General features: G+C 60.7%; 55 protein-coding genes and 1 tRNA gene (1 of these 56 running past the window's edge). 6 read left to right on the forward strand and 50 right to left on the reverse strand.

The window, feature by feature from the left end; genetic code table 11:
- The 22 genes from ispF to JMJ95_RS06320 all read right to left on the reverse strand — a co-directional run.
- On the reverse strand, nt 1-779 hold the 5' portion of the coding sequence (ispF, locus tag JMJ95_RS06215; RefSeq protein WP_290683682.1) for a 2-C-methyl-D-erythritol 2,4-cyclodiphosphate synthase. The gene continues 400 nt to the left of window position 1, outside the view; only the first 779 of its 1,179 coding nucleotides appear in the window; the start codon lies at nt 777-779; the stop codon falls past the left edge of the window.
- On the reverse strand, nt 779-1,966 hold the full coding sequence (locus JMJ95_RS06220; RefSeq protein ID WP_290683684.1) for a PIN domain-containing protein: 1,188 nt from the start codon (nt 1,964-1,966) through the stop codon (nt 779-781). Before JMJ95_RS06220 ends, ispF begins: the two co-directional genes overlap by 1 nt.
- Nucleotides 1,967-2,058: 92 nt before the next feature.
- On the reverse strand, nt 2,059-2,667 hold the full coding sequence (gene recR / locus JMJ95_RS06225) for a recombination mediator RecR (RefSeq protein ID WP_290683686.1): 609 nt from the start codon (nt 2,665-2,667) through the stop codon (nt 2,059-2,061).
- A gap of 9 nt (nt 2,668-2,676) precedes the next feature.
- The gene (locus JMJ95_RS06230; protein ID WP_133957533.1) at nt 2,677-2,985 is read right to left on the reverse strand and encodes a YbaB/EbfC family nucleoid-associated protein; all 309 of its coding nucleotides are present in this window, start codon (nt 2,983-2,985) and stop codon (nt 2,677-2,679) included.
- A gap of 32 nt (nt 2,986-3,017) precedes the next feature.
- Nucleotides 3,018-3,479 carry a 23S rRNA (pseudouridine(1915)-N(3))-methyltransferase RlmH gene (locus JMJ95_RS06235; RefSeq protein WP_290683690.1) on the reverse strand — a complete coding sequence of 154 codons (462 nt, stop codon included), beginning with the start codon at nt 3,477-3,479 and terminating at the stop codon, nt 3,018-3,020.
- A 19-nt stretch (nt 3,480-3,498) separates the two neighbouring features.
- A complete protein-coding gene (locus tag JMJ95_RS06240) occupies nt 3,499-4,152 on the reverse strand; it encodes a V-type ATP synthase subunit D (RefSeq protein WP_290683692.1) in 654 nt (217 codons plus the stop codon).
- Entirely contained in the window at nt 4,149-5,546 is a 1,398-nt protein-coding gene (locus tag JMJ95_RS06245; protein ID WP_290683694.1) for a V-type ATP synthase subunit B, read from the reverse strand. The genes JMJ95_RS06240 and JMJ95_RS06245 overlap by 4 nt, the downstream gene beginning before the upstream one ends.
- The gene (locus tag JMJ95_RS06250; protein WP_290683696.1) at nt 5,543-7,306 is read right to left on the reverse strand and encodes a V-type ATP synthase subunit A; all 1,764 of its coding nucleotides are present in this window, start codon (nt 7,304-7,306) and stop codon (nt 5,543-5,545) included. The genes JMJ95_RS06245 and JMJ95_RS06250 overlap by 4 nt, the downstream gene beginning before the upstream one ends.
- Before the next feature lie 8 nt (nt 7,307-7,314).
- Nucleotides 7,315-7,581 (reverse strand): hypothetical protein, encoded by a 267-nt coding sequence (locus tag JMJ95_RS06255; protein WP_290683698.1) that lies wholly within the window; start codon nt 7,579-7,581, stop codon nt 7,315-7,317.
- On the reverse strand, nt 7,574-8,623 hold the full coding sequence (locus JMJ95_RS06260) for a V-type ATPase subunit (protein ID WP_290683700.1): 1,050 nt from the start codon (nt 8,621-8,623) through the stop codon (nt 7,574-7,576). Before JMJ95_RS06260 ends, JMJ95_RS06255 begins: the two co-directional genes overlap by 8 nt.
- Nucleotides 8,592-9,227 carry a hypothetical protein gene (locus JMJ95_RS06265; protein ID WP_290683702.1) on the reverse strand — a complete coding sequence of 212 codons (636 nt, stop codon included), beginning with the start codon at nt 9,225-9,227 and terminating at the stop codon, nt 8,592-8,594. The genes JMJ95_RS06260 and JMJ95_RS06265 overlap by 32 nt, the downstream gene beginning before the upstream one ends.
- A gap of 14 nt (nt 9,228-9,241) precedes the next feature.
- On the reverse strand, nt 9,242-9,460 hold the full coding sequence (locus JMJ95_RS06270; RefSeq protein WP_133957541.1) for an ATPase: 219 nt from the start codon (nt 9,458-9,460) through the stop codon (nt 9,242-9,244).
- Entirely contained in the window at nt 9,442-11,352 is a 1,911-nt protein-coding gene (locus tag JMJ95_RS06275; protein ID WP_290683704.1) for a V-type ATPase 116kDa subunit family protein, read from the reverse strand. The genes JMJ95_RS06270 and JMJ95_RS06275 overlap by 19 nt, the downstream gene beginning before the upstream one ends.
- A complete protein-coding gene (locus tag JMJ95_RS06280) occupies nt 11,349-11,702 on the reverse strand; it encodes a hypothetical protein (protein WP_290683706.1) in 354 nt (117 codons plus the stop codon). Before JMJ95_RS06280 ends, JMJ95_RS06275 begins: the two co-directional genes overlap by 4 nt.
- A complete protein-coding gene (locus JMJ95_RS06285) occupies nt 11,686-12,159 on the reverse strand; it encodes a CBS domain-containing protein (RefSeq protein ID WP_290683708.1) in 474 nt (157 codons plus the stop codon). The genes JMJ95_RS06280 and JMJ95_RS06285 overlap by 17 nt, the downstream gene beginning before the upstream one ends.
- Nucleotides 12,156-13,880, reverse strand: coding sequence for a WecB/TagA/CpsF family glycosyltransferase (locus JMJ95_RS06290; RefSeq protein ID WP_290683710.1), 1,725 nt, complete (start codon nt 13,878-13,880; stop codon nt 12,156-12,158). The genes JMJ95_RS06285 and JMJ95_RS06290 overlap by 4 nt, the downstream gene beginning before the upstream one ends.
- Before the next feature lie 159 nt (nt 13,881-14,039).
- Nucleotides 14,040-15,311: a serine--tRNA ligase gene (gene serS / locus JMJ95_RS06295; RefSeq protein WP_290683712.1), complete on the reverse strand. Its 1,272-nt coding sequence runs from the start codon at nt 15,309-15,311 to the stop codon at nt 14,040-14,042.
- The gene (gene ribE, locus JMJ95_RS06300; protein ID WP_290683714.1) at nt 15,304-15,795 is read right to left on the reverse strand and encodes a 6,7-dimethyl-8-ribityllumazine synthase; all 492 of its coding nucleotides are present in this window, start codon (nt 15,793-15,795) and stop codon (nt 15,304-15,306) included. The genes serS and ribE overlap by 8 nt, the downstream gene beginning before the upstream one ends.
- Before the next feature lie 24 nt (nt 15,796-15,819).
- Nucleotides 15,820-17,079 carry a bifunctional 3,4-dihydroxy-2-butanone-4-phosphate synthase/GTP cyclohydrolase II gene (locus JMJ95_RS06305; RefSeq protein WP_290683716.1) on the reverse strand — a complete coding sequence of 420 codons (1,260 nt, stop codon included), beginning with the start codon at nt 17,077-17,079 and terminating at the stop codon, nt 15,820-15,822.
- Between the two features lie 20 nt (nt 17,080-17,099).
- A complete protein-coding gene (locus JMJ95_RS06310; RefSeq protein WP_290683718.1) occupies nt 17,100-17,759 on the reverse strand; it encodes a riboflavin synthase in 660 nt (219 codons plus the stop codon).
- Nucleotides 17,741-18,841 carry a bifunctional diaminohydroxyphosphoribosylaminopyrimidine deaminase/5-amino-6-(5-phosphoribosylamino)uracil reductase RibD gene (gene ribD, locus JMJ95_RS06315; RefSeq protein ID WP_290683720.1) on the reverse strand — a complete coding sequence of 367 codons (1,101 nt, stop codon included), beginning with the start codon at nt 18,839-18,841 and terminating at the stop codon, nt 17,741-17,743. The genes JMJ95_RS06310 and ribD overlap by 19 nt, the downstream gene beginning before the upstream one ends.
- On the reverse strand, nt 18,816-20,303 hold the full coding sequence (locus JMJ95_RS06320; protein WP_290683722.1) for an excinuclease ABC subunit UvrC: 1,488 nt from the start codon (nt 20,301-20,303) through the stop codon (nt 18,816-18,818). The genes ribD and JMJ95_RS06320 overlap by 26 nt, the downstream gene beginning before the upstream one ends.
- 91 nt (nt 20,304-20,394) lie before the next feature.
- On the opposite strand from JMJ95_RS06320, the gene cysS reads away from it, so the two are divergent.
- Nucleotides 20,395-21,810 carry a cysteine--tRNA ligase gene (gene cysS, locus JMJ95_RS06325; protein ID WP_290683724.1) on the forward strand — a complete coding sequence of 472 codons (1,416 nt, stop codon included), beginning with the start codon at nt 20,395-20,397 and terminating at the stop codon, nt 21,808-21,810.
- Nucleotides 21,811-21,818: 8 nt separating this feature from the next.
- Here the strand turns inward: cysS and JMJ95_RS06330 are convergent, their stop codons facing one another.
- From JMJ95_RS06330 to JMJ95_RS06340, 3 genes are all read right to left on the reverse strand, one after another.
- Entirely contained in the window at nt 21,819-22,325 is a 507-nt protein-coding gene (locus tag JMJ95_RS06330) for a QueT transporter family protein (protein WP_290683726.1), read from the reverse strand.
- Nucleotides 22,326-22,332: 7 nt separating this feature from the next.
- Entirely contained in the window at nt 22,333-22,989 is a 657-nt protein-coding gene (locus JMJ95_RS06335) for a protein-L-isoaspartate(D-aspartate) O-methyltransferase (protein WP_290683728.1), read from the reverse strand.
- 304 nt (nt 22,990-23,293) lie between these two features.
- Entirely contained in the window at nt 23,294-23,854 is a 561-nt protein-coding gene (locus tag JMJ95_RS06340; protein WP_290683730.1) for a hypothetical protein, read from the reverse strand.
- 586 nt (nt 23,855-24,440) lie between these two features.
- Here JMJ95_RS06340 and JMJ95_RS06345 point away from each other — a divergent pair.
- From JMJ95_RS06345 to JMJ95_RS06365, 5 genes are all read left to right on the forward strand, one after another.
- Nucleotides 24,441-25,463, forward strand: a complete 1,023-nt coding sequence (locus tag JMJ95_RS06345; protein ID WP_290683732.1) for a BMP family protein — start codon at nt 24,441-24,443, stop codon at nt 25,461-25,463.
- Nucleotides 25,464-25,539: 76 nt separating this feature from the next.
- Nucleotides 25,540-27,078: an ABC transporter ATP-binding protein gene (locus JMJ95_RS06350; RefSeq protein ID WP_290683734.1), complete on the forward strand. Its 1,539-nt coding sequence runs from the start codon at nt 25,540-25,542 to the stop codon at nt 27,076-27,078.
- Nucleotides 27,062-28,159 carry an ABC transporter permease gene (locus tag JMJ95_RS06355; protein WP_290683736.1) on the forward strand — a complete coding sequence of 366 codons (1,098 nt, stop codon included), beginning with the start codon at nt 27,062-27,064 and terminating at the stop codon, nt 28,157-28,159. The genes JMJ95_RS06350 and JMJ95_RS06355 overlap by 17 nt, the downstream gene beginning before the upstream one ends.
- Before the next feature lie 4 nt (nt 28,160-28,163).
- Complete coding sequence (locus JMJ95_RS06360) at nt 28,164-29,108, forward strand: ABC transporter permease (RefSeq protein ID WP_290683738.1); 945 nt, start codon at nt 28,164-28,166, stop codon at nt 29,106-29,108.
- Between the two features lie 37 nt (nt 29,109-29,145).
- Nucleotides 29,146-29,640, forward strand: coding sequence for a nucleoside deaminase (locus JMJ95_RS06365; RefSeq protein WP_290683740.1), 495 nt, complete (start codon nt 29,146-29,148; stop codon nt 29,638-29,640).
- Nucleotides 29,641-29,702: 62 nt separating this feature from the next.
- Here the strand turns inward: JMJ95_RS06365 and JMJ95_RS06370 are convergent.
- The 25 genes from JMJ95_RS06370 to mtnA form a co-directional block, all read right to left on the reverse strand.
- Nucleotides 29,703-29,800, reverse strand: a tRNA-Sec gene (locus JMJ95_RS06370).
- Between the two features lie 495 nt (nt 29,801-30,295).
- The gene (locus JMJ95_RS06375; protein ID WP_290683742.1) at nt 30,296-30,979 is read right to left on the reverse strand and encodes a hypothetical protein; all 684 of its coding nucleotides are present in this window, start codon (nt 30,977-30,979) and stop codon (nt 30,296-30,298) included.
- A 45-nt stretch (nt 30,980-31,024) separates the two neighbouring features.
- Nucleotides 31,025-31,498, reverse strand: coding sequence for an NUDIX domain-containing protein (locus JMJ95_RS06380; RefSeq protein WP_290683744.1), 474 nt, complete (start codon nt 31,496-31,498; stop codon nt 31,025-31,027).
- 4 nt (nt 31,499-31,502) lie between these two features.
- Nucleotides 31,503-32,441 carry a M23 family metallopeptidase gene (locus tag JMJ95_RS06385; RefSeq protein ID WP_290683746.1) on the reverse strand — a complete coding sequence of 313 codons (939 nt, stop codon included), beginning with the start codon at nt 32,439-32,441 and terminating at the stop codon, nt 31,503-31,505.
- On the reverse strand, nt 32,425-33,750 hold the full coding sequence (locus JMJ95_RS06390) for a thymidine phosphorylase (RefSeq protein ID WP_290683747.1): 1,326 nt from the start codon (nt 33,748-33,750) through the stop codon (nt 32,425-32,427). The genes JMJ95_RS06385 and JMJ95_RS06390 overlap by 17 nt, the downstream gene beginning before the upstream one ends.
- A 1-nt stretch (nt 33,751) precedes the next feature.
- On the reverse strand, nt 33,752-34,567 hold the full coding sequence (locus tag JMJ95_RS06395; RefSeq protein WP_367153770.1) for a purine-nucleoside phosphorylase: 816 nt from the start codon (nt 34,565-34,567) through the stop codon (nt 33,752-33,754).
- Nucleotides 34,568-34,600: 33 nt separating this feature from the next.
- Nucleotides 34,601-35,494: a tyrosine-type recombinase/integrase gene (locus tag JMJ95_RS06400; protein ID WP_290683748.1), complete on the reverse strand. Its 894-nt coding sequence runs from the start codon at nt 35,492-35,494 to the stop codon at nt 34,601-34,603.
- Nucleotides 35,495-35,553: 59 nt separating this feature from the next.
- Nucleotides 35,554-36,093: an NUDIX hydrolase gene (locus JMJ95_RS06405; RefSeq protein ID WP_290683750.1), complete on the reverse strand. Its 540-nt coding sequence runs from the start codon at nt 36,091-36,093 to the stop codon at nt 35,554-35,556.
- Nucleotides 36,094-36,106: 13 nt separating this feature from the next.
- Entirely contained in the window at nt 36,107-36,667 is a 561-nt protein-coding gene (locus JMJ95_RS06410; RefSeq protein WP_290683752.1) for a 2-oxoacid:acceptor oxidoreductase family protein, read from the reverse strand.
- A gap of 17 nt (nt 36,668-36,684) precedes the next feature.
- Nucleotides 36,685-37,431, reverse strand: a complete 747-nt coding sequence (locus tag JMJ95_RS06415) for a thiamine pyrophosphate-dependent enzyme (protein WP_290683754.1) — start codon at nt 37,429-37,431, stop codon at nt 36,685-36,687.
- A gap of 16 nt (nt 37,432-37,447) precedes the next feature.
- Nucleotides 37,448-38,509, reverse strand: coding sequence for a 3-methyl-2-oxobutanoate dehydrogenase subunit VorB (gene vorB, locus JMJ95_RS06420; RefSeq protein ID WP_290683756.1), 1,062 nt, complete (start codon nt 38,507-38,509; stop codon nt 37,448-37,450).
- A gap of 26 nt (nt 38,510-38,535) precedes the next feature.
- Nucleotides 38,536-38,751 carry a ferredoxin family protein gene (locus JMJ95_RS06425; RefSeq protein ID WP_290683758.1) on the reverse strand — a complete coding sequence of 72 codons (216 nt, stop codon included), beginning with the start codon at nt 38,749-38,751 and terminating at the stop codon, nt 38,536-38,538.
- 45 nt (nt 38,752-38,796) lie between these two features.
- Nucleotides 38,797-39,585 (reverse strand): hypothetical protein, encoded by a 789-nt coding sequence (locus JMJ95_RS06430; protein WP_290683760.1) that lies wholly within the window; start codon nt 39,583-39,585, stop codon nt 38,797-38,799.
- Entirely contained in the window at nt 39,582-40,535 is a 954-nt protein-coding gene (gene fmt, locus JMJ95_RS06435) for a methionyl-tRNA formyltransferase (RefSeq protein WP_290683762.1), read from the reverse strand. The genes JMJ95_RS06430 and fmt overlap by 4 nt, the downstream gene beginning before the upstream one ends.
- A complete protein-coding gene (gene def / locus JMJ95_RS06440) occupies nt 40,532-41,041 on the reverse strand; it encodes a peptide deformylase (protein ID WP_367153771.1) in 510 nt (169 codons plus the stop codon). Before def ends, fmt begins: the two co-directional genes overlap by 4 nt.
- Nucleotides 41,042-41,115: 74 nt before the next feature.
- Nucleotides 41,116-42,639 carry a S1 RNA-binding domain-containing protein gene (locus JMJ95_RS06445; protein WP_290683764.1) on the reverse strand — a complete coding sequence of 508 codons (1,524 nt, stop codon included), beginning with the start codon at nt 42,637-42,639 and terminating at the stop codon, nt 41,116-41,118.
- The gene (gene ispH, locus JMJ95_RS06450) at nt 42,617-43,540 is read right to left on the reverse strand and encodes a 4-hydroxy-3-methylbut-2-enyl diphosphate reductase (RefSeq protein ID WP_290683766.1); all 924 of its coding nucleotides are present in this window, start codon (nt 43,538-43,540) and stop codon (nt 42,617-42,619) included. Before ispH ends, JMJ95_RS06445 begins: the two co-directional genes overlap by 23 nt.
- Complete coding sequence (gene miaA, locus JMJ95_RS06455; protein WP_290683768.1) at nt 43,509-44,486, reverse strand: tRNA (adenosine(37)-N6)-dimethylallyltransferase MiaA; 978 nt, start codon at nt 44,484-44,486, stop codon at nt 43,509-43,511. The genes ispH and miaA overlap by 32 nt, the downstream gene beginning before the upstream one ends.
- A gap of 6 nt (nt 44,487-44,492) precedes the next feature.
- Nucleotides 44,493-46,181 (reverse strand): DNA mismatch repair endonuclease MutL, encoded by a 1,689-nt coding sequence (gene mutL / locus JMJ95_RS06460; RefSeq protein WP_290683770.1) that lies wholly within the window; start codon nt 46,179-46,181, stop codon nt 44,493-44,495.
- 34 nt (nt 46,182-46,215) lie between these two features.
- Nucleotides 46,216-48,804 (reverse strand): DNA mismatch repair protein MutS, encoded by a 2,589-nt coding sequence (mutS, locus tag JMJ95_RS06465; RefSeq protein WP_290683772.1) that lies wholly within the window; start codon nt 48,802-48,804, stop codon nt 46,216-46,218.
- Nucleotides 48,801-49,223 (reverse strand): Holliday junction resolvase RuvX, encoded by a 423-nt coding sequence (ruvX, locus tag JMJ95_RS06470; protein WP_290683774.1) that lies wholly within the window; start codon nt 49,221-49,223, stop codon nt 48,801-48,803. The genes mutS and ruvX overlap by 4 nt, the downstream gene beginning before the upstream one ends.
- The gene (gene alaS, locus JMJ95_RS06475) at nt 49,223-51,871 is read right to left on the reverse strand and encodes an alanine--tRNA ligase (RefSeq protein WP_290683776.1); all 2,649 of its coding nucleotides are present in this window, start codon (nt 51,869-51,871) and stop codon (nt 49,223-49,225) included. Before alaS ends, ruvX begins: the two co-directional genes overlap by 1 nt.
- A 1,057-nt stretch (nt 51,872-52,928) precedes the next feature.
- On the reverse strand, nt 52,929-54,209 hold the full coding sequence (locus tag JMJ95_RS06480) for an amidohydrolase (RefSeq protein ID WP_290683778.1): 1,281 nt from the start codon (nt 54,207-54,209) through the stop codon (nt 52,929-52,931).
- A gap of 1 nt (nt 54,210) precedes the next feature.
- Nucleotides 54,211-55,452 carry an adenosylhomocysteinase gene (locus JMJ95_RS06485; protein WP_290683780.1) on the reverse strand — a complete coding sequence of 414 codons (1,242 nt, stop codon included), beginning with the start codon at nt 55,450-55,452 and terminating at the stop codon, nt 54,211-54,213.
- A 3-nt stretch (nt 55,453-55,455) separates the two neighbouring features.
- Nucleotides 55,456-56,469, reverse strand: a complete 1,014-nt coding sequence (mtnA, locus tag JMJ95_RS06490) for an S-methyl-5-thioribose-1-phosphate isomerase (RefSeq protein WP_290683782.1) — start codon at nt 56,467-56,469, stop codon at nt 55,456-55,458.
- Nucleotides 56,470-56,891: the final 422 nt, after the last annotated feature.

Genomic DNA, 56,891 nt, shown 5'->3' on the forward strand with positions numbered 1-56,891 from the left:
CCGTCGGAATGCCCTTGAAACCCGAGGGGAAAATCCGGAAAGAACACTCCTCCCAGGACGAACCGCCTTCCCGGCACGAGGGGGTGGATGTCATACCCGATCCCCGTCCTGAAGGTCCGCCGGAAGCGGCTCTCTCCAAGGTCAAAATCTTCGGGCCAGGTGATTTTCATGTTTCGCCTGTCCCCCTCCACCGATCCGAGTTCATGGCCTGCCCGTATCCATGCCTCCCCTTCATCCCTGGCCCCTTTCCCGTGGGAACGAAGGACCTGTTCCAGCTTCTCCCTCGGGAATCCCTGGGGTGTCTGGGTGAGAAAAAGGCCCTCCCGGGGGAAGGGCCGAAGGGTTCCCGCTTCTTCTTTCTTCAGGGCGTCGGTAACGGGAAGAAGGGGGACGATACCCTTCCTCCCTGTCACCGATGCCGTAATCCGCCGGCACAGCGCTTCATCGGCGAAGGGCCTGGCCCCGTCGTGGACGAGGACATACTCTCCTTTCGCGCATTGCAGGCCGTTGAGTACCGAATCGTTTCTTTCAGCTCCCCCCGAAGTCACCGAAAACGGGAAGGAATACCCCGAAAGCTTTCCGGAAAAAAGGGGCTCATCCCCCGCCGGGGCGACAAAGACGGCATCGCTTATGACACCGCCCGCAAAGAGCTTTTCTGCGAGAAGAGCGCTCCATTCCCATAACATGCGGCCTCCAAGCCTGCGGTACTGCTTGGGAGTGCTCCCCCCGGTCCGCCGGCCCCGGCCGGCAACCACCACCACCAGGGAAAACCCTTCCATCAGGACCGGACTTCCTTCCTGACCCGCCCGAAGACCATCCTCCCGGCGGAGGTCTGAAGCATGGATGTGACCACCACCTCCACCCGCTTGCCGATAAAGTTTTCTCCGTCCTCGACGACAAACATGGTTCCGTCGTCCAGGTATCCCACGCCCTGGTGGGGTTCCTTGCCTTCCCTGATCACATCGATGATGATGGTTTCGCCTGGAAGAAGCATCGGTTTCAGTGCGTTGGCAAGATCGTTCACGTTGAGCACCCTGATGCCCTGAATCTGGGCGAGCTTGTTCAGGTTGTAGTCCGTGGTGAGAATCTGTCCGCCGAGCTTGTCCGCGAGGGCTACGAGGCCGCTGTCCACCGACTCGGCCCTGAGGGTCTTCAGGGACGTGTCGGCTATTTCGACCTGAAGGTCGCCCAGCTGCTGGAGTTCGTTCACCACGTCAAGACCCCGCCTCCCTCTCGTTCTTCTCGCCGGGTCGGTGGAGTCCGCCACCGCCTGAAGCTCCAGGAGAACGAACTGGGGAATGACGATCACTCCCTCGAGAAAGCCCGTCCTGGCGACGTCCAGAATCCTCCCGTCTATGATGACGCTCGTGTCGAGGATCTTTCGGCCCGCACACCACTGCCGTTCTTCAGCGGAAAGTTGCATCCCGCCCTCATCGCGCCTCTCCCGCTGCCCCCGGATCATGGAGATTTTCTCCTTCAGCCCCTGTATGGGGCCCAGGACATGGTGCAGGTCGCTCTGGCGCTTCAGCAGTATCCTCGCTCCGAGATACCCCAGAACAATGTTCAGTATCACCGCGAGATAGCTTCCGAAGGGGAAATCGGAAAAGGGGAGCGCCAAGAGATTCGCGATGATGAGGCCGACGATCATGCCTATGGTGGCTGCGGTGATCTCGGACCAGCTGGTGTTCTTCAGGTGTGTTTCGAAAAATGCTCCCATAAGACCGAACAGCCGCAAAAAAACGGGTGAAAGGATCAAGCCGAGAAAGGCGAATAAAACCACTGAAATAATCGTAATGAAGATTTTACCCGGAAGCCACAGGGGCAACCACGATTTCCCCGCCATGAACCATTCTTCCGGAACAAGGGGGAAAATGAGATGGGCCGCCTGGGCTCCGATCATGCCGCCCAGCAGAAGAACCAGCCCGGAGAAGATCATCCTGACAATCTTCCCAAAACCCTCCGTCATAGTTTCACCTCTCTTGCAGTCGGTTGTTCTCCTTCCCACCTGGGAAGGGGCTTGTAAAAAAGGAGCTCGCTTGTTTCCTCCCGACAGAGGACTTATCCTTTCCGCTTTACCGTCACCCTGGATTCGAGGGAGGCGAGAAGGGTCGTCCTGTCGGCAAACTCGATGCTCCCTCCAACGGGAAGGCCGTAGGCCAGCCGCGAAATGGAGACGTCGGTTTCTGCAAGCCGGTCCACAATGGCATGGTAGGTAAGGTCTCCTTCGATCCTCGGGTTCGTGGCGATAATCACCTCCCTTATGTTGTCTTCATCTATGCGGCGTTCTAGCCCGGAGAGGCACTCCTCGTCGAGATCCTCCCCGTCGAGGGGAGAGACCCTCCCCCCCAGAACATGGTACAGTCCCGAATAAACTCCTGCCTGTTCGATGCTGATAAGATCCTCCACAGATTCGACCACGCAGAGGGTCGACCTGTCCCGCAGAAGGTCGCTGCAGACGGCACAGGGTTCCCTGTCGGTGATGTTTCCGCACCGGGAACAGGTGAATATGCGGTCTTTCAGCCCTGAAAGGCAGGCCGCAAGCTCCTCGGCGTAGGAAACGGGCTGCTGGAGAACAAAAAAAGCCATCCTCCGGGCCGTTTTCGCCCCGACACCCGGAAACTTACGAAAAAGGACAGTAAGCCTTTCGAAGGAATCAGGCAGTGACACGGAGAACTCCTAGAACAGCCCCATGGAACCCAGGCCGCCGGTAATCCGTCCCATTCTCTCGGCGGCAAGCTCCTTGCTGCGGCGCAGAGCTTCGTTCACCGCCGCAAGCACCAGGTCCTCGAGCATTTCCACGTCGTCGCCCTTCATAACCTCCGGGTCGATACGGACACCGACCACGTCCCCCTGGCCGTTCGCCGTCACGGTGACCATTCCGCCCCCGGCGCTTCCCTCCACCTTTTCTCCCGCAAGCTCCTCCTGGACCTTTGCCATCTGGGCCTGCATCTTCTGCGCCTGTTTCATGATCTTGTCCATGTTCAAGCAAACCACACTCCTTTTCCCTGATAAAAATCTCAGTGAGAGTAGTCCACCCCCCTGAGAATGGTACATGCCCTGTAGAGCTGCTCCGCAAGGAATACGCGGCATAATTCGTGGGGCATGGTCATCTTCGACAAGGAAAGGGAATGATCCGCCCTCTCCTTTACTTCTCCTGCGAGGCCGAAGGCACCACCGATGACGAACACGATCCTGCCCCCCGACTCGTCGAGCTTCGCCGAGAGCCACCGGGCAAAAGAGAAGCTGTCCGTTTCCTCGCCTCCCTCGTCAAGAATGACCACGTAATCCCGTTCCCGAATCTTCTTCAGAATCTCCTTTCCCTCCCGCTCGACCTTCCGGGCGGCATTGCCGTCCTTCGACTCAGGCGCAACTTCAATACCTGCTTTCAGGAAAGGAGAGATCCGCTCAAAATAACGGTCAGCCAGGGCGGCAAAATGACCGTCCCTTGTTTTTCCGACACTAAGAATAATGATTTTCATAGTTTGTGTCCAGTATATTTCACCTATTTCCCGCCGGGGCCGACCGTTTCTTCTTCCCCACCCTTTTCGCCACGAATTTTTCCTGCCGTTCCCTTTCGGCGAGTAGATCCTCTATCCGTTTCACCTCTTTCACCAGGGAGGGAAGAACCACGTGTTCAAGGGTGTTTATTTTCAGGGTGGTCCGGGAAAGTTCCCGTTCGATGGCCCCTATCTTCGTCTTCAGGTTGATGTACCTCCAGACGCAGTCTTCGCTTTCTCCAAGGGCTTTCAGGAGGTCCTCAACCGCGAGGGAAGTCACGGCGGGGTCGAAGGGAAGCTTCCAGGAAAGCCGGTCCTTCCCTTCCGGCGAAGGGGAAAAGAAGGAATACCGGCATCCCATAACGGATTTCTTGTCCACCCCTATCGGAAGGGGCACATTTCCGGCGGACAGGTAACGGACGGCGCCGTCGCCCTCGAAGAGCCTCACCAGGGAATACAGGAAGGTAATCCTCCCTGCGGCGAGAAGAAAGGCTTTTTCCGTCTCCCTGTAGAGCCGGCGCTCTTCGTCCACGGCCCGCACAAGGGCATCCCGTTTCCTTTCGAGAAGCCTCTTGCCGTGACTTACCGCATTGATTCGCCGCCGGGTTGACAGGAGGTGTTCCCTGGTGGGAGGGCCGGAAGATCTGCCGTTCATGACTCCGGGGAAGCGGCCGAATAACCGAGGCTTTCGACCACGTAGCTTTCAGGCAGCCTGAAAAGTTCGCTTCTCGGGAGGGTTTCAAGACATTTCCAGGCGCACCGTTCAGACTCGGACAGGGTTCTTCGTGCGCTTCCCTGACCGAGGAACGTTTTCTCAAAGGCCGTGCCGAACCCGAGATACTGTTTTTCCACGGCAGTGAGCCCGTCGTCACCCACGATCAGCCGCATCCGCTCCACTTCCCTGGCCCTGGCGTAGGAGGCGTAGAGCTGGTCGGCGAGGGCTCTGTGCACCGGGAAGGTTTTCCCTCTTCCTATCCCCTTGTTCATCAGTCTGCTCAGACAGGGAAGCACATCGACGGGAGGATAGATTCCCTTATCCTGGATTCTCCGGTCGAGCACGATCTGCCCCTCGGTGATATAGCCCGAAAGGTCCACCACCGGGTGGGTAATGTCGTCGTCCGGCATGGTGATGATGGGTATCTGGGTCACGCTTCCCGGCGCTCCCGAGATGCAGCCTGCCCGTTCGTACAGCTCGGCCAGGTCGGAGTACATGTACCCGGGGTAGCCCCTTCTCCCCGGCACCTCTTCCCTGGCGGCGGCCACTTCCCTCAGGGCGTCGCAGTAGGCAAGCATGTCGGTCATCACCACGAGGACGTTGTATCCCCTGGAAAAGGCGAAGTATTCCGCCGCCGCAAGGGCGACCCTCGGCGTAAGCAGCCGCTCCACCGTGGAATCACCGGCGAGGTTCAGGAAGAAGACGCCGTTCCGCAGGGCCCCCGACTCCCGGAAAGAATTCATGAAAAACTGGGCTTCCCTGCGGGTAATGCCCATGGCGGCGAAGACCACGAGGAAGGGTTCTTCCGAGCCGGGAATCCTGGCTCCGCTCACGATCTGGACGGCCAGTTCGTTGGCGGGCAGGCCCGCCCCGGAGAAGACGGGCAGTTTCTGCCCTCGGACGAGGGTGTTCATGAGGTCCAGGGCGGAAACCCCCGTTTCAACGAAAGTATCCGGGCTGCTCCTCCTCACCGGGTTGATGGGAGAGCCACCCACGGCAATAAATTCATCGGCGAAACCGGCAGGCAGCCCGTCGAGGGGGTTCCCTCTCCCGTCGAACACCCGTCCGATCAGACCGTCTCCGGCGGGAATCCTGAGGACGTCCCGTTCGAGCCACACCGTGACGCTCCCGGGGGCGAGCCCCATGGTCCCCTCGAACACCTGGATGACCGAAAGGTCCCCATCGATCTGGAGAATCCGGCCCGTTCGTCTTTCCCTACCCGACTCCACGGCGACAAGTTCGCCGCAGGCGGGCCGGGCGATCCCCCTCACGAAAAGAAGGGGGCCGCTTATGCCTTCAATCCTCCGGAATCCTTCACGGTACAGAACCGTCATTGGGGCATCACCTCGATCTTTTCGAGCTCCGCCGCCAGGCGGTTCCTCCACTTCTCTCCCCGTGCGGCCATTTCTTCCCTTCCTAGGACCCTCAGCGCCAGGAGTTCCGACCTGAGGGGCAGCGCGGCTGCCTGGTCGAAGAGGATTCCCCGCGACAGGGCCGACCGGACGGTCCTGTCGCATTCCCTCAACTGAAGGAGGTACAATTTCTGGAGTTCCGGGGCGAATGAGGCGTCTTCAGGAACGAAGGCATTCTGCTGCAAAAAAAGCACCCTGGCCAGTTCGGCCATGAACAGAGTCCACTTGTCTTCTTCGGAGAGCCCGTCCCTGCCCACCAGCTGCACCAGTTCCAGGAGGGACTGTTCCCGTTCCAGCAAATCCCTGAGGTACTCCCGGAGGGCGAACCATTCCTCCCCGAGGTTCTCCCGGAACCACGGGGCGAGCATCCCCTCGTAGAGGGTATAGCTCTGGCTCCAGTTGATCGCCGGGAAATGACGCTGCTGGGCCAGCGCTTTGTCCAGGGCCCAGAAGGCCCCGGACATGCGGAGGCTCGCCTGGGTCACCGGTTCCGAGAAATCCCCCCCGGCGGGAGAAACGGCGTTCACCACCGTGATGGAGCCGTTTCTTGACGGGGACCCCAGGGCTTCCGCCCTCCCCGCCCGTTCGTAATACTGGGCGAGCCGAGACCCGAGGTAGGCGGGGTATCCCTCTTCGCCGGGCATCTCTTCAAGCCTGCCCCCGATCTCCCTGAGGGCCTCCGCCCACCGGGACGTTGAATCGGCCATGATAGCCACGTTATAGCCCATGTCACGGAAATATTCTCCCATGGTCATTCCGAGGTAGATGCTCGCCTCCCTGGCCGCCACGGGCATGTTGGAGGTGTTGGCCACGAGGATCGTCCTGTCCATGAGAGGACCGCCGCTCACGGGGTCCACCAGTCCCGGGAATTCCTCCAGGACCTCCGTCATCTCGTTCCCCCTCTCGCCGCACCCGATATAAATGATAAGGTCGGCGGAACTCCACTTCGCCAGGGACTGCTGGGTTACCGTCTTGCCCGTGCCGAATCCTCCGGGAAGCACCGCCGCTCCGCCCAGGGGGACGGGGAAAAGGGTGTCGAGAATCCGCTGCCCCGTCAGCAGGGGAATTTCGAAAGGAAGGCGCCGTTTCACCGGCCGGGGTACCCTGACCCGCCATTTCTGGATCATGGTGTACTCTCTTCCGTCCTCGAGCCGCGCAATCAGATCGTCCGGAGCATACCGGCCCGAAGGGGCGATCCAGGCGGCCTTTCCCGGGAGCTGGTCCGAAGGGACCATCACGGAATGAACAAAGGATGGATTCTCCCGGACGGTGCCGAGGAGATCCCCTGCCGAGAGAGTGTCGCCCGGCACCGCCACCGGTTCAAAGGCATATTTCCCGGCCGTGTTTCTCCGGCCGGGATTCGCGCCCCTGGGAAGGAAGATGCCTTCCTTCCCCAGAACGTCGAGGGGACGGCCGATGCCGTCGAAAACGCCGCCCAGGAGCCCCGGTCCGAGGTCAACCGAAAGCAGGTCGTCCTCGAACACCACGGGAGCCCCCGAGGCAATGCCGTCCGTATCCTCGTAGACCTGTACGCGAACGCAGGTCCGTTCAATGCGGATCACTTCACCGAGAAGCCCTTCCTCCCCTACCCTCGCGACTTCAAACATGGCGGCGGGCCTCTCCGGGACCACCGTCACCACCGGCCCCGAAACGCCCACCACTCTTCCTCTTTTTTTTTCCATGTGCTCTGTCACCTCATCTCCCCGCTTTCGCAGGAAGGAAACTGGATCCAGACAGGATCGGCCGATTTTTCCAGCCGCCTTCTGACCGATTCAGGGAGCCCGTTGAACCACGCTTTCTCCACCACCACGAAAGCGGCCCTTTCCGCTGAAAGAGCGGTAAAAACCGAAGCCGACTCCCCCGGAGATTCACAGGGGAGGGGCACAAGTCCGAGAAGGGACCACAGGTCCGCGAAAATCTGGCTCCCCACGGCGAATCCTCTACCCGTTTCAGCCATGGTCTTCCTCCTCCGGCAGGAAAAGATGCCGTTCCAGCTCCGCGGCAGGCATGCGCAGCGAAAGGCCCACGGCGAGCATGGAAAGATTCTTCCATTCCTGCACCGCCAGAGCCGCATATCCTATGGAAACGTCGATGCCGAGGAGATTCTTTCTGTAGAGGCTCTTTTGCCACTCGTAAAAATGCCGTTGGAAGGAGCGGAAAAGGTCGGACCGGGATAATTTCCCCTGTTTTCCCGCCGCGAAGGACCAGCCTGACCCGGAAAACAGTTTTTCCGGGTCCTCCAGGGATTCAAGGGCTTCCCGGGAAAAACCCCATCCTCCGGGAAGAAAGGCCCGTTCACCGTATGCCGCTTCCCTGGGACGGAGCCAGATGCTGAAATTCCAGAGATCTGTCAGCCTGCCGAGATATTCCGCCATTCTCCTGCCGTTTTCGTTGTTCCTCCCCCTGATCCGTTCCCGCCACCAGGCGAACCATCCGGAATAAAGGGCCCGCTCGGCCCTGAAGAGATCGCCCGTTTCATGGAGCACCCTGTAGGACTCCCCCAGGATACGGGCAAAATCAAAATTTTCCTCGTGGCATCGGACAGCCCCCTCTGCCGGCGTGGAGCATTTTTTCCACAGGTCGTCATAAAAGGAGGATGCCGCAAGGGAATACCTGTGCCATGCAGGGGAATTCTTCGGACGAATTCCGCCCGGAGATGCTCGGAGAAGAATCCGCCCGTTGTGCAGGTCCCCCTGGGAGAGAATCACGGAAAAAAAAAGGAGGCTTTCCCCACGGGCGAGGGAAGCCGTTTCCTGCAGAATATCCGCCGCGCCCCCGGCCAGCGCGTTTTCGATCCGCCCGAGGAGCGATCCTCCACCGGTGGCGAGCTGCTCGCGGTATCTCGACCCGTACAGGCTTTCGAGCAGGAAAAGCTCCATGTCCTCGAGGGAACCGGAAGCAAGCCGGATGAAGACTTCCCTTCCGAGAAGCCGTGTTCCTCTCGCCCTGACAACGGCGTTCAGATATTCATAATTGGGAGATTCGTCGATGAATTTCAATGAAGGAATCATGCATGAGCCGGGAGAGACTGAGGGAAAAACACGCAGACATCCTTCCCCACCGCGTGAGAAGGGTATTGTCTAAAATTTCGTTTTCCGTCTCCGCCAGGCAGCCACCCCATCCGTTCAGATTTGCTTCCCTGATTTCCACTCCGTCGAAAAGACCGCCGTTCTCTGCCGTTTTGCGGAGCAATTCGCCTTCGCCCTTCTCCACGAGAAGAACGGCAGGCCTGCCGAAGCACTCCAGGGCCTCTTCGGCCAGCCTGGAAAGCGCCCGGCCGTACCGCTCCCTGTCGGAAATTCGGAGAGTTTCGGCCATCTTCCGGAGCTCCTCGCCGAAAGAGGCGGTCAGGTTCGAAAACGCTTCCAGGAAGAATGCCGTCGCAGAAGCGGAGGCATTCTTCCTCGTTTCCTCCGCCAGCAAACGAAAGCGGTCTTCCTGTTCCTTCCGAAGGGCGGCCACTTTTTTCTGGACCGAAAGTCTCCTTGCGGCGATGAGATCGGCTATCTCCTCATCCCTGGCCATCTCCAGAAGACGTACCTTCTCAAGATGCTCTCTTTCGAGCGCCTCCTTGAAGGACTCGAGGTCCCTCCCGCCGGTCATTTCCTGCCGGTCCCTCAGGCGAACTGGAGAATGAGCATGATGGCCACCACGAAGCCGAGGATGACCATGGTCTCGGGAATGGCTTCAAGAATGATGATGGTACCTCCTGTCTCCGGTTTTTCAGCCACGGTTCCGGCGCCGGCGCTTCCGATTTTTGCCTGGGCGTAGGCTGTGGCAACGGCAGGAATTCCGACCGCGAGAGCCGCTGCAAGGGCTATGAGTGCTTTTTCCACGAGGATCCGCTCCTTCGCTGAAATGGTATGTATTCTTTCCCTGTTCCGGAATAAAACTTGCTGAAGAACTCCACGTAGTGAAGCCTGGCCGAATGGAGGCCGGAGCCGCCGATGGCCAGCACGAAATTCAGAAGATGAATCATGAGGGCCAGAAAGATGCCGAAGACGGACAAACCGAAGACATCGAGAAACTTCGAGGCCACGATGGCCAGGATGGCGGAAGAAAGGCCGATGGCCGCGATTCTGACGTAACTGATGATATTGCCGATGCTCCCCAGGGTCTCGATGATGCCGCCGATACCTCCGCCCCTGATGAGAAGGGCAAGCCCGATGACAAGGAGGGAAAGGGGCACGGTGAAGATTCCCCCGGGCAGCTTCCCCCTCAGGGCTGTGAGCCCGGCCACAAGGGCAAGGAGCACTACAAGGTTCCCCGCTTTTTCCATCCAGACATGACGGTGTCTGTTCCTGATTCCCTGGTATATTCCCAGGAGAAGCCCGAAAAAGACGTGGGCCGCCCCGAGGGCCACAGTAAAGACCACCACAGGGAGAACGCTCACCGAACGCTCCAACCACAAGGGTTCAAGGTGGAAGAGCCTGTGCCCCGCGTCGCCGAAGAATTCGCCCCAGGCTGCCCCCCAGACAACGCTCCAGAGTGAAACAGCGATGAGAATGGAGCCGATGTCCCGTAACAGGGGACGCTTCGCCTTCTTCAGCCTGAGAGAGAGAAGGAGAATCAGCACCCCGTACCCCATGTCGCCGATCATGCACCCGGAGAAGAAGGGGAAAAAAAGGGCCACTGCGGCAGTAGGATCTACCCCGGAATAGGCGGGTGGTCGCAGAAGTTTCAGAAACAGCTCGAAGGGGGCGCACAAGGACGAATTTTTCAGGGAGGTGGGCACATTGCTCCATTCCTTTTCCCCCGGGTACCTCCACTGAATAAGCACGTCACCGCCGAACCGGCCTTTCAGGGCTGACATCGTGGAGTCGAGGGCGTCCTCCGGGAGCCACCCGTGGAGGGTGAAGGTGTCCGCCGAGAGATCGAGACCGGCTTCCACCGCGGCCTGCTCCGTTCGGGCGTCGATGAAGAGGAACAGAGCGGCAAGCCGGGGCCCCCACTCCTCCGACGTCCGGCGCAGATCACCGGAAAGGGCCCCGATACGGCCGGTAAGCTCTTCTATTTTTTCCTCAACGGCGGGAAGGAAGTTCTCCGTGGCCACGCCGGAACAGAACGAAGGAAGTTGCAAGGGAAGGGCCTTCCAGCGGGAAAGAATCTCCCATGCCTCTTCTTCCAGACCCTGGGGAACCTTGAGAGCCAGTACGCCCAGGGCGTCTTTTTCGTCGGGGACGAAATGGTGCCGGCCACCCCATGGTTCTCCCCGGGCGGAAAACGCTCCGTGAAGGGCACCGAGCGCCTGCTGGACTGTATTCTGCGGAATCAGCCACAACATTGCCGTTCCCGAATCTTCGGTATCTTCCCGCCGAAAAAACGCGGAAAAATGGCAGAGGATATCCTTCGCCTTTTTCGCTCGGAGAAGGAGATCTTCGGCGGCCGTTTTTTCGTCGAGGAGTGCGGCGAGACGTTTCCCGAATTCCTCGAGGCTTCTCTCGATTTCAGGGGCAAGTTCCTCCGGCGGCAGGGCTGAAAGCAGTTTTTCCGCATAGTCGATGCTCTCTTCGGAAAGGGCCGCCCATCCATCCCATCCGAGGGACTCGATGAGCCCCAGCACCTTGCCCCGAAGCAGGCGCAACATATTCAGCCTGTCCGATTCGGTCCCTTCACGAAGACCGCCCTGTTCGAGATGGAGCACGCCAAGCCTGTGAAGTTCCTCGATGATCTCCCGGCGTTTGCCTGTCACCCCCCAGAGGGCAAGGCGGACCATTTTCCGTATCACAGTTCAATTTCTCCCAGTAGGGCGGCGAAGAATTTTTCCTGAAGAACCCTCAGCGCTCCGTCTCCGGCTATCCGTCCGGACACATCTTCCCTGACGGACGCGATTTCCGCCTCGAGACCGGACGCAAGGAGTTCAAGCTCTTTCTCTCGGGTCTGCCATTCTGCCTCCACCCTTCTCAGGGTTTCTGCCTCCATTTCGGAAAGCCGAATGAGCGCCTGTTCTCTGGCGAGATGGCACTCTTTCTGTTTCTGTTCAAATTTTTCTTCCAGTTCGCCCGCAAAGCGGCGAATTTCTTCTTCTATTTCTCCGAATTCACCGGGAGGGGCTTCAACTTTAGTCTTTTTCAGCACTGGGGGTCCCACTTTCTTCCATGAGAAACTCACAAAAAGCCTCGCGGCTGATCATGCCCGCGAGCTTTCCGTCTTCCACCACGGGAAGCCGCTTCACCGACTTCCTGATCATCAGGTCAGCCACCGCCATGAGGCTCGTCTCGGGTTCCACGAAAATGGGGTTCCGGTTCATGAACTCCCCGACCCTCTTGTTTCCGAAGGAGCGAAACCTCGAAAGAAGGAGGTCCTCCTCGTCCTCGAGGAAGGAAGAACGGGCGAGCACCTCGAGGTAGGTGGGAACGGCCTTTTTGAGAACATCGCTTTCCGACAGGAATCCCACGAGGTTCCAGTCCTCGTCGAGGACGGGAATACCCTGAAGGTTATGGCTGTAGAGGATGTGAATGGCGTCATGCACCAGATCGTCCTCCATGACCGACGTGAGATCAAAGTTCATGAGGTCCTTTGCCGCGGTCTTCACTCGATGCTCCTGTTTTCCCTGTAGGGACGCAGACCGATCTTCGTGAGGAAAACCCTGCTGATAAAAAGGAAGAGATCGAGATCCCGCTTCCATCGCCAAGGCTCCTGCAGCAGGCGGAAAAACCATTCGAGGCCGAGCTTCTGCCACGCTTCCGGAGCCCGCCGCAGCATTCCGGAGACCACGTCAAAGGCCCCGCCGACCCCGACGGCGACCATGTCGCCGAGGAGATGGGCGTTTTTCCTGACCCAGACCTCCTGGCGGGGAACACCCATGGCCACGAAGAGGATCTTCGCCCCGCTGTCACGAATATCCGCGGCAACTGAGGCGTCGGTGGGGTCGAAATAGCCGTTCCTCCATCCGGCGATGACGAGGCCGGGGTACTGTGCCTTCAGGGCTTCAGCAGCCCCCTTCACCGCTTCTTCTCTGGCCCCGAGAAGGTATACCGGCAAACCTTCCGCAGCAGCCGTCCGGGTCAGGCGCATCATGAAGTCAATTCCAGGCACCCTTTCCTGGACGGGGGTGCCGAGGAAACGAAGGGCCCAGACAAGCCCTGCACCATCGGCAAGAGTCAGGAACGAGTTCCGTAGGGCTGCGGAATATTCCCCGTTCTTTTCCGCTTCCATTACGGCAAGGGCATTCACCGTGGCCACCAGGGAGACCCCTTTGCCGGAAACTGCCGCCGCCCGGGTCTTGGCGAGGGCATAGTCCATGGAGACATTATCGACCGAAGTGCTCCAGATGGAAGGTTTCAGAGGCAATTCAGCATTCTCCTTCATTTTCCGGATGAAAGGCATGATGGCAAGGCCTGTGAAAAGGATGGTGGCGCTGACCCACAGCATCATGAACATGGAGTTCCCAAGCTGCGAGATGGCGATGACCGCTCCGCAGAGGGCACAGAGAGACGTGATGAAGCGTACTGCGCTCGGGTGGTCGAGCCCCCGGCTGATGAGCTTGCGGTACACCACCGCCGCTCCGTGGGACCTGGAGGGGAAAGCCAGGCCGGCAAAATGCAGGGACGCCTCCACCATGGGGATGGCAAAGAGTCCCAGGGGGAGAAGCATAAGAGTGCTGAAGGTAATTCCCTTGCTCACCCCGAGCACCGAGGTACCCGCCACGAGAATTCCCCAGAGAGCCGAGAGGGATTCGCCCATGCGGCGGTACATGTGACCGTGGCGGCTCCAGAAGACGCCGAGGAAGGCAAGGCCGCACAGTGACATGAAGAAGGCGTCGGGAAGGTTCTGGCCGGAGAAGACCGTGGCGAGAAGAAGCAGGGAGAAGCTGACGGCGAGAAGATGGCCTGCCATTCCCGGAATGTTGTCCAGCTGCTGGAGAAGGACGGGGAAAACGCCCACCCACAGAGCCGTCACGATAATGGAGACCTCAGGGGAAAAATAATGGTATTGCCCGTCGGGAAGGCCGATGAAGCCGATCTTGGGCCCGAAGACGGCGAAAACAAAGCCCACGAGAAGATAGACCGGTTTCCACCCCCAGTGAGGCCGGATATGCTGGCATGTCCCCACAAGGGAGGCGAAAACGGCCATCCCCACGATGAAACGGGACACGGAACTTCCCGCCCACAGAGCTGCAAGAATCCACGCGGTCACGAGAAGGATGTCCCGGAAATAGTTGTACTGGGCAGTCTCCATTCGCTTTCTGCAGCGGCGCTGCAGAACAAAGCAGAGTACCACCGCAGCGGGAACGAAAAATAAAACCTCGGTCATGAACCTCTCCGTGAAAAGTATGATCAGCCCTCCCTGGATACAAGGCTTCCTTGGTGATTTTACCAGTTGTTTCCCTATTTTTCCACCCCGGAGGCTTTCCCCAAATCCACGGTTTCTTCCGGGCGGAGAGAACGGCGCCACGAGTATATTTGCCGAATATCAGCGTATTTCCGTGATGCCTCCCATGTAGGGGACGAGGACTTCCGGTATCCCGATGGAGCCGTCTTCCCTCTGGAAGTTCTCGAGAACGGCGATAAGCGTCCTGCCTATGGCGATGCCCGAACCGTTCAGGGTATGGACGAACCGGGGCTTGCCTCCGTCGGCCGGGCGGAACCTGGTATTCATCCTCCTTGCCTGGAAATCCTCGCAGTTGCTGCAGGAGCTGATCTCCCTGTACTTGTGCTGGGAGGGCAGCCAGACTTCCACGTCGTAGGTTTTGCTCGCCCCGAACCCCATGTCGCCCGTGCAGAGACAGATGGTCCTGTGGGGAATTCCGAGTGCCCTGAGGACCTCCTCGGCGTTGTCGGTCAGTTTTTCCAGCTCATCGTAGCTGGTCTCCGGCAGGGAGATCTTCACCATCTCCACCTTGTCGAACTGGTGCTGCCTGAGCATTCCCCTCACGTCCCGGCCGTAGGCCCCGGCCTCCCTGCGGAAACAGGGGGTATAGGCCGTGTAGTACAGGGGAAGCCGGCCCTCGTCGAGAATTTCCTCGGCGTGGAGGTTGGTGAGGGGCACCTCTGCGGTGGGGATAAGCCAGAGGTCGTCGTTCTCGCATTTATACAGGTCTTCGGCGAACTTGGGAAGCTGTCCGGTTCCCCGCATGGTCTTCGAATTCACCATGAAGGGCGGCTGCACCTCCAAGTACCCGTGCTTCTCCGTATGAAGGTCGAGCATGAAGTTCAGCAGGGCCCGTTCAAGCCGTGCCCCCAGTCCTTTCAGGACCGTGAAGCGGCTCTGGGCAAGGGAGGCCCCCTTCTCGAAGTCCATGATCCCCAGGGCCTCGCCCAGATCCCAGTGAGGCTTCGGCTCGAAGGAAAACTCCTTCGGCTCACCCCAGCGCCGGACCTCGGTGTTGTCGTTCTCGTCCTTCCCCACCGGTACGGAATCATGGGGGCGGTTCGGAAGGGAAAGGAGGATGTCCGAAATCTTCCCGTCGATCTCGGAAATGCGGGCGTCGATGTCCTTTATCCTGTCGCCTATGACCCGCATCTCCTCCATAACGGCGGAAGTGTCTTCCCCCTTGGCCCTGGCTGCCCCGACCTTCCGGGATCCTTCGTTTCTGCGGGCCTTCAGTTCCTCGCTCTCGGTGAGCAGGGAGCGCCGCTCCTCGTCGAGTCCGAGGAGCGGCCCGATATCCATATCGTTGTTCCTGTTCGCCAGGAACTGTCTGACTTCATCCGCGTTGGAGCGGATCCACCGAATGTCAAGCATGGTCTTCCTTCTCCTTTCCGGTGCGAAGCTCGTTCATGATGTTTGCGGTCTCGATGGCGGCGAGGGCCGCCTCCGCTCCCTTGTTGCCCCCCTTGCTGCCCGACCGCGCCACCGCCTGGTCCATGGTGTCCGTGGTCAGCACGCCGAAGGACACCGGAATCCGCTCGGTCATGGCCACCGACGCCAGTCCCTTGGACATCTCGGCGGAGACGTATTCAAAGTGGGGGGTATCCCCCCGGATGACCGCGCCCAGGGCGATGATGGCGTCATACTTCCCGCTCAGGGCCGCCTCTTTGGCCACGAGGGGCAGCTCCCATGCGCCTGGGACCCTTATGACGTCGATGGCATGATGGCTTACGTCATGCCGGAGAAGCATATCCTTTGCCCCCTCGAGCAGCTTCTCGCTGAAGAGGCTGTTGAACCGCGACACGACGATGCAGAACCGTAGGCCTGCGCCGGTGAGCTTTCCCTCTATGATTTTCATTTCGACCGCTCCTTTCAGCCTGTGTTAACTCAGGATATCCCGGACGTGAAAGAGATGTCCGAGCTTTAATTCCTTCGTGCCGAGATACCGTTCGTTGAAACGGTTCGGCGGAATGATCAGGGGAATCCGCTCCACGATCTCCAGGCCGTGTCCCTGGAGTCCCACCACTTTTCTCGGGTTGTTGGTGATAAGCCGGATGCTCCCCACGCCGAGATCCTGGAGGATCTGGGCACCGATGCCGTAATCTCTCAGGTCGGCTGGATATCCCAGGGCCACGTTCGCCTCCACCGTATCCATACCTTTTTCCTGGAGCTGGTAGGCCTTGAGCTTTTCGGCGATCCCTATGCCCCGCCCTTCCTGGCGCATGTAGAGAAGCACTCCCTGTCCTTCGGCCTCGATCATCTCCATGGCCTTGGCGAGCTGGGGACCGCAGTCGCACCGCAGGGAGCCGAACACGTCGCCGGTGAGGCATTCGGAATGAACTCTCACGAGGACGTCCTTTTTTCCCTCCACAGCTCCCTTCACGAGGGCCATGTGCACGTGGTCGAGATTGTCGTCATTCACGTTCCGGTAGGCATGGGCGGTGAAAAAGCCTCGGGAGGTGGGAAGCTCAACCCTCGCGATCTTCTCCACCAGCTTCTCCCGCTTGCTCCGGTAGGCGATCAGGTCCTCGATGGAAATGATCTTCATGCCGTTCTTCGCTGCGAAGGTCACCAGGTCGGGCAGGCGGGCCATGGTGCCGTCCTCGTTCATGATCTCGCAGATCACCCCCGCCGGGGGCAAGCCGGCGAGGGTGGCCAGGTCCACCGCCGCCTCCGTGTGTCCCGCCCGCTTGAGCACCCCCCCCTGCCGGGCCGCCAGGGGGAACATGTGCCCCGGGCGGTAAAAGTCATCCGGAGACGAGGACGGGTCGGCCAGGGCCCGGGCGGTTCTCGCCCGTTCCTCGGCGGATATGCCCGTGGTACAGCCATCCTTGGCGTCCACTGTCACGAGAAAGGCGGTGCCTTGCCTGTCCGTTCCTTCCCTGACCATGGGCTCCAGTCGAAGCCGCCGGGTAATTCCGCTTTCCAGGGGAACGCAGACAAGCCCCCGGGCTTGTCTCACCATAAAATTGATGTCGTCCGCTGTGACAAGGGAAGCGGCGATTATGAGATCGCCCTCGTTTTCCCTGCAGTCGTCGTCCACCACGATCACCATTCTGCCGTTCCTGATATCCTCCACGGCCTCCTCGATGGAACTGAACACTTCGCCGCTGATCCGGTCGTCCCCGCACAGAGCGGTCATGCAAATGCCTCCTGTATGCGCTAGATCCACCCGGCTTCCCGGAGAGACTCCGGGGACAGGGAAGAAGCGCCTGTATTTTTGTTGGTGAAGGCCCCCGTTTCAAGAAGCCTCCGGACATACTTGCCGAGGATGTCCGTTTCGATGTTCACTTCGTCGCCGGGGCGGATGTCTCCGAGAGTTGTGGCCTCCAGAGTGGCCGGAATCAGCCCCACGGTACAGGATGCGCCTGCCAGCCCGGCAACCGTCAGGCTTACCCCGTCCACCGCCACGGAGCCCCTGGGAACCACCAGGGGCTCCGTCTCCCTCCCCAGGGTAAAGGTAAGCAGAAACCCGTCCGGCCCCCTGGAAATCTCCCGGACCGGGGCCACCCCGTCGATATGGCCGGTGACGATATGGCCGTCAAGCCTGCCGTCCGCCCGGAGGGCCCGTTCCAGGTTCACCCGCGCGCCGGGGCGGAGCGACCGGAGTTTCGTCTTTTTCAGCGTCTCCGGCATCACATCCGCCGAAAAGATATCCCCCTCAAGGGCCGTGACCGTCAGGCAGGCGCCGCATACGGCCACGGACTGGCCGGGAACCAGCTTTCCTGCGAACAGGGAAGCCCGGAAAGAGATGACGGTGCACATTCCGGCTGGTCTTAGAGACACCACCGTTCCCACCGTTTCTACAAGGCCGGTGAACATTCGGCCACCCCCTCCAGCAGAAAATCATTCCCCACGGCCTTCACCGATGCCCCTGTGATCCGGATAGTTTCGTCCATGGACTCAAAAGCCAGGGAACCGGAAAAAGGGCGGTTCCTCCCCATGATCCGGGGTGAAAGGAAGAGTGCCACCCCGTCCGCAAGCCCCTCCCGGAAAAAGGAAGCGATAACCGATGGACCCCCTTCCACGAGAAGGGAATTCACTCCCCGTGCCGCAAGGACGGACAGGACATGGGCAAGGGACAGCCCGGCGGGCCCGGAAGGAACGGCGACCACGTCAATTCCGGCCGCCTCGGCCGCTGCCCGCTTCTCGTCGGGAGCCTCCTCCGAGGTAAACACCATCGTCCCCGGAGCGAAGATCTTCGCCTCCGGGAGAATGGAAAGCCGGGAATCCAATGCTATTCTCATCGGCGACTCTCCGCAAGTATGTCTTACCGTCAGCTCGGGATCGTCGGCGGCCACGGTACCGGCCCCCACGAGGATCGCGTCGTGCTCCGACCGCAGGCGGTGGGCTGCCGCCCTGGCATCCGGGCCGGTGATCCACCTGCTCTCGCCGCTTTCGAGGGCCATGCCCCCGTCCAGGCTCACCGCTCCCTTCACAGTCACCCAGGGCCTGCCGAGGGTCGTCCTCCGGATGAAGCCCCGGTTGACCCACCGGCACTCCTCCTCAAGAACCCCGGTCTCCACAGCTACGCCCGCCGTGCGGAGGATGTCCAGCCCCCTGCCGCTGACCCTTTCGTCAGGATCCGACATTCCGACGACCACACGGGAAACGCCCCGTTCGACGATCAGGGGGGCGCAAGGGGGAGTTCTTCCGTAATGGGAACAGGGCTCCAGGTTCACGTAAAGCTCCGCCCCGGCGGCATCGGCTACTCTGCCCAGGGCCGCCCGCTCGGCATGATCCTCGCCGCAGCGGGAGTGGAAACCCTCCGCCAGCACCAGGCCGTCCCGAACCACCACGCAGCCCACCAGGGGGTTGGGGGATGTTCGTCCCGTTCCCCTGAGAGCAAGGCTCAGGGCTCTTCTCATGAAGTACTCGTCAATTTTTCTCCGGGTCAGTCCCACCGATATTCTCCTTCAATACGGACAAAATCCGCTCCGCCATGGCCGGCCCGATCCCGGGCACCGTAGCGAGCTCCTCCGCCGGCAGCGCCGTCATGTTCCTGACGCTCCCGAATCTGCCCAAAAGCTGGGCCGCCCTGTGCCTGCCTATCCCCGGGATTTCCTCCAGGACGGACCGGCGAAGCCGGGCGGAACGGGCCGCCCTGTGGCTTTCTATGGCGAACCGGTGCGACTCGTCCCGCACCCTCTGGAGCAGCCTCAGGGCAGAGTCGCCGAAATCGAGCCGCAGGGGCCCCTCACCAGGAGTATGGTATATCAGTTCCTCCTGTTTTGCCAGCGATACCGCGGGCAGATCCTTCAGGCCGAGGTCGTCCAGGGCCTTCCGGGCAAATTCGAGCTGCACCGGCCCGCCGTCGATGAGGACGAGCTGGGGCAGGGGTTCGCCGCCCTTCAGCGACTGACCGTAGCGGCGGCTCACCGTCTCCTCTAGGGAGCGGAAATCGTCCACCCCTTCCACGGTCTTAATCCGGAACCTCCTGTAGAGGGCACTGTTCGGCGATCCCTGCTCGAACACCACCACCACCCCGTAGGTCTCCCTTCCCGACATGTGGGAAATGTCGAAGCCGTCGATCCTCCAGGGGATAACGGCAAGACGGAGCACCTGCTGGAGCCTGTTGAGGCACTGCCACATATCCCCGTCGAAATCCTCCCTCAGGGGTGAGGTGATCCGCTGCCGGGTGATTCTCCAGATGGCCCTGATGGTGTCCCGCAGCCTGGCGGCCTCCTCGAAGGCCAGGGATTTCGCGGCTCTGTCCATCCGTTTTCTCAGCCGTTCCACCACCTCGGAAGACTGACCCTGCAGAAGGAAGATCACGTCGTCCACCCGTTCACGGTATTCCGCCGGAGACACCAGGCCGGCACAGGGGCCGAGACACCTCCCCAGGGAATAGTGGAGGCACGGCCTGCCGTTTTTCTCCGGAGTGGAGGCGTCGATGTCCCTGGCGCAGATCCGGAGGGGAAAATACCTCTCGATGAGCCGGAGCAGTGACCGGACATCGCCCGCGCTCACGTAGGGCCCGAAGTAGAGGGCATCGTCCTTTCCCCTCTGCCGGGTCACCACGATCCTCGGGAAGAGTTCCCGGGTGATCTTGATGTAGGGGTACCGGTCCGACATCTTGAGGTCCACGTTGAAGAAGGGGCTGTATTTTCTTATCAGCTTGGCCTCGAGAATCAGGGCCTCCACTTCCGACTCGGTCCGTATGACCGATATGTCCTCTATGGACTGGACCAGCTTCCTGAGACGGGGGGAGGCGAAGGAATCGTGTCGGAAGTAGGAGGATACCCTTTTCTTGAGGGACTTCGCCTTTCCGATGTAGATGACCTCCCCGGCTTCGTTCCGCATCAGGTACACTCCGGGACGGTCTGGAAGTTTCTTCAGCAGTTTCGTTATCCGTTCGGTCGCCACGATTTTCTCCCCTTTGGCCGGCGTCGTGATTCCATACGCAGTATTTTACGTTATAATTCAAAATTAGAAAGCATTTGGAGGTGCTAAAAGTATGAGCCTGATATTGTACAACGACCTGACACGCACAAAAGAGCCTTTCGTCCCCGTGCGGGAAGGGCACGTCGGATTCTACAGCTGCGGCCCCACAGTCTACGACTTCTTTCACATCGGGAACGCCCGTCCCTTCATCGTTTTCGATGTGCTCCGGAGATATCTTGAATACAGCGGCTATACCGTCACCTTCGTCCAGAACTTCACCGACATCGAAGACAAGATGATCGCCAGAGCCAACCGTGAGGGAATCACCGTCCGGCAGCTGGCCGACCGGTTTATCGCTGAGTATTACAAAGATGCTGACGCCCTCGGAATCCGCAGGGCGACCCACAATCCCCTCGCCACGGAACACATGGACGAAATCATCGAACTGGTGGGCACCCTCATCCAAAAAGGGCACGCCTACGAGGTGGACGGCGACGTTTTCTTCGACGTGAGCAGCTTCCCGAAATACGGCGCCCTTTCGAAGCAGAGCCTCGAGGAGCTCCAGTCCGGGGCCCGCATCGAAGTCAACGAGCGGAAGAAGCATCCCCTCGACTTCGCCCTCTGGAAAGCGAAAAAGGAGGGGGAACCCTCCTGGCCCAGCCCCTGGGGCGAGGGACGCCCGGGCTGGCACATCGAGTGCAGCGCCATGTCCATGAAATACCTGGGCGAGACCCTGGACATCCATTCGGGGGGGACGGACCTCACCTTCCCTCACCACGAGAACGAAATCGCCCAGGCCGAGGCCGCCACGGGGAAACCCTTCGTCAAGTACTGGATTCACAACGGCTACCTGCTCATCGACAAGGAGAAGATGTCCAAGTCCCTCGGCAACTTTCTCACCGCCAGGGCGGCCCTGGAAAAATTCCCGGGGCGGGCAATCCGGTTCTTCATGCTGAGCGCCCACTACCGCTCCCCCATCAACTTCTCCGAGGAAAGCCTCCTCCAGGCGAAAAGCGCCATGGACCGACTGGACAACTGCTGGTCCGACCTTCGTCACGCCGACACTAACAGGAAGAAGGGAGAGCGTACGGAAGGGAACGAAACGGCCGCTCTCTTTCCCGCCCTCGAGGAGAAATTCCGGGCAGTCATGGACGACGACTTCAACACCGCCGCCGCGCTGGGCGTCCTTTTCGACGGAGTCAAGGCCGTCAACACTTATCTCAGGGAAAGCGACATCCTGGATCCCGCCGTGCTCGAGTCCGCAGAGAGCTTCTTCAAAAAGATCGATTCAGTTTTGGGCGTTCTTCCCGCCGAAGCATCGGGAGATGAAGGAGAGGCCGCCGGAATAGAAAAGCTCATTGCGGAGAGGAACGAGGCCAGGAAGAAAAAGGATTTCAAGCGGTCCGACGAAATACGGGACGAGCTCGGCGCCAGGGGAATTGTCCTTGAGGACACCCCCGACGGTACGAAGTGGAAGAAAAAGGGATAGGCTAGGCTTTACTGGGCGGGACCGGTCCCGCCCTTTTTCATTCTCCCTTCGAGGAGAAGCACCAGGGGAATGCCCAGGAAGCAGCAGGCCACGACCTGTCCCAGCCCCACGTAGAGGGCGCACGGGAGAAAAGGAATATCCAGGAGAAAGGAAAGGTACCCTCCCACCACCACCATGTTCACCACTACGGGAGGAACGGCGGCAAGCACGGCGTTGGGCATCCTCGCCGTGAGGACCGCCGCGAGCAGCGTCGCTCCGCTCCCGAGCACCACGTCCAGGATGCCGAAACCGCCGGCGAAATTGGCGATCAGGCAGCCGATGAAAAGCCCCGGAACCGCCTGGGGAAACAGGAAGGGAAGCACCGTGAGGGCTTCCGAAATCCGCACCTGGATATGACCGTAGGAAATGGGTGCAAACAGGATGGTGAGCACTGCATAGGCTGCCGCCACCAGCCCTGAGACGGCAAGCGACGCGGGAGCCGGCAGAGTTTTTTTATTCAGGCTTCTTTTCTGCATTCTCCGTTCATCCTCCGGACCCCTTCTCCATCCGCCCTTTCAGAAGCGGAACGAAACGACAGTAATCGTGCCATGTATCTTCGTATTCTCCCGCGGCGGTCTTTTTCCGCAGAAAAATCCGCTGGCCCCCCGACACCACCGAAAGGGGAACCACCAGCCGCCCTCCGGGAAACAGCACTTCGGACCACCATTCGTCCAGTTCCGGAGCTGCGGCGGTGACGATCACTCCGTCGAAGGGGCCTCCAGGACGGTTTTCCGGGCTGCCGTCGGACCAAATCACCCGGACATCGAACCCCAGTCCGTCAAGGCGCTTCCGGGCCCTGTCCGCCAGGGAAGCGATCCGCTCAAGGCTCGTCACCTTCGCGCCCATGGCGGAAAGGACCGCCGCCTGGTAACCCGATCCGGTGCCGATTTCAAGAACACTCTCCCCCCGAGCGGGACTCAACAGTTCCGTCATCCGTGCCACCATGTAGGGCTGGGAGATGGTTTGATCTTCCCCTATGGGGAGGGGGCTGTCGATCCACGCGCTCTCCCTGAGCGCCTCATCCAAGAAGAGGTGCCTCGGCACAGACCCCATGGCCTCGAGAACCGCTTCGGAACGCACCCCCCTCGCCTTTATCTGTTCCCGCACCATCCGTTCCGCCAAACTCCGCCACTGGGTCACGAAAATTCCTCCAGTCCCGCAGAAGTTTACCGAAATATTGTACCATGACAAAAGCACCTGCCCCGTTCTGAATGAGCAAATTTTTCAGACAGAGGGAGTGTCGCCGGGCATAAGGTGAAGGCTTGGAGCCGCGGGACTCGCCCGAGTTCTTGTCACGGACGACAATCCGCACCCCCCGCACCCCAGCGAGCATCGGTGACGCTCCCCGCCGGGGTGGGATGGTAGGCCCGTCCGAGCGTGCAAAAAAACCGCCCCCGCAGGGACGGACGGGAAAACGAGGGGAAGCCGTAGACGCTTCATGGAATCACCGGCCGTAGATTCCCAGGAGGTCCCTTTCCTTCCGGACGAGCCGCTCTTCCTCTCCGCGCACGGAAGCGGCATACCGCTCGAGGACCGTCCGGGCGTGCCGGAGGCGCTCCTCCTGCAGATGCTTTTCCGAATCGGACAAGGACGGATCGGCGGTGACCCGCAGTGCCGGCTCCACCATACCCCGGTCTTCTTCCGCGATATCCGCAAACCGGGCCAGTGACCGCAGGGTTTTGCGAAAGACGGCTGCCTTCTCCTTTTCTCCTGCCAGGATGGCCTGCAACAGAAGTATGAAAAGGGCGGCTTCAATATCCTTCCGGGGATGGGGAAGAGAGGAGCTGCTTTCCACCGGCGCCCTATGAAGGCGGAGGGTCTCCCGGAAATCGCCAAACACCCTGAACGCCCATTTCAGGGTGATGGATCGCTGGTCATCCTTCATGAACAGGATGGCCCTGCAGCCGATCCTCTTCATCAGCCCCAGGGGGTCCCTGGCTGCTTCGCGCCTCAGGGCCTCCGGGCTCTCAGACATCTTCACCGACGAAGCTGCACCGGCAGCCATTCTTCCACTCCTCCTCCTGTTTGTTCACCATGGACACGTCCCGCCGAAACCGGAAGTGCGAAACCGCCAACCAGAGGTATCCGGCACTGAGCCCGAAAAGAAGACCTGAAGATCGTTCGGGAAAAAAGAACATCATTCACGCATTTTTTTCGATCTTCCTTCACGGACGCTGTATTTTCAAGCCTTTATGATGATTCAGTGTAGCAGTCTGCCAGGAAAAAAGCAAGATCGCCGTTCCCTCCTCAATCCGCACCTCAGCGGGGAGTGTCACCGGGGAATGCTTCGGCCGCCGGTGCAGACTGTCGTCCTTGACAACTGCCCAAGCGAGTCCCGCGGCTCCCTGCGTTCGCCGGTTGCCTGCTTGTGAAACCGACATCCGTGTCGGTTTCTCTCACCTCAGGCGCCCTTCCCCAGGGGATAATCTCTTCGCCCCTGGGGAAGGCGAATTCATCGTATGCCCGGCGACGCCCCTCTGCCTGAAAAATGCGCGGATTTAGGGCGTTCAAGACAGCTTGACAACCTTCCGGCAGTTTTCTTATACTGAATATGCCTTTACGGACAAAAAAACAGACAGGGAGGTGTTTTTGTGAAGAAAAAACCGGTATGCCTGCTCTGCGCAGTGCTGATTCTCGGACTGGCGCTCATCGGCACGGTGCCTGACACAGCCGGCGCCGCCGGAGTGGTGAAGATCGCCCTTATAATCGAGAGCACCGTCGATGACAAAGGCTGGTGCCAGGCCATGCATGACGGTATTCTCCAGGCACAGAAAGAACTTCCCGGACGGATAGAGTACAGCTACAGCGAAAAGATGAAACCTGTGGATGCCGGATCCGCCGTTCTTCAGTACGTATCCCAGGGTTACCATATCATCATCGGCCACGGCGCCCAATACAAGAACCTGATGCTCGAAATGGCCGAGGAATACCCCGATGTCACCTTCGTCTTCGGTACCAGCGCCGAGATCGGCCCCGAAAACGTCTTCACCTACATGCCCCAGAGCGAGGAGACCGGCTACCTTTCCGGCCTGATCGCCGGCATGACGACGAAAAAGAACATCGTCGGCCTCGTAGGCCCCGTGGACGGCGGCGATGCGGCCCGCTACAACCGGGGCTTCGTGTTGGGCGTGCAGGCTGTCAACCCGAAGGCGAAGATCATGGTCGCCCACACCGGATCCTTTGCTGATTTCGTCAAGGCCGGAGAAGTGGCCGAGACGATGATCAAGGCCGGTGCCGACGTACTCACCGGCTCTTCCCAGCAGGCTTTGGGGGCCCTACGGGCCGTGGCGGACCACAAGGACGCCCCGATCTGGTGGGTCGGCCAGGATATCGCCCAGATCCACATCACCGAGGGATACAAGTGCATCGCCGCGTCCTCCTACAACTACGGGGCGGTCATCGTCGACCTCGTGGGCAAGCTGGACGCCGGAGTGAAAGGGGGAGAGTGCATCCCCCTGAACTTCTCCAACGGCGGCTTCATCTTCGCCTTCAACGAGGCGCTGAAAGACATGTACACCGGGGCCGTCGAACAGAAGGTCAACGAAACGATCGAAAAATTCCGGGCGGCCCCTGACAGCCTCGATTGGAGCGCCGTGGACTACTCGAAGCTCTGATAAACATGAAAGTCCTGCGAGGGCATCCCTCAGCAGGACTTTTTTTTTCTATCCCCCAATACCGGGAGGTCTCCCCATGGAACCGAACACCCGAAAAATTACCAGCCTCCGGGTGGAGCACATCACCAAGCGCTTCCCCGGGGTCCTCGCCTGCAGCGACATTTCCCTCTCCGTCGGTGAAGGAGAGGTGCTGGCACTGGTCGGAGAGAACGGCGCGGGAAAGACCACGCTGATGAACATATTGATGGGCCTGTACCGTCCCGACGAGGGGCGCATCCTGATCAACGGGGAGGAAGCGGTCTTCCGCTCCCCGGGCGACGCCTTCGCCGCGGGGCTTGGCATGGTGCACCAGCAGTACATGCTGGTGGCGAACATGACGGTGCTGGAAAACATCGCCCTCGGCTACACCCGGGCATGGTCTCCCCTGGCCCTCGACCTTGACATGGTCCGCGCCCGCATCGGCGAGATCTCCCGGAAATACGGCCTTGCAGTGGATCCCGACGCCTACGTCTGGCAGCTCTCCGTGGGAGAACAGCAGCGGGTCGAGCTGGTGAAAACCCTCTGCCTCGGCGCCCGATTCCTCATCCTGGACGAACCCACCAGCGCCCTGACGCCCCAGGAAACGGACGAGCTGATCCTCCTTCTCAGGAGAATGACGCGGGAGCTCTCCATCATTTTCATCAGCCACAAGCTCCAGGAGGTGAAGAACCTATCCGATAAGGTGGTCATTCTTCGGCGGGGGAAGGTAGTTTTCCAGGGCAGCACCGCCGACCATTCCTCCGACGATATCGCGGCGCTGATGACGGGGCGGGAGATTCACCTCCCAAGGAACGAGGCTCCGGAATGCGAGGGAAATCCGGCCCTCGAAATCAGGGGGCTGAAGGTACGGAGCGACAGGGGATTCCTTGCCGTGGACGGCCTTGATCTCTCGGTCTGCGCGGGTGAGATCGTCGGCCTCGCAGGCGTCTCGGGTAACGGACAGCGGGAGCTGGCCGAAGCAATAAACGGTCTGAGGAAGGCCGAGGAGGGCCAAATCCTCTTCTTCGGCCGGGATATTGTCAACCGTCCGCCCCGGGATGTCATCGACGCCGGGATGGGCTACATCCCCGAGGAGCGGAACACGGAGGGGATCGTTCCCTCCTTCTCGGTGAAGGAGAACTTCATCCTGAAGGATGCCGGGGCTCCCCCGTTCGCTGCCTGGTCATTCCTGAAGCTGAAAGAGATCGATCGGCACGCCGAACGGCTGCGCACCGAGTTCGACATCCGCAGCCCAGACACGGAGGTACCGGCGGGATCCCTCTCCGGGGGCAACATCCAGAAGGTCATCCTTGCCAGGGAGATTTCCCGCAGGCCCCGCTTTCTCGTAGCGGTCTACCCCACCCGCGGCCTCGACATGGGAGCTGCGGAGTTCATCCATAGGCGCCTGCTGGAAAAGCGCATGGAAGGGATCGGCATCTTGCTGATCAGCGAAGAGCTGGATGAAATTCTCGACCTCTCCGACCGCATTGCCGTTATCTTCAAGGGACGGATTCTCGGCATCCTCGACAGGCGTTCGGCGGACAGCAGGAAGATAGGCCTCCTGATGGCAGGGGTGCACCATGACGAAGCAGTTTAAGGTCCTCTACAGGTTCGCCGTCATCCTTGCGGCAGCGGCGTCGGCCATGCTTCTTGGCGCGCTCATCCTCTGGACCATCGGTGCCGACGTGACGAAAACCTACTCGGTCATCATCCTCGAACCGCTCAAAAACAGGATACAGATCGGAGAGGTGATCATACGGGCCATACCGCTCACCGTCATCGCCCTCGGGATATCGGTCGCCTACCGGAGCGGCATCGTCAATATCGGCGCCGAGGGACAGATGGCCATGGGCATCCTCGCCGCAGCGGCAGCGGCTCTGGCCTTTCCCGGCCTTCCGAGGTACGTGCTGCTGCCCCTGGCCCTGACCGCTGGGGCCCTCGGCGGGGCGGTCTGGGGATTCATTCCGGGCATCCTCAAGGCAAGACTCCACGTCAGCGAGCTTCTCTCCACGGTGATGCTGAACTACATCGCCGCCCAGTTCTACACCTTCTGCCTGAGGGGGCCCATGCTCGATCCGGCGGAAATCACCATGGGCAGCGGCACACCCCAGTCGATGCGCCTGACGAGGGCCGTATGGCTCGACAGACTGGTTCCGGGCACACGAATCCATACAGGCGTATATATCGCCGTCTTTCTCGCCTTTGCCGTCTGGCTGCTCCTCTGGAGAACCTCGTGGGGGTACAGGATGCGGGCCGCAGGAGCGGGTGAACGGGCCGCGAGGTACGGCGGAATAGATGTGGCGGGTTGCCTCGTGGCCGCCATGATGATCAGCGGGGCCTTCGCCGGGCTTGCCGGGGCCGTGGAGGTGGCGGGAGTGCACCGACGGGCCATCGAGGGCATCACCGGCGGCTACGGCTTCAGCGGCATCGTGGTCGCTCTTTTCGGAGGGCTGCACCCTGCGGGCATCATCCCGGCCTCGTTTTTCTTCGGCCTGCTCATCGTGGGGGCAGATATGACGCAGCGCATGGCGGGCGTCCCGGCAAACATGGTGCTCGTCCTGCAGGGCATCATCATCCTCGTCATCGTGTCGACGCGGATGGTCCTCGCGAACCCCTACCTTACCGAACGGGCATGGCGGAGATACCGGAGCCTGACAGGACGCAACAGGGAGGAGTGATCTCATGGACTACACCGTCAACATTCTCGCTCTCGGCATTCCGTTCAGCGTGGCGCTTCTGCTCGCCTCCCTCGGAGAAATGTTCAACCAGCGGGCGGGCGTCTTCAACCTCGGCTGCGAAGGGATCATGGCCATGGGGGCCTTCCTCGGGATGCTCGTCCCCTATGTCGCAGGCCGGGGAGGCCCCGTACCCGGAGCTTTCAACATCCTGGGACTCCTGCTCGCCGCAGGAGTCGGCGCGCTTCTCGGCCTTTTCTTCGGGGTTGTGGTGGTCACCTTCCGGGCGCCCCAGGGAATAGCCGGCATCGGTCTCCAGATGTTCGGCGTCGGCACCGCCGGGACACTCTTTCGTCACTTCGTGGGTGGAACGCAGAGCGTTCCCGGCATCGACAGGCTCCCGATCCCCGTTCTCTCGGAGATTCCCTTCCTGGGCCCGGTCCTCTTCTCCCACAATCCGCTGGTCTACCTGACATTCCTTCTGGTCCCGGCAGCGTGGTACATCCTCTTCAAGACACCATGGGGGCTGCGGGTCCGGGCCTCGGGAACCAATCCGCGGGCAGCCGACTCCATGGGCATCCGGGTCAATCTTGTCCGCTTCCAGGCGCTGGCCGTTGGCGGGGCGCTTGCCGGCCTCGCAGGGGCTTATCTGAGCCTCTGCCAGGTGAAAATGTTCAGCGACGAAATCATCGCCGGAAGGGGTTTCATCGCCGTGGCCCTGGTTTACTTCGGCCACTGGCGTCCCCTCAGGATCATGGGAGGAGCGCTGCTCTTCAGCCTCGCCCAGGCGCTCCAGCTCACCATCCAGGGGCAGGGAATCGATTTCCCCTACGAATTCGCCGTCATGCTGCCCTACGCCCTGGTCATCGTCGTCCTCGCCTTCAGCCGAGAAAGTCTGCTGCTGGGCCCCACCGCCCTCGGCAAGCCCTTCAACCGGGAGATGCGCACCTGATGAATGCTGCGCAGCCTGTGCGAAAGGGAGAAGAACAATGAAGACAGTGGATAAAGCGCTCCTGAGGCGGTGCATCGAACTGTCCAAAGAGGCGGTCGCCTCGGGAAATCATCCTTTCGGAGCCCTTCTGGCCGACAGGGAAGGAAACATCCTCGTGGAATCCGGAAATATCGAGGTCACCGAACGGGACTGCACGGGCCACGCCGAAACAACCGTCATGCGGCTCGCCGGAAAGAAGTATCCCAAGGAGTTCCTCTGGGAATGCACCCTCTACACCACCGCAGAACCGTGCTGCATGTGCGTCGGCGCCATCTACTGGGGCAACGTCGGAAGGGTCGTCTTCGGCATTACGGAGAAACAGCTCCTTGAACTCACAGGCTCGGACGAAAACAACCTCACCTTCGATCTCCCCTCCAGGGAGGTCATCTCCAGGGGCCGGAAGAAGATCGAAATCGTCGGCCCAGTCGCCGACAGGGAACTTCAGGAAGCGATCATCGCAGTGCACAGGGGATACTGGACGAAGGGGAAATAATCCGGAGCTCAAAAAATGACCTGGGAGCTTCACGCTCATCCGGCTGTTCATGGCGGTCAGAGTGGCGGAGGCGTGTGGGAATCGAACCCACCGGAGACAGCCTATACCGCCCCCCACTGGATTTGAAGTCCAGGGCACCCACCAGGACACATTCGCCTCCCTGCCGAAGCTATGATAAGCCATCCGATACCGGGCGTCAACCGCACTCGGGGGGCTTTTCCCGTTGTCTGACAAAAGCGCACAAAAGGGAAAAGGCAGTGTAGCCCGGAGCGGTTGGGAAAACGCCCTTTTGGATCGGCCTGTCAGCCATCCGCGAAAGAATTTCACAAAATCATGGAGAATGAGAGAACAGATGAGACCTGAAGAGCTTCCGGCTCCTTTTGCTCTCTCAGCTGAAGTCCAACGGCTGCTTTTGATCGCCGGCGGCTTTGCCTTTCTTCGTCATCAGGGGTAGGATATCCGGGTGAAAGTTCCCAATGAAGCAAATATTCTGAAGAATGGGGATGAACCAGGTGGCCAAGCAGGCTCAGAAAATGAATATGACGGCAGTGATTGGTGTTCTTATCGTAGCCGCGATCGGAATCTACATGTTTGTTTCCACCATGAAGTGACGGAATCCAGCCAAAAACAGGGGCCCCGTTCCGGGCCCCTGTTTTTATTTTGCGGAAAACCAGACCATGTCATGTCCCACCCGGACCTCGGTCACCTTCGGAGAGGCAAAGAAGTCGCTGAAGGAAATGACCGGGGCCGCTTTCGCCACGGCCCGGCCCACGTCGATGGCGGAGATGAAGGGGTTGTCGTTGGTCGAATCATCGAACCGGACTAAGGCCTTCCCGTCTCCGTCAATGACATACTGCCCCGTAAGGCGGATAAGGGCATTCATTGTGAAGGTACCCTTTCTCCGGTATGCCCCGAACACCATGACCTTGCCGTCCTTCAGCTCCAGTTCGGAAATGGCGTAGTGGGGCATTTTTTGCTGCAGCCGGGCGAGGAAATCCTTTTTCAGGATATTCCCCGAGAGACGGCTCTCGCTGTAGGAATGGACCCGGATTCCGTCCCCCGAGCGGGTAAAGAGTACGTCAGACAGCACCAGCAGCAAACGGTCATAGACAACTCCTCCGATATCCGCCCTTTCAAGGCAGACGGTCAGGGTGGGAACGGAGCCCCGCCGGAGCTCCTCTTCCGTGGCTGTAACCACCGGAAGAACCGACTCCGCCCTTATCCTTTCCGAAAAATACCGGGCGAACAAATCATCTTCCACTGCCGAGGCTCCCGCCGGACAGGCCAGGAAGACCGCAAGAAGAACAGGAACGAAAAAAAGAAAACCTTTTCGGAACATCGTCGTCATCACCTCATCGGAAAAGTAAGCCTGCCATGGGCTGCTTCAGACATTCTCGAAGGAGAATGAGCGGATCCCCTGTTCATCCGAGAAAATCTTCGCCTCGAAAAACGGGGCGGTTTCGTCGAGAATCCTCGGGGCAAGAAGTTTGTAGAAGGGGTTGACCCCTTCAAGGGACAGACTCTCCTCCGCAGAATACCAGAAAGGCACGCCTTCATCACTTTTCCGCAGTTCCCCTTCGAAATCCCTGGAGGAAAAATAGTAACCCGTGGCCTCGGCCTCTCCGGAGAGAATGTGGGCAATACCCCTGAGGCGAATCGACCCGAGACGGTATCCTGTCTCCTCCTCTATCTCCCGTATGCAGGCTTCCCGGGCCGTTTCCCCCCGCTCCTTCTTCCCCCCGGGGACGGTAATGGTACCGTTCCATGGATCGGTCATCCTCCGGTAGAGAAGAACCTTCTTTTCTCCGAGCAGAAAGCAGAAGACTACGGGGAGGGGCGAGCATCCCGGCGCGGCCATGGCTCTATTCCCCCCCTGTAATGTTCACAACCCGGCTGACCGTCTTTTCGAGCATTCCTGCAATAGTGCCCTCGAAAAGGGGTTCCGGGTTCACAAGCTGTCCCGAGAGGCTGAGGCCGAAGTGCAGGTGGGGCCCCGTGGACCGGCCCGTCATGCCGCTTCTTGCGATGACGGCACCCCTGTTCACTCGGTCCCCCTCCTTCACGCCTACGGAATCAAGGTGGAAGTAATGGGAGATCACTCCCCCGCCGGAGTCGATATAGACGCTCTTTCCCGCGTAGTAATGGTCCCCGGTGAGAACGACCCTGCCGGGAAGGGCCGCCCGGACGGGGGTTCCCGCTGCGGCACGGAAGTCCATTCCCCCGTGGGGGCTTCTCGGTTTTTTGTTCAGCACTCTCCTCCGGCCGTAGGGACTCGTCACGATGCCGTCCACCGGCCTTGCCAGGGGAAGGCCCCATTCCCTGGAGAGGGTAACCGTGGACAGGGCTCTTCCGGCAGCTTTCCGCTCCTCGGCAATCCTCGCCAGGACGTGTGCCGGCGGCGTCACCATGCTCTCCGGAAGGGTCAAATGATCCTCCCTGTACTTCACCGGGGTCACCCGGATTGAACAGGAGACCCGGCGCCGGGTTCCGTTGGACTGGAGCGTGATCTTCATCACGTGGGAACCGGTCTTCACCTTGCCGGTCTGGGTTCCGAACAGGCCGAGGGCGATGTAATGGTTATTCCACACGGCCACATCGAGAGGGACGCTCCGGCCCTGCCATTCCACGGACACTCCCGTGAGGGGGGCGGAGGAAGTAACCCGTATCACGAAAGGGTTTCCCGCCCCCACCGTTGAAGGATACTCTACATTCGCCCGGGCAAGGGCTTCGCCCGGAACAAGAAACAAAAGCAAAGCAAGAAGAATCCCTGCCGCAAAACGCACTTTACCGGATAGTCCCAAGAACAAAACTCCTTTTCTTTCCCTCTCCACAATGGGGAGAGTTCATTGCAGTCTCTTCCACTGAAAAGGCCTTCTCGAAGAACGGAAGGGCATCTTCCAGTTTTTCCTCGCTCCCGTACCGGATTTCGAGCAGGGCGTCCCCTGCGGAGACCGCCGCCCCCGTTTTCGCTATCATACGGACTCCCACGGAAAGGTCGATGGGATCCCCGAGGGACATGCGCCCTCCCCCGAGCCGTTTCACCCCCTCGCCCACCGCCCGGGCGTCAATCCTGGTCACCGTACCTCCTGACATCGCCTTTACAAAGGCCTTTTCCGGAGCAACGGACAGAACCGTCTCGGGAGCGCCGCACACCTGTCCCTTCCCGCCCTGGGCCTCCACAAGCGCCTTCATCTTTTCGAGGGCACTCCCGTCATCCAGCTTTTCGGCAGCCAGAGCACACCCATCCTCGAAGGAAACGCCCTTTCCAAGGGACACCATGGCCCCCGCAAGAGAAACGGTCACTTCCCGCACATCGGCGGGACCGCCGCCCCTTAGCACCAGCACAGCCTCCAAAACCTCTACGGCGTTCCCGACCCATTCGCCCAAGGGCTGGTCCATGTCGGTGACCAGTGCCATGGCTTTTTTCCCAAGTTTTTTCGAGAGGGACACGAGGGCCTCCGCCAGTTTTTCGGCGCTGCCGTAATCCTTCATGAAGGCACCGCTGCCGCACTTCACGTCGAAAACGAAAGCGTCCGCGCCGCCGGCGATCTTCTTGCTCACGATGCTGCTGCAGATAAGGGGCAGGGAGGGAACTGTCCCCGTGACGTCCCGGAGGGAATAGAACTTCCCCTCGGCGGGAGCCAGGTCGGCGGAATGGCCTGATATGGCGCAGCCTATCTCCTTCACCTGCCGGAGGAACTCCTCCGAGGAAAGGTGGGTCCGAAAACCCGGAATGGCCTCCAGTTTGTCCACCGTTCCGCCCGTAAATCCGAGCCCCGGGCCGGAGAGCTTGGCCACCGAAAGGCCGCAGGCCGCCGCAAGAGGCACCAGCAGCAGGCTGATCTTGTCGCCTACCCCGCCGGTGCTGTGCTTGTCCACAAGGAAAAGATCGCCGCCGAAGGAGAGCACTCTCCCCGACCGGGCGAGGGCCAGGGTGAACTCCCCCAGTTCCTCGTCGCTGAGCCCGTTGAAGAAGACAGCCATGAGCCAGGCCGCGGCCTGATAGTCGGGAACCTCTCCGGAGGCGAAGGACGTCACGAACCGGCGGATCTCCTCTGCCGGATGAACGCCGCCGTCCCTCTTCCGCTCGATGAACCCAAGCATGTCCATGTTATTCCATCTCCCCCAAAAAACGCGTCAGAAGGCGGATCAGCCTGTCCGACGCCTTCGCCATCTCCTCGAGCACCTCTTCGCCGGTCAGGGTGTTTTCCGTCATCCCCGCCCCGTGGTTGGCCACGCAGGAAATACCGCATACCCTCATCCCCATGGCGTTCGCCGTAATGACCTCGGGAACGGTAGACATGCCCACCACCGTCGCTCCGAGCAGGCGGGCCATGCGAATTTCCGCCGGCGTCTCGAAGGATGGCCCGGGAAAGGCCATGTACACTCCTCGTCTGACAAGAATGCCTTCCTTTTCCGCCGCCCGCTCCGCCGCCTCGATCAGCTTTCTGTCGTAGGCGTGGGTCATGTCGGGAAACCTCGGGTTCCACTCCGGAGTGTCGGGACCCCTCAGGGGGTTCGCTCCCATCCAGTTGATATGGTCGTACAAAAGCACCACGTCGCCCGGAGAAAGGGCATGATCAGCACTTCCCGCTGCATTGGTGGCCACGTAGGTCTTTACGCCCAGGGACGCGAACACCCGCACCGGAAAGACCACGTCCTCCATGGAATATCCCTCGTAATAATGAACCCGTCCCTGCATGACCGCAACGTATTTTTGCGCGATCTTTCCGAGGACAAGCCTTCCGGCGTGCCCCGGGGCCGTTGACGAAGGCCAGCCGGGAATGTCCCCGTAAGGTATCGCGATTTTGTCTTCAAGGGCATCGGCAAAGGCGCCGAGGCCCGAACCGAGGACCACCGCAGCCTCCGGTATTCCGTCCGAACGGGAACGTACATAGTCAAGGGCTTTCCGGACCCTGTTCCGCATCTCTATTCCTCCTCTCGAAAAAAGGGAAGGGGCTTATGCCCTGGGATGGGCCTTATCATAAACGTCCCGAAGCTCGAGGTCAAAATGCAGATACTTTTCCGTGGTGGCTATGGACGAATGGCCGAGAAGCTCCTGAAGGCTCCTCTGGTCCATGCCCCTCCGGAGGAGGTGGGATGCGAAGCTGTGCCGCAGCACATGGGGGTGAAGGCGTGACGCCGGGATTCCGGCTTTTGCCCCTCTCTTGCGGAGCGTTCTCCAAATGTCTTCCCTCTTCATGGGATTGCCGCTTCTGGTGAGGAAAAGAAAATCGGACGGGGCCTTCAGAAGAAGAGGCCTCCCTTTTTCCAGGTAGATCCCCACCCGTTCTCTCACCTGCCCCAGAAAAGGAATCGCCCGCTCCTTTTCTCCCTTGCCGAAAGCCCGGAGCACCCTCGCCGGAAAATCCACGTCCCCCAGCCTGAGGCCGCACAATTCCCCCGCCCGCAGGCCGCAGCCGTAAGCCGTCTCGAAAAGGGCCCGGTCCCTGATGTCGAGAGGGCTTGCCCCTTCGCAGGCCTGGAAAAGACGGTCCACCTCCCCTTCACTGAGGATGCGGGGCAATCCTTCCTTCCGCCCGGGAAGCGACGGAAGGCGCACATCACCGCCTCCTTCGCCTTCCTGTTCAAGGTAGCGCATCCAGGTCCTCAGAGCGGCAATGACCCGCTGCTTCGTTGCCGGGCTTTTCTCCCCCCTGGCCAGATGCCGCTGGAACAGGGAGAGAGTTTCCTGCTCCGGGGGGAGAGGCGACGCACCCGCAAGGGCGCAGAAACCACCCCACTCCCGGAGGTCCCGGCGGTATGCGGCGATGGTGTTGGGGCTCAGACCCCGCTCCAGAAGAAGGTAGGACAGAAAATTTTCCACCGAAGTTTCAAAGTCATATAATCTCATAATAGTTACTCATGATAGCATAAAAAACCGGGACCGGAGGATTCCGGTCCCGGTTCGGGTCAAATTTTTTCCTGAAAGGCGAGATACCAGGTCAAGGCGGCGAAGGTCTTTCCGTCAACGATCTTCCCTTCCTCGAGCAGCTTCCGGATTTCTCCCGCAGGCACAGGATGAAGGTGAATGAATTCGTCGTCGTCAGCCTGGAGCTTCGACGGCCGAAGGTCCGTGGCAAGGTACAGGATGAGCATCTCCGTACAGAAGCCCGGAGAGTTGTACATCCGGCCGATCTCCCGCAGGGTTCCCGGGAAGTAGCCGATCTCCTCCTGGAGTTCCCGTTCGGCGCACCGGTCGAAGTCTTCGCCCGATTCCACGAGGCCGGCGGGGATCTCGAGGATCTCGTCGCCGATGGCGTAGCGGTACTGCCGGATGAGATAGACCGTGCCGTCAGCCTCCACGGGAAGAACCGCCACGGCGGGGGAATGCTCCACCACCTCCCGGACAGTCTTCCGTCCTCCGGGAATCTCCACCTTGTCTATCCGGAGGTTCAGAATGCTTCCCCGGTAGGCGATGGTTTTCGATATAGTCTTTTCCCTGGCATCCATGAAGAAGCCGGATCTATTTGGAAAGGGCCGCCCGTACCGCGGCTTTCCCCTTCTCGAAGGCTTCGAGGTTCATGGAAAGAAACTCGGGCTTCCTCTTGCCGAGTTTTTCCTTGATGGTCTCCACGCAGACATCGTTGTTCACGATACCGCTGGATTCCACTACTGCACCCAGGACGACGATATTGGTGATCTTGTCGCTTCCGAGCTCGTAGGCTATGGTGGAAGCGGGCAGTCCTACTGCGGAGATGTCCTTCCGCGAGCCGTCGTATTCCACGAGGTCACTGTTGTACACCAGGACACCGCCGGGATTCACCCTGTCAATAAACTTTGAGAGGGAGGGCTGGTTCATGATCACCAGGACATCGGCCTTGTCCACCACGGGAGAACCGATTTCCTCGTCTGAGAGAACCACGCCGCAATTCGCCGTGCCGCCCCGCATCTCCGGGCCGTAGGAAGGGATCCATGTCACGTGCCGTCCCTCCGCGATGCCGGTATAAGCCACAAGCTGGCCGAGAACCATGACGCCCTGGCCGCCGAACCCCGCCGCGAGAAGCGTTTTGTAGAAGCCGGACATTGTTCTTCTCCCCCTTTCTAGTCGAAATCCTTGAAGACGCCAAGGGGATAGTAGGGCATCATGGAGCTGAGAAGCCAGTCGAAGGCTTCCACGGGGCGCATCCCCCAGTTGGTCGGGCAGGAGGAGAGCACTTCCACGAGGGAAAAGCCCTTACCTTCCACCTGATTCTGGAAGGCCTTCTTGATGGCCTGCTTCGCCTTGAGGGTGTACTTGGGCTGGGCTACGGTCACCCTGGTGATGAACCCCGGAGCGGGAAGGGTAGCCAGCATTTCGCTCACCCTGAGGGGATAGCCGTTCACACTGGCGTCCCGTCCAAGGGGGCAGGTGGTGGTCTTCTGGCCGATAAGGGTGGTGGGGGCCATCTGGCCGCCGGTCATGCCGTAGATGGCGTTGTTGATGAAAATCACGGTGATGCTCTGGCCGCGGTTCGCCGCGTGGATGATCTCTGCCATACCGATGGAGGCGAGGTCGCCGTCGCCCTGGTAGGTGTAGACGATCTTGTCCGGGCGGACGGTCTTCAGTCCCGTGGCCACTGCCGGTGCCCTCCCGTGGGGGGCTTCGCAGTAGTCGGTGTCCATATAGTCGTAGATCATGGCGGCGCAGCCCACGGGGGCCACTCCGATGGTGTCGTTCTGTATGCCGAGTTCGTCGATAGCCTCACAGACAAGCCTGTGGGCGATGCCGTGCCCGCAGCCCGGGCAATAGTGGCTGCTCACGTTCGGCATCCAGCTCTTCGGCCGTTCGTACACTTTCACTTCACTCATGTTTTTTCCCTCCCTCTTACAGGGCAAGAATGCGCCTGCACTCGTCCTCGATTTCCTTCACGGAGGGGGCGAATCCGCCCATGCGTCCGTAGAAGGAGACCGGATACCGGCACCCGGTGGCGACCTTCACGTCGTCCACCATCTGCCCTGCGTTCATTTCCGCCACGAGGATGTGCTTCACGGTAGAAGGAATGGTCTTGAAGGCCTCGTAGGGGTAGGGCCACAGGGTGATGGGTCTGATCATGCCGACCTTGAGGCCTTCCGCCCGCAGGTTGTTCACGGCGGAGCGGGAGATCCTGGCCGTGGTGCCGTAGGCGGCGACGAGAAGCTCCGCGTCTTCCATCCGGAAGCACTCGCACCGCTGCTCTGCCGCCTTTATGGCCGCGTACTTCTTCTGCAGCTTGCGGTTGTGCTCCTCAAGAGGTTCGGGAGCGAGGAAGAGGCTGTGAAGGTGGCTGCGCTTGCCGCCCCGCTCTTCCATGAAGCCGAGGGCCCACGATGCATCGGCGGGCTGGTCCTTCGTGGGGCTGGGCTTTATCTCCACCGCTTCCATCATCTGGCCCATGAAGCCGTCGGCGGCCACCATGACGGGGTTCCTGTATTTCTGGGCAAGGTCGAATGCGAGCTGGGTGAGGTCGACGCACTCCTGCAGCGTGCTGGGGGCGAGGACGATAAGATTGTAGTCGCCGTTTCCGCCGCCCTTGGTCGCCTGGAGGTAGTCCGCCTGGCCGGGAAGAATGCCTCCAAGACCGGGGCCGGCCCTCATGACGTTCACGATGACCGCGGGAATCTCGCATCCGGCGATGTAGGAAATGCCTTCGGACATAAGGGAGATTCCGGGGCTCGAAGACGAGGTCATGACCCTGTATCCCGTGGCGCCTCCGCCGAGAACCATGTTGATGGAGGCCACTTCGCTTTCGGCCTGTACATAGACGCCTCCCACCTCGGGAAGGTGGGCTGACATATATTCGGGGATCTCATTCTGGGGAGTGATGGGATACCCGAAGAAATACTTGCAGCCTGCCTGTATGGCGGCTTCCGCTATGGCTTCCGTTCCTTTCATCAATATGCGTCCCATGTCGTTTTCACCTCCGAAAACCAGGATTATTCCTGAATCCTGAACACTTCAATGGCGGCGTCGGGACACGTCACGGCACACATGGCGCACCCGATACACCCCTCCTTGAACTGCTCCACGGGCCTGTAGCCCTTCGCGTTGGTCTTCTCCGAAATCCGGAGGACCTTCATCGGACAGGCCGCCGCGCACAGTCCGCAGCTCTTGCAATACTGCTCGAGAACCTCGATGCGTCCTTTCGGCATTTCCTTAGCACCCCTTCCAGACAAAATTGGAATACCACATGCTCTTTACTCGGCCGCTGCCCCGCTGGACCACATCGCCCCGTCTTCCCAGGGAAGCATCATGTACCTGGAAAGGGGCCAGAGGGGAACGGAAATTTCGCGTGATTTCAGAACCCCGGCGGTTTCGCTCCGGAGATCCGGGTGCACCCCCGCGTAGAGAACGGGCAGTCCCAGCTTCTTCCCGGCGGCGCACACCGTCTCGAGTCCCCGGACGTAGTCTTCCGCCGATGTTTCGTCCATGAGGTGGGAATTGCTCACCAAGGCCCCCACGGACAGGCCGCAGATGCCCTCCATTTTCCGGAGCATTTTTTCGATGGCCTCAACGGTGGATGTCTGGGGCCGAAAGGTGTTCACCACGAGGATAAGCAGGTAACCCGCCTTCCGGATGTCCGGCTCGAACTGTTTCAGGGCCAGGGCCCCCTCCGCGTCTCCGCCGATATCCAGCAGGAGCCTCCCGTCATCCTCGGCGAGGGCTCGGGTGACCACCGGCGAGACCACGGACATATCGGACCACCGGGCGTTCTCGGGGGTGGTGATGATGCGGAAACCTCTTCGTTCAAGCTTTTCGGAGACCTGGCGTATGCAGAAATAGGGATTGATGATGTCGATGTCGGCTATGGTGACTTTTTCTCCCAGGCCGGAAAAGCCCAGGGCGAGATTGAGTACCCATTCCGTTTTTCCGGAACCGAGAGCCCCGGTGACGGCCACAACTTTCGGCCAGCCGGGCACGGGAAAATTCTCTGACGGGTATCGGGCTATGAGATCGGACAGGACGCTAATGTCGGGTTCGGTCAATGAAGAAAATCTCCTTTCTTCAGGTGAAGCCCCCTGGCCCATTCGGCGCCGTCGAGCCTTCGTTTTCCCTCAGGCTGGACGGTCAGAAGGATGATCGCCCCTTCGGCGGTTCCCACGACGGGAAACCCTTCGTCGAAAGCGAGAACCTCTCCGGGAGCGCCCGACAGTGGGCTTGTTTTTGCGCTCCAGATCTTCAGTCGTTTGGATCCTGTGAAAAGAAATGCGCCCGGGGCCGGGTTGAAAGCCCTCACCGCCCTGACTATCCGCGCGGCCGGCGCGTTCCAGGAAACTTGGGCTTCTTTGTTGCTAATTTTCGGTGCATAGGTTGCTGATTCGGAATTTTGCTCTTTAAACGAACAAGTCCCTTCAATGAAGCATTTTACACCCAACAGAAAAAGTTTGCTACCTTTTTCCGCAAGGATGTCCAAAACCTCACCGGCGGTCTCCGTTTCTCCCGGGACATATTCCTCCTGGAGGAGAATGGGGCCGGCATCCATCCGCTCGATGAGACGGAAGAGAGTTACCCCAGTCACGGGGTCGCCGTTCAGCAAGGACCGCTGCACCGGGGCGGCTCCCCGGTAGAGCGGCAGCAGCGACGGGTGAATGTTGAGGCACCCCCCCGCGGGTGCAGAGAGGAAAGGCTCGGGAATCTTCTGCCCGAAATCCGCCACCAGGATGGCCAGGGGAGGAGTCTCCCGGAGGGCCGAGAGAAGAATCTCGTCTTTCCCCACGCTTTCGGAGCGGAGGGGGGTGATGCCGAGCTCCCCGCAGGCTTCCTCCACAGGGGACGGCAGTTCCTTCAGTCCCCTGCCTCCCACGGAGGGAGGGGACGTCACCACGAGGTCGAAGGAGATCTCCCGGGAAAGGACGGAAAAAATGCGCGCCGCAAACCGTCCTGTGCCGAAGAACCACAGGACCGGCCGGTTTTCGCCGGAATGGGGGGGAATCACACCCTCTCCTCCTCCCGTTCCGCCACTGCGCGGAGCAGCTTCTTTTTTGCCATGCTTCTCTTCAGGGGTGAAAAGCGGTCGATGAGCAGCCGGCCCTCGAGGTGGTCCATCTCGTGGAGGAACGCCCTGGCGAGAAAATCCTCCACGACCGTCTCCTTTTCCTCCCCGTTGATGTCGAAGTGGCGCACCGTTGCCTTCATGGGGCGTTTCACGTTCCCGAAGATCCCCGGAAAGCTGAGGCATCCCTCCTCTCCGTCCTGCTCCCCTTCGGAACTCACGAGGACGGGGTTGGCCAGCACGTGAAGCTCTCCCTGGTAAAAAACCACGGCGAGCCTGAGAGAAACTCCGACCTGGGGGGCGGCTAAACCCACTCCGTCATGCTGGTCCATGAGCCGCACGAGGTCCGCCACAAGATCCTTGAACCCGTCGCCGAAATCGGTGACGGGTTTGGTCTCTTTCCTGAGAACGGGATCGGGATATACCCGAAGATACAGAGAATCCATCATCTCGCCGCACTTTCGTTAATTGTATTTTGAAAAGAAAGAAGGGGCGCCTTTGCGGGCGACCCCTTCCACCGTTTTCACTCTTCCTGCATGGAGTTCCTGAACAGCTCTCCGATGGTGACGCTGGCCTCCCCGTCGTTCATGACAGGTTTCATCTGGTTGTCGTGCTCCCGGCGGTCCTGCCTGCCCTTCTTCCGGTCGTCGTCCCTCGGCCTGCGCTGGGCGGGTTCCTCAAGGGCGCTGATGCTGAGGCGCATCCTCCGGTCGGCAGGGTTAATCTCGATGATCCGGGCCACCACTTCCTGCCCCTCGGACAGCACGTCCTGGGGCTTCTCCACCCTCTTCGTGCTGAGCTGGGAGATGTGGATGAGTCCTTCCACGCCTTCCTCCACTTCCACGAAGGCACCGAAGTCGGCGAGCCGAACGACCTTCACGGTCAGGTCCTGGTCCTTGCTGTACCGGGAGAGAACATTGTTCCATGGGTCGTTGAGCTGCTTGTATCCGAGGCTCATGCGCTTTTTCTCCATGTCCACGTCAAGAACCACCACATCCACTTCCTGGCCCTTCCGGAGCACATCCCGGGGATGCTTGATCCTGGTCCAGCTCAGGTCGCCGATGTGGATGAGGCCCTCGATGCCGGGCTCAACTTCCACGAAGGCGCCGAAGTCGGTGACGTTGGTGACGACGCCCCTGGTCTTGTCCTGGGGCTTCCAGCGGTCGGCGGCGGTCATCCAGGGATCGTCCTTGATCTGCTTCATGCTCAGGGAGAGCCTGTTGGCCTCCCGGTCGATCCCGATGACCTTCACCTTCACGGGATCGCCCTTCTTAAACATCTCCTTGGGCTTGATGTTCCTCTTCCAGGAGAGCTCGCTCATGTGGACAAGCCCGTCCATGGGGCCCACGTTCACGAACACGCCGAAGGAGGTTATGCTGCTCACTTCGCCGTCGAGGATCGTTCCTTCCTGGACGTCGGCGTAGAACTTCTCCCGCTCCTCCATCAGGGACTCTTCGACGATGAGCCTGCGGGAGAAGACAAGGCGGTGCTTCTTCTTGTCCTTTTCCATCAATTTAGCTTCGAAGACTTCGCCCACGAATTTCCCCGGATTCACACCCCGGCCTTCCTCGGCGAGATGGGAGATGGGCACGAAGCCCTCCAGGCCGCAGCATTCCACCATGAGCCCGCCCTTGACCTTGCGCAGGCCCGTGACGGAAACCACTTCGTTCTGGGCGAGTTTATTTTCAAGTTCAGTCCAGCGCCGGTCGAACTCGCAGCGCCACCGGCTGACAAGAAGCTGGGCCTCTTCGCCGTGGCGGATGCTGACCACCTGGATCTGTATTTTGTCTCCCGGGGCCGGTTCTTCCGAATCTTCCACGAGAACCTTGTGGGACCATTCCTTCGCCGGCAGAAATCCCTCGCACTTGTAGCCCACGTCCACAAGCCAGCCGCCGTCCACGGCGTTCACGACCGTTCCGGTGACCACCTTGCCCCGGTGAAGCTCTTCAACTTCGCCGTACTGCTCCAGAATGCTCTCCATGCTTTCCATTTCCGTCGTTTCTCCGGACTCGCCGCTGAGTCCTTCAATCATCATTTCTTCCGTCATAACCTTCCATCCCCCTTGACACCTGCGATGTCTCTATTGCGATTTTCAGTTCTTCTATTAGCCAGTCCGGAGTACTCGCACCGGCCGCAATTCCTATTCGCGCCTTTCCGGCGAACCACATCCCGTCGATTTCTCCCGCGTGCTCTATCCAGAGAACGTCGCATCCGCGGGAACGGGCTATTTCAACGAGCTTCGCCGTATTGGCGCTGTTCCTGCCTCCCACGACGACAAGGCCGTCCACGGTACCGGTGATCTTTCTCACCGCGTCCTGCCGGCGGGTCGTGGCGCCGCAAATGGTGTTGAAAACCCGAAGCTCTCCCGCCTTCCGGGTGAGGACATCCGCCGCCGCGCCGAAGAACTCCGTTTTTTGCGTCGTCTGTGATATTACCCCCAACTTGTCCTTTTTGCCAACCCTCCGCACATCGGAAAGCGTGGACGCGACAGAAACATCGCCCGAAGCGCACCCCACGATGGCCTGCACCTCCGGATGATCGGGATCGCCGAGAACGAGAAGATAATATCCTTCTCCGGAAAGGAGGGCGGCCTTCTCCTGGGCGTTTTTCACGAAGGGGCACGTAGCGTCGGTAACCCGGTCACCGCATCGCTCCAGCAGCTTTTTCTTCACACCAGGAGACACGCCGTGGGCCCGGATGAACACCCTGGCCCCTTCAGGCACATCCTCGATGCTCTCGGTCACCACGAGCCCTTTCCTGCACAGCCGCTCGACTTCCTGGGGATTGTGGATGGGCATTCCTATGGAGTAGACTTTCCCGTTCCCCTCTCCCGCGGAGACGCACTCGTCGATGCAGTGCTCCAGGCTTTCGATGGCCCGTTTCACCCCAAAACAGAACCCCGTGGGAGAAGCGATCTCAACGATGATTTTCCCCTGTTCCCTTTCCAAGATGCGCCCGGACCTCCTTTTCTATCCGCTCAGACAAGTCCGGCATCAAGCTATCCTTGATATCATACCATACTATGGGAGAAAATTTGCTGAACCATGTCATTTGCCGCCGGGAAAAGGCCTTCGTCCGGCGAATGTCCCGCTGCGCGGCCTCTTCGAGGGAACACCGGCCACGGAAATAGTCCACGATATCCTTGTAGCCGAAACCCTGCATGGAGGGGAAACGTTCGTCGTAGCCCCTCTCGAGAAGCCACTCCACTTCCTCCACGAATCCCCCGGCGAACTGCTCCCCCACCCTTTTTTCTATGGATTCGAAAAGGAGTTTCCTGTCCCGGTTCAGGCCGATGTAAAGCACGTCGAACTCGCCCCGGCCGGGCATCTTTTCCGTCTTCCGGAACCACTCCGAGGCAGGGGTGGCGGTGAGGGTACTTATCTCCAGCGCCCGGACCACCCGGCGGACGTCGTTGACGTGAAGCCTCCCCGCCGTCTCCGGGTCCACGAGGGCGAGCCTGTCGTGAAGGGCCCGGCTTCCTTCTCTTTCCGCGAACTCCTCGAACTCCCGGCGGAGTCCCTCGTTCTTCGGGGCGCTGTCGGAAAGAAGGCCGGAGAAAAGGGCCTCGTAATAGAAAGGCGTCCCCCCCACGAACAGGGGAATCCTGCCCCGTCCCCGTATCCGCCTTACCGCGTCGCGGCTGCGGGCCACGAAATCGGCAGCGGAGAACACCTCATCCGGGTCAACTACATCGATCATGTGGTGGATGATTTTCTTCCGGATCTCCGGTGAAATCTTGTCCGCCCCGACGTCGAGGAAGCGGTACACCTGCCGGGAGTCCACCGAGATGATCTCCGCCCTCAGCCGTTCGGCCAGGAGCAGGCTGAGGGCCGTTTTGCCCACCGCCGTAGGGCCCACTATGGCCGCCACGGGAAAGGGGTTTCGTTCGTTCATGGTCGTCTATTCCCTTCCGAAGTATGATTCCAGCTTTTTCGCCGTGAGGGAGAGCACCGTGGGGCGCCCGTGGGGGCAGTTCCACGGAGACTCGCATTCCAGGAGGTTCCTCCACAGGGCGAGGGCCTCCGACGCCGTGATCCGGTCTCCCAGCTTCACCGACAGGCCGCAGGCGATGGTGGCCAATTTCTTCCACAGGATCTCCCCAAGGGCGGCCTTCCGGTCCTCCGTCCATTCAAGCAGCACGGAGCGCAGAAGGCGCAGGGGATCTTCCGCCATGCCGCCGGGCAGGGACGGGTAAGCGGTCAGGGAAATCTGCCCGTCCTGTTCACCGAACGCAAAGCCGACAGCCTCCAGCCCGTCCCGGTGTTCCCGCACCGACACGGACAGAGAGGGCGCCACGGGCAGGGGAAGGGCACACTTCTGCACCGTCACCGACTCCGCCGACAACCTTCCGGCCCGTTCGTAGCCGATCCGCTCGTGGGCGGCGTGGGGGTCCATCACGGCAAGGCCCTCCTCCGTCTCGAACACCAGGTACCCCGAGGCGATTTGGCCGAGATAGCGGAAATGTCTTCCCTGCTCTTCCGCCCCGGCAGGGACCTCTTCGAGAACAGTCCCCGCTCCGGGGGACAGGTCCGATGCCACCCGGGCGAAGAGGTTACCCCCCTCCGAAGAAAAACCTTCATCCCGGAAGGACCAGCCTCCCCCCCGTCCGGTACCGGCCCCGGGAGCGTCTGAAAAGGAGCGGCCCGGGGAAGGAGAAAAGGAGGGAACCGCTGCCCCGGGAATGGAAGGAACCCGGCCGGAAAGCCTGAGCACTGCCTGCTGGATGGTGTCGAACACCTCTCCCGGAAAGCGGAACCGCACCTCCGCCTTGGCGGGGTGGATATTGGCGTCAAGCAGCTCCGGGTCAAGGGAGAAGAGAAACACCCAGTTCCCGGCATAGGCCCTGCACAAGGACCCGGCGGCGCTCCGTATCAGCGGGTCGGTCACCGCCCGGCCGTTGACGAAAGACGTGACGATGCTCCTGGTCTTGCCCGGAAAGGGGGCCCACCAGCACTCCAGGTTGAGATGGGACGCCGCGGTCTCGCAGTGACGAAGCTCACCGGCGTCACCCCAGAGATCCCTGAGCAGCCGCTCCCGGTCGCCGTCGCCGGAGGAGGAAAACCCCGCCTTCCCGTCCCTGCTCTCGGAAAAAGCCACCGACGGGTAGGCCACGGCGAAATCCCGGAGGAGGGACGACACCCTTCGTTCCTCCGAGGACGCCGACTTCAGGAATTTTCTTCGCGCCGGAAGGGTATAGAAAAGGTCCTCCACCGAGATCCGCGTCCCCCTGCGGCATGAAACGGGGGTGTGCATCACCTGCCGTCCCCCTTCGATGCGGAGGAGGCCTCCCGTCTCGTCGTCCTCCCGCCGGGACCGGACTTCAAACCTGCTCACGGCGGAAATGCTGGCCAGGGCCTCTCCCCGGAAGCCGAGGGTCCGTATGCGCTCCAGCTCCTCCACGGTGCGTATCTTGCTGGTGGCGTGCCGGGCCGCTGCGAGGGGAAGCTCGTCAAAGGCGATACCCTCGCCGTTGTCCTCCACCACGATGCGGACCTTCCCTCCCTCGAAGAGAGAGACCTTCACTTCCGTCGCGCCGGCGTCGAGGGAGTTCTCCACCGCCTCCTTGACCACGGACGCGGGGCGCTCCACCACCTCTCCCGCCGCGATGCGGGAGAAAACATCCTCAGGAAGAAGAGTGATTTTCAGGACGAAGCACCTCCCTGCTCTTCTCGCTCAGCTTGTACAACAGCTCCAGGGCCCGGAAGGGCGTCAGCCCGTCGGGATCGATGGCCGCCAGTTCCTCCACGATGCTGTGCCGCTCCGCCTCGAACAGGTTCATCTGTCGGGCTCCCGAAACTTCCCGCTTCTTCTTCGGGAAATTCAACGTTCGTTCTTCCTTCTCGAACCGCTGCAGAAGGTCGAAGGCCCTCCGCAGCACGGGACGGGGCAGACCGGCGAGACGGGCCACCTCGATGCCGTAGGACCGGTCGGCGCTCCCCTTCACCACCTGGTGAAGGAAGAAAACGCCCCCCTCGCTCTCCTTCACCGCCATGCTCAGGTTCTCCATGCAGGGGAACCGCTCCTCGAGGCAGGTCAGCTCGTGGTAATGGGTGGCGAAGAGCACTTTCGGAGAGGCGCCGCACCCGTCGGCCAGGTATTCCAGCACGGCCCAGGCGATGCTCATGCCGTCGTAGGTAGAGGTCCCCCGCCCCACTTCGTCCAGGATCACCAGGCTCCGGTCCGTGACGTTGTGGAGGATGTTGGCCGTCTCCACCATTTCCACCATGAAGGTGCTGCTGCCCCGGGCGAGGTCGTCCCGGGCCCCGATCCGCGTGAAGATGCGGTCGCACAGCCCGATCTCCGCAGCCTCGGCCGGAACGAAGCTCCCCATCTGGGCCATGATCACCAGCAGCGCGGCGCTCCGCAGGTAAGTGGACTTCCCCGCCATGTTCGGCCCCGTGATCAGGGCGATCCGCTTCCCCTCCCCTTCCAGTTTCAGGGAATTGGGAACGAAGGGAGAGTCGGTGAGCACATCCTCCACCACGGGATGGCGGCCGTTCTTCACCACGAGGTCAAACCCGGAATTCACGACGGGGCGGACGTACCCCTTCTCCCGGGCCGTCTCCGCAAGGGAGGCCAGCACGTCAAGGACCGCGAGGGCCTCACCGAGGGCCTGAAGGTCCTCCACCCGGTCCAGCGTTTCCCCGACGAGCCGGTCGTAGAGCTCACCCTCCCTCCGGGAAATTTCGGCGGAGGCGGACTCCATCTTCTCCTCGAAGACCTTCATCTCCTCCGTGATGAACCGCTCGGCGTTCACCAGAGTCTGCTTCCTGATGAAGAAATCAGGCACCGAGCCCAGGGAGCCCTTGCTCACCTCGAGATAGTAGCCGAAGACCTTATTGTACCCCGCCTTGATCTTGGATATCCCCGTTTCGGTCCGGATTTTCTCCAGGTAGGCGTCCATCCAGGCCGATGCGCCGGAACCGGCATCCCGCCATTCGTCCAGCTCCCGGTCGTAGCCGGTGCGGATGATGCCGCCGTTTGCCCGGACCCTGGGAAGGTCCTCCTCCAGGGCGGAGCACAGTTCCGCGGCGAGGCCCGAAAAATCGGGAAGCCCGGCAGTCCATTCCTCCAGGGGGCCCGAGCACAGGGGAAGAAGGGAGGGGAGCAGCCGCAGGGTGTCCCGGACGGCCCCGAGATCCCGGGGGTTGCCGGTGCCCATGCTCAGCCGTGATGTGGCACGCTCCACGTCCCGGCACTCCGAGAGCAGATCCCTCAGACGCCGACGTTCTCCGGGACCGGCAAGAAGGTATTCCACCCCGTCCTGCCGCTTTCTTACGGCCGCCTCGTCCAGCAGGGGGCGGAGAATCCACTCCCGGAGAGTCCGCCGCCCCATGGGCGACCGGCACCGGTTCAGGGTGCCCCACAGGGAAGGACCGCCTTCGTCAAGCAGTTCCAGGTTCCTCTGGGTGGTCACGTCCAGGTGAAGATACTCCTTCGGCTTCAGGGGGTAGATCCGCCGCACGTGGTTCACCGCGCCGAACTGGGTCTCGGAAAAATACTTCAGGGCCGCCGCGGCGCACCCCGCCGAAGGGCTGTTGTCCTCCACGCCGAAGGAGGCCAGGGAAGCCACGCCCCACTGCTCCGCCAGCCACCGGGTGCCGGACACGGGGCTGAAGAATTCCTCGGGACGGGAGATGGGGAAAAAGCCGGAGAGCATGGGAAGACTTCGGGAAATGCGGAAATTTTCCGGAAAAAGCAGCTCTCCGGGGGCGAAGGACGCCACCAGGGACGCCGCCTCGCCCGGGGGAAAGATCCCGGCCTCCAGGCGCCCCGTCTCCGCCGAAAGCAGGGCGGCGGCGATGTCCTTGCCCGCCTGGGCTACGGCCGCCAGCCGTCCTCCCGTCCCCGCATCCTCGGGCACGAAGGTCCCCGGAGTAACGATACGGACCACCTGTCGGTCCACCAGCGTCTTGCCGTCCGGCTCACCGATCTGCTCGCAGATGGCCACCTTGCACCCCGCCCGGACGAGCCGTCCGAGGTAGGCGTTCACCGCGTGCCACGGCACCCCCGCCATGGGAATGCTTTTCGAGGCGTCCCTGGCGGTCAGGGTGATGTCCAGTATCTCCGATGCCTTCCGGGCGTCGTCGAAGAACATCTCGTAAAAGTCGCCCATGCGGAAAAAAAGGATGCAGTCGGGGTAGAGAGCTTTCCATTCGGTGTACTGGGAAAGCATGGGGGTCATCTTCACCCCCGGGGGGAGCCGGGTCATGAAACACCTCCGCACCGGCGGTCGAGCCAACTCTGAAGAATAAGGGCCGCAGCCACCTTGTCCACCTTTCCCTTCCGGTCTTTGCGGGACACATCCCCTTCCAGGAGGGCCTGCAGGGCAATCGACGTGGAGAAGCGCTCATCGTGGAGCATTACCTTCAGGTCCGGGTACCTCTTCCCGAGCATTTCGGCGCACTCCTCTATTTTCAGGGCCTCCGGCCCCCGGGTCCCGTTCGTCCTGACGGGGATGCCGAGCAGCAGCGTTTCGGGGTCGTACCGGGCCACCAGGGCGTCGAGTTCTTCGAGCCAGGCTCCTTCCGCAGGCAGAACGGCGATCCCCTGGGCGAACATCCCCAGGGGATCGCTGACCGCCACGCCGATTCTCACGGTTCCGATATCGAGGGCAAGAATTCGTCTCATCAGCTTCGGATCTGTCCCTCCACCCATCCCTGGAAGGATTCGAACACCTTCGGCAGGGCAGCCGAGTCCTTTCCGCCGCCCTGGGCGAGATTCGGCCGTCCGCCGCCGCCGCCGCCGAGCATTTTCGAAGCTTCCCTGACGATCTTTCCCGCGGACACTCCCTTTTCCACCGCCTCGTCGTCCGCCATGGCGACAACCTGGACGTTGTCGCCGTCCACCGACGCCAGCAGAATCACGAGGGCATCTTCCCTCTTCCCGTTCTTCAGCCTGTCGCCTATCTCCCGGAGCGCATCGGCGCCGACGGCCCCGAAGCTGCCGTACACACCCTGAACTCCCTCCGGAAGGGCGAACCAGTGGAGCGATTCCTGAAGCCGTGCGCTCAGGGCATTCATCTTCTCCTCGTCACGCTTTCTTCTCAGGGCCTTCACTTCGGCCTGAAGCTGCTCCACCTTCTCGAGCACGGCGTTTTCGTCCACCGCGAGCATAGCGCCGAGGTCATTCACGTACCGCCACAGCTTCTGGAAGAGCCGGACGGCAGCCAGTCCCGTGACGGCGGTTATCCTGCGCGTCCCGGAGCCGATGCCCTCCTCGCGGAGGATCTTGAAGCACCCGATCTCCCCTGTGGACGCAACGTGCAGGCCGCCGCACAGCTCTGCCGAGAAACCCGGAATCCGGACCACCCGCACCACGTCGCCGTACTTTTCCTCGAAAAGCGCCTTCGCCCCCATTTCCCTGGCATGCTCCATGTCGCTCTCTTCCACGGTGAGCTCCCTATTCTCGAGGATGCGGGCGTTCACCTCCATCTCGACGGCAAGAAGCTGTTCTCTGCTCATGGCCTCGAAGTGGGTGAAGTCAAACCGCAGGCTGCTCTCCCCCACAAGGGAACCCGACTGCCTCACATGACCTCCCAGCACGCGGCCCAGGGCCTCGTGAAGCAGATGCGTGGCCGTGTGGTTCCTCCGGACGGCACGGCGCCGTTCGTCGTTTACGCATGACCGCACCGCGTCGCCCACCGCCAGGCTTCCGGAGAGAACCTTCACCTTGTGGACCACGAGCCCCCTGCAGCGGATCACCGTGTCGGTCACTTCAGCCTTGCCGCCCGTGGACGCTATAGTACCGGTGTCGCCAACCTGCCCGCCCTTTTCGCCGTAGAAGGGCGTGGTGTCGAGGATGATCTCCCCCTCCATTCCTTCTTCCAGGGACTCCGTTTCCTCCCCGTCCACGACAATGGCGGCTACGGAGTTCTCCGATTCAGAAACCTCGTACCCCGTGAAAGGCGTATCTCCAAGACGTTCGTTCAACTCGCTGTACACGTCGCCCGCCAGAGCGCTCCGCTTCTGCTTGCTCGAAGCCCGGGCGCGCTCCCGCTGAGCCGCCATCTCCCTGTCGAAGCCGGCCCTGTCTACGGTAAATCCGTTCTCGTCGGCAATCTCCATGGTCAGCTCCAGGGGGAAGCCGTAGGTATCGTAGAGCACAAAGGCCACATCGCCGGGAAGCTCGGTCCGCCCGGCACCCCTCAGCCTGGCCACTTCGCCGTCAAGCAGCTCCGTTCCCTGCTCCAGAGTACGGCAGAAACGCTTCTCCTCCACGTCGATGATCTGCTCCACGGTCAGCCGATTATCTATGAGTTCCCGGTAGGGGTCCCCCATCAAACCGATCACGTCGGGAAGAAATTCAAGCAGGAAGGGGCGGTCCACGCCGAGAAGACGGCCGAACCTGGCAGCCCGCCGCAACAGCCTCCGGAGCACGTACCCCCTGCCGTCGTTGGAGGGCAGAATGCCGTCGGCGATCATGAAGGCCACCGAGCGCACATGGTCGGCTATCACCCGCACCGCCAGATCGGTCTTGGGGCTGTAGCCGTAGTGGATGCCTCCCATGGCGCAGGCTCGCTCGATCATGGGCATGAACAGGTCCGTCTCGAAGTCGGTCCGCACCCGCTGGACGATGGACGTCAGCCGCTCGAGTCCCATCCCCGTGTCGATATTCTTCTTCGGCAGGGGCACCAGGGTTCCGTCCTTCTGAAGGTCAAACTGGGTGAACACGTGGTTCCAGATCTCCAGGTACCGGTCGCAGTCGCACCCCACAGCGCATTCCGGCCTGCCGCAGGAGAACTCCGGACCCTGGTCGTACATAATCTCGGAACAGGGTCCGCACGGGCCCTGGTTCCCCATGAACCAGAAATTATCGTCCTTCCCGAATCTGAAGATGCGCGCGTCCGGAATGCCAACGAGCTTGTGCCATGCGTCGTAGGCCTCGTCGTCGTCCTCGTAGATGGTCACCGACATGCGGTCCGGCTCGAGACCGATCACTTCGGTCAGGAATTCCCACCCCCAGGTGATGGACTCTTTCTTGAAATAGTCCCCCCAGGCGAAGTTCCCCAGCATCTCGAAAAAAGTGTGGTGCCGGGCTGTGCGGCCCACGTTGTCGATGTCGTTGGTCCGGACACACTTCTGGGAGGTCACCGCCCGAGGCGCCTCGGGCTTCCGGATGCCGAGGTAGTAGGGCTTGAAGGGCACCATTCCCGCAATGGTGAACAGCAGGGAAGGATCGTCGGGAATGAGCGAAAAACTCGGGAAATGCCTGCTTCCTTTTGACACCCAGAAATCAATGAATAGTGAACGTATTTCCTTGCCTGATCTCCACTGCATGAATATTCTTCCTCCCTGAATGCTTTCTAGGACTGTAAAGATAAAACCACATGCTATTCTGCTGACGCTCCGCCCTTTTTGTCATTTCGAGGACCTTTTTTTCATCCTGAGGGCCTTTTTTTGTCATCCTGAGCGAAGCGAAGGATCTCGCTCTTGGTCTTTCGTCCCTTAGGGGTAAGGGCGAGATCCTTCGGCCAAAAAGCCGGCCTCAGGATGACACCCCCTCTGTCGTCCTGAGCGAAGCGATCGCGCAGCATCCCGAGCACAGCGAGGGAAGGATCTCGCTCTTGGTCTTTCGTCCCTTAGGGGTAAGGGCGAGATCCTTCGGCCAAAAAGCCGGCCTCAGGATGACACCCCCTCTGTCGTCCTGAGCGAAGCGATCGCGCAGCATCCCGAGCCCAACGAAATGAGAAGAATCTGGTTCTTGTCATCCTGAGGAGCCCAGCGACGAAGGATCTCGCTCTTGGTCTTTCGTCCCTTAGGTGCAAGACCGAGATTCTTCGGGCTTCGCCCTCAGAATGACAAACCGCACGTGTCATCCTGAGCGAAGCGATCGCGAAGCATCCCGAGCCCAGCGAGGGGAGGATCTCGCTCTTGGTCTTTCGTCCCTTAGGGGTAAGGGCGAGATCCTTCGGCCAAAAAGCCGGCCTCAGGATGACACCCCCTCTGTCGTCCTGAGCGAAGGGGAGGATCTCGGGGTTGATTCTTCGTCCCTCAAGACCGAGATTCTTCGGGCTTCGCCCTCAGAATGACAAACCGCACGTGTCATCCTGAGCGAAGCGATCGCGAAGCATCCCGAGCCCAACGAAATGAGAAGAATCTGGTTCTTGTCATCCTGAGCGAAGCGAAGGATCTCGCTCTTGGTCTTTCGTCCCTTAGGTGCAAGACCAAGATTCTTCGGGCTTCGCCCTCAGAATGACAAACCGCACGTGTCATCCTGAGCGAAGCGATCGCGAAGCATCCCGAGCCCAGCGAGAGAAGGATCTCGGGGTTCGCATTCAAAGACAAATCAGTATTCCTCCTCGCTGCACTCCTCGGAATGACAAACGACCAGCTTCTACCCCTTCAGTAGATTATCCCGCATTTCCTTCGCCTTGGCGAGGATTTTCTCCGCGTCCGTCCCGGGAAACCTTCCGTCCCGGTACAGCCATTTCCCGGCGACCATGGTTCCCGTCACATCGGCGGAGCTTCCGGCGTACACAAAAAAATGGGACGCGTTTTCCCCGTCGATCCCCACGTACTCGGGCCTGTCCAGGTCCACCATCACGAAGTCGGCGGCCCAGCCCTCCCGGATCATGCCCTTCTTTTCAAAGCCAAGGGCTTCCGCCCCCTCGAAGGTGGCCATGCGCAGCACATCCCTGGCGGGAATGACGGTGGGGTCCTTCGCAATCCCCTTGGATACAAGCGCAGCGGACCGCATCTCCCCCCACACGTCGAGGCGGTTGTTGCTGGCCGCGCCGTCGGTGCCAAGGGCGATTTTCCGCGTCTTTTCCATCATGCCCGGAAGGTTCATCATGCCGCTGCCCAGTTTCTGGTTGCTGTTCGGATTATGGACGATGGTCATCCTGGAAAAATCCACCTCGTCCAAAACGGCGGGGTCGAGCCACACGCAGTGGGCCAGCACCGCCTGCCGGACCTCCGGCAGGCCCGCCTCCCTGAGATACTCTGCCGGGCTCATTTTCATCTCGTCTCTCAGGTAGCCGGTCTCCCACTCCGCCTCCAGGAAATGGAAGTGGATCCCAAGGTTCCGGTCCTTCGCCGCCGCCACTATCTCCTTCAGAAAATGCATGGGCACCGTGTAGGGCGCGTGGGGAGCGAGCTGTACAGTGACGAACTCCTCCCTGCCCTTCCACGCTTCGGCAAGCCGCAGACCTTCCTCCAGCTTCACCTGCTCCGGTCCCACAATACCCCGTCCGGCGGTGCACTTCATGCCCATCTCCAGCGACGCCTCCACCACGGAATCCATGAAGAAATACATGTCGCCGAAGGCCGTTATGCCGTTTGCCGCCATCTCGAGCAGAGCGAGCATGGTTCCCCAGTAGACATGCTCTTCCCTCAGTTTCGCCTCGGCAGGCCAGATTTTCTCCTTCAGCCACTCCATGAGGGGGGCCTCTTCACCGATCCCCCGCAGCAGGCTCATGGCGGCATGGGTGTGGGCGTTCACGAAGCCCGGAAGGAGGGCAGCCTTCCCGCCGCCGTCCACCGTTTCGGCAGCGGGCGGATTCCAGTCCGGCGCTCCAATAGCGGCGATCTTTCCGCCCTCCACCATAAGCGAACCGTACCGGGCCGTTTCCATCCCTCCGTCGCAAAGCAGAAAGTTTTTCAGCAATAGAGCCATGTCATTCCACCCAGCTCTTCATGTACTCAACCTGTTCCGGGGTCATCCTGTCCAGCCGGATGTTCAGCGAGGCAAGCTTTGCCTCCATGACGGCCCTGTCTATAACCTCGGGCACATCGTAGAGCCCCGGCTTCAGGGTGTTCTTCGCGAGGAAAACGGCGGACTCGAGCTGCAGGGCGAAACTCAGGTCCATGATCTCGATAGGATGCCCGTCGGCACAGGCCAGGTTCACCAGCCGCCCCTCCCCGAGAAGGTGAATGCGCCTGCCGTCCTCCAGGGTGTAGGTCTCAACGCCGGGACGGGTCTGCTCCACGGAGGACGACAATTCCCGGAGTTCGGGTTTGCAGATCTCAACGTCGAAGTGCCCCGCATTGCCGAGGAGCACCCCGTCCTTCATTTTCTCGAAATGCTCCCGCCGGATGACCTTCGTGTTTCCCGTGAGGGTCAGGAAGATGTCCCCCCGGGAAGCGGCGTCATCCATGGAGGCCACTTCGTAGCCGTCCATGATGGCCTCGAAGGCCCGGTGAGGGTCGATCTCCGTCACGATTACCCGTGCGCCCATGGCGGAGGCCCGCATGGCCACGCCCCTGCCGCACCAGCCGTACCCGGCGATCACCACGTTCTTCCCTGCAATCAGCATGTTCGTGGTGCGGAGGAGACCGTCCATCACCGACTGCCCCGTGCCGTACCGGTTGTCGAAGAGATACTTGCTGTGGGCGTCGTTCACCGAAATCATGGGGAAGGCAAGTACCCCCTCGTTGGCCATGGACTTCAGGCGCTTTACCCCGGAGGTGGTCTCCTCGGAGCCGCCCCGGATCCCCGGAAGCAGGCCCCGCATCTCGCTGTGCACCATGGCTGCCAGGTCGGCCCCGTCGTCCACGATAATGCTCGGCTTCACGGAGAGGGCGGAGCGGACGTTAGAGAAATATTCCTCCGTGGTCATCCCGTGGCGGCTGAAGACGGACACGCCGTTTTCCACAAGGGCGGCGCAGATGTCGTCCTGGGTTGAAAGGGGATTGCTCCCGGCGGCGGTCACCTTCGCGCCGAGATCCTTCAGCAGGATCAGCAGGCAGGCCGTCTTCGCCTCCAGGTGGAGGCACGCGGAGATCACCGTTCCGGCGAGGGGCCTATCCTTTCGGTATTTCTCCTCCAGCAGGCGCAGGACAGGCATATACTGCTTCGCCCACCGTATTTTCTTTTCACCGGAAGGGGCAAGAGCCCGGTCCGCGATCTTATACTCCATGATTTAGTCCTCCTTGGGGAAAAGAGCCGATATGGCCGGGCCGTAGGGGGGCCTGAGCACGCCCTTCTCGGTAATGATGGCGGAGATGAGATCCCCGTCCGTCACGTCGAAGGCCGGGTTCCACACCGTATAGTCGTCGGGAAGCATACCGCCTCCCGGAAGACGCTTCACTTCCTCGGCCTTCCGCTCCTCGATGGGGATCTCCCGTCCAGAAGGCAAGCCGGGATCTATGGTGGTCAGCGGCGCCGCCACGTAAAATGGAATACCGTGATGGCGGGCAAGTACCGCCAGGGGATAGGTGCCGATCTTATTCGCCGTGTCGCCGTTGCCGGCGATCCTGTCGGCCCCGACGATCACGGCGTCGATCCCGCCCTTCTTCATCAGGCTTCCGGCCATATTGTCGCAGATAAGGGTCACGTCAAAACCGTCCTCGAGAAGCTCCCACACCGTAAGGCGGGCTCCCTGCAGCACGGGTCGGGTCTCGCAGGAAAAGACCCTTACGTCCTTCCCCTCCTCCCGGGCGGACCGGATGACTCCCAGGGCCGTGCCGTGGCCGCCCGTGGCCAGTGCCCCGGCGTTGCAGTGGGTTATCACCGTGCACGCCGGCGGCAGCAGTTCGGCCCCCGCCCTGCCCATGGCCCGGTTGCATTCCAGGTCGTCGGCGAGGATCATCCCCGCCTCGGCGAGAAGACCTTCAAAAAGGCCGTCATCGGGAAGGGAGGCCATCATTTTCTCCATCCGGCGGAGAGCCCGGGAAAGGTTCACCGCCGTGGGACGGGTCCGTACAAGGCGCAGGGACGCATCCCGGGCTGCCGACCGACCGTCCCTGGACGCCATGGCCACGCCGAAAGCGGCGGCTATGCCGATGGCAGGCGCCCCCCGGACGGCCATGGTTTCAATGGCCACGGCCACATCCTCTGCGGCCGTACATTCCAGAAACATAACCGCACCGGGAAGCGCCCGCTGGTCGAGAATATAAAGCCGATTGTTTTTCCAGTACAGAACCGGAGGAACCATGAGAAACCTCCTCGAGAAAACTGATTTTCTTTGCTCGTCATCCCTGGGCTTCGCTTTTTTTGTCATCCTGAGGGCTGTTCCACCGCCCGATCGCTGTGCTCGGGATGACGTCTGTTCTGTCATCCTGAGGCCGGCTTTCTTGGCCGAAGGATCTCGCCCTTGTTGTCATTCTGAGGGCGAAGCCCGAAGAATCTCGGTCTTGAGGGACGAAGAATCAACCCCGAGATCCTCCCCTCGCTGCCCTCGGGATGCTTCGCGATCGCTTCGCTCAGGACGACAGAGGGGGTGTCATCCTGAGGCCGGCTTTCTTGGCCGAAGGATCTCGCCCTTGTTGTCATTCTGAGGGCGAAGCCCGAAGAATCTCGGTCTTGAGGGACGAAGAATCAACCCCGAGATCCTCCCCTCGCTGCCCTCGGGATGCT

It is taken from the genome of Aminivibrio sp. (genome assembly GCF_016756745.1).
GTDB lineage: Bacteria > Synergistota > Synergistia > Synergistales > Aminobacteriaceae > Aminivibrio.

What these genes read in the sequence shown, in the direction of transcription:
- JMJ95_RS06220 (WP_290683684.1), bottom strand. Translation starts at nt 1,966, where the DNA reads ATGACGGAGGGTTTTGGGAAGATTGTCAGGATGATCTTCTCCGGGCTG.
- JMJ95_RS06235 (WP_290683690.1), bottom strand. Translation starts at nt 3,479, where the DNA reads ATGAAAATCATTATTCTTAGTGTCGGAAAAACAAGGGACGGTCATTTT.
- JMJ95_RS06240 (WP_290683692.1), bottom strand. Translation starts at nt 4,152, where the DNA reads ATGAACGGCAGATCTTCCGGCCCTCCCACCAGGGAACACCTCCTGTCA.
- JMJ95_RS06245 (WP_290683694.1), bottom strand. Translation starts at nt 5,546, where the DNA reads ATGACGGTTCTGTACCGTGAAGGATTCCGGAGGATTGAAGGCATAAGC.
- JMJ95_RS06250 (WP_290683696.1), bottom strand. Translation starts at nt 7,306, where the DNA reads ATGGAAAAAAAAAGAGGAAGAGTGGTGGGCGTTTCGGGGCCGGTGGTG.
- JMJ95_RS06255 (WP_290683698.1), bottom strand. Translation starts at nt 7,581, where the DNA reads ATGGCTGAAACGGGTAGAGGATTCGCCGTGGGGAGCCAGATTTTCGCG.
- JMJ95_RS06265 (WP_290683702.1), bottom strand. Translation starts at nt 9,227, where the DNA reads ATGACCGGCGGGAGGGACCTCGAGTCCTTCAAGGAGGCGCTCGAAAGA.
- JMJ95_RS06290 (WP_290683710.1), bottom strand. Translation starts at nt 13,880, where the DNA reads ATGACCGAGGTTTTATTTTTCGTTCCCGCTGCGGTGGTACTCTGCTTT.
- serS (WP_290683712.1), bottom strand. Translation starts at nt 15,311, where the DNA reads ATGCTTGACATTCGGTGGATCCGCTCCAACGCGGATGAAGTCAGACAG.
- ribE (WP_290683714.1), bottom strand. Translation starts at nt 15,795, where the DNA reads ATGAAAATCATAGAGGGAAAGCTCACCGGCGCAGGCCTACGGTTCTGC.
- JMJ95_RS06305 (WP_290683716.1), bottom strand. Translation starts at nt 17,079, where the DNA reads ATGACCGCTCTGTGCGGGGACGACCGGATCAGCGGCGAAGTGTTCAGT.
- JMJ95_RS06310 (WP_290683718.1), bottom strand. Translation starts at nt 17,759, where the DNA reads ATGTTCACCGGCCTTGTAGAAACGGTGGGAACGGTGGTGTCTCTAAGA.
- cysS (WP_290683724.1), top strand. Translation starts at nt 20,395, where the DNA reads ATGAGCCTGATATTGTACAACGACCTGACACGCACAAAAGAGCCTTTC.
- JMJ95_RS06330 (WP_290683726.1), bottom strand. Translation starts at nt 22,325, where the DNA reads ATGCAGAAAAGAAGCCTGAATAAAAAAACTCTGCCGGCTCCCGCGTCG.
- JMJ95_RS06340 (WP_290683730.1), bottom strand. Translation starts at nt 23,854, where the DNA reads ATGGCTGCCGGTGCAGCTTCGTCGGTGAAGATGTCTGAGAGCCCGGAG.
- JMJ95_RS06350 (WP_290683734.1), top strand. Translation starts at nt 25,540, where the DNA reads ATGGAACCGAACACCCGAAAAATTACCAGCCTCCGGGTGGAGCACATC.
- JMJ95_RS06355 (WP_290683736.1), top strand. Translation starts at nt 27,062, where the DNA reads ATGACGAAGCAGTTTAAGGTCCTCTACAGGTTCGCCGTCATCCTTGCG.
- JMJ95_RS06360 (WP_290683738.1), top strand. Translation starts at nt 28,164, where the DNA reads ATGGACTACACCGTCAACATTCTCGCTCTCGGCATTCCGTTCAGCGTG.
- JMJ95_RS06365 (WP_290683740.1), top strand. Translation starts at nt 29,146, where the DNA reads ATGAAGACAGTGGATAAAGCGCTCCTGAGGCGGTGCATCGAACTGTCC.
- JMJ95_RS06375 (WP_290683742.1), bottom strand. Translation starts at nt 30,979, where the DNA reads ATGTTCCGAAAAGGTTTTCTTTTTTTCGTTCCTGTTCTTCTTGCGGTC.
- JMJ95_RS06380 (WP_290683744.1), bottom strand. Translation starts at nt 31,498, where the DNA reads ATGGCCGCGCCGGGATGCTCGCCCCTCCCCGTAGTCTTCTGCTTTCTG.
- JMJ95_RS06390 (WP_290683747.1), bottom strand. Translation starts at nt 33,750, where the DNA reads ATGGACATGCTTGGGTTCATCGAGCGGAAGAGGGACGGCGGCGTTCAT.
- JMJ95_RS06395 (WP_367153770.1), bottom strand. Translation starts at nt 34,567, where the DNA reads ATGCGGAACAGGGTCCGGAAAGCCCTTGACTATGTACGTTCCCGTTCG.
- JMJ95_RS06400 (WP_290683748.1), bottom strand. Translation starts at nt 35,494, where the DNA reads ATGAGATTATATGACTTTGAAACTTCGGTGGAAAATTTTCTGTCCTAC.
- JMJ95_RS06405 (WP_290683750.1), bottom strand. Translation starts at nt 36,093, where the DNA reads ATGGATGCCAGGGAAAAGACTATATCGAAAACCATCGCCTACCGGGGA.
- JMJ95_RS06410 (WP_290683752.1), bottom strand. Translation starts at nt 36,667, where the DNA reads ATGTCCGGCTTCTACAAAACGCTTCTCGCGGCGGGGTTCGGCGGCCAG.
- JMJ95_RS06415 (WP_290683754.1), bottom strand. Translation starts at nt 37,431, where the DNA reads ATGAGTGAAGTGAAAGTGTACGAACGGCCGAAGAGCTGGATGCCGAAC.
- vorB (WP_290683756.1), bottom strand. Translation starts at nt 38,509, where the DNA reads ATGGGACGCATATTGATGAAAGGAACGGAAGCCATAGCGGAAGCCGCC.
- JMJ95_RS06425 (WP_290683758.1), bottom strand. Translation starts at nt 38,751, where the DNA reads ATGCCGAAAGGACGCATCGAGGTTCTCGAGCAGTATTGCAAGAGCTGC.
- def (WP_367153771.1), bottom strand. Translation starts at nt 41,041, where the DNA reads ATGATGGATTCTCTGTATCTTCGGGTATATCCCGATCCCGTTCTCAGG.
- JMJ95_RS06445 (WP_290683764.1), bottom strand. Translation starts at nt 42,639, where the DNA reads ATGACGGAAGAAATGATGATTGAAGGACTCAGCGGCGAGTCCGGAGAA.
- miaA (WP_290683768.1), bottom strand. Translation starts at nt 44,486, where the DNA reads ATGAACGAACGAAACCCCTTTCCCGTGGCGGCCATAGTGGGCCCTACG.
- mutS (WP_290683772.1), bottom strand. Translation starts at nt 48,804, where the DNA reads ATGACCCGGCTCCCCCCGGGGGTGAAGATGACCCCCATGCTTTCCCAG.
- ruvX (WP_290683774.1), bottom strand. Translation starts at nt 49,223, where the DNA reads ATGAGACGAATTCTTGCCCTCGATATCGGAACCGTGAGAATCGGCGTG.
- alaS (WP_290683776.1), bottom strand. Translation starts at nt 51,871, where the DNA reads ATGCAGTGGAGATCAGGCAAGGAAATACGTTCACTATTCATTGATTTC.
- JMJ95_RS06480 (WP_290683778.1), bottom strand. Translation starts at nt 54,209, where the DNA reads ATGGCTCTATTGCTGAAAAACTTTCTGCTTTGCGACGGAGGGATGGAA.
- JMJ95_RS06485 (WP_290683780.1), bottom strand. Translation starts at nt 55,452, where the DNA reads ATGGAGTATAAGATCGCGGACCGGGCTCTTGCCCCTTCCGGTGAAAAG.
- mtnA (WP_290683782.1), bottom strand. Translation starts at nt 56,469, where the DNA reads ATGGTTCCTCCGGTTCTGTACTGGAAAAACAATCGGCTTTATATTCTC.